This is a genomic window from Legionella rubrilucens (genome assembly GCF_001468125.1).
Taxonomy (GTDB): Bacteria; Pseudomonadota; Gammaproteobacteria; order Legionellales; family Legionellaceae; genus Legionella_C; species Legionella_C rubrilucens.
This window is the reverse complement of sequence record NZ_LNYT01000007.1, coordinates 820,140-877,810: the sequence shown is the minus strand read 5'-3', so window position 1 is coordinate 877,810 and position 57,671 is coordinate 820,140. Positions and strand designations below refer to the sequence as shown.

The window sequence follows — 57,671 nt, the reverse complement described above, 5'->3', positions numbered from 1 at the left end:
CTGACTTTACAGATACTTTGTTTATCATTGCTATGTCTCATGAATTTTGGCGAGGTGCTTCCAGGAGGCTCATGAGTGTCTGGAGGTACCTTACTCCTACTGGCAACATCATTTTTTATACCTAAAGTTTGAGTTTTCGCTCTATCGACAAGAATTTTTTGCATGGAGCTGGCTTTGTTCGTTAGATACACGTTATGGGAGCCATCCTGCATTTTTTGCCGTTTCTGGTCCATTTTATGATATAAATTTATCCATTTTATTCTGAAGTCGGGAAACCGTGACCATAAATCTTTGAGTCGAACAGCTTCAGGGTCATCTTTTTCAATGGCGGCAGCAATAGACTGTTTTAAAATCCCCTGTAAGGTTTTAACTTTATATTGAACGTGCTTATACTCTATAATTTCCTCATCATTTGTACCTTGTACCATTGCCAAGAGAATGCTGTTATAAAGTCGTGATTGAGAATAACGTAATACATGAGGAGAGGGAAAGAATAACAAGCTTTTGTAAGACCTGCCCTCGTCTATTGAGCCAAAATCATTTTTATCAGAATAAAGGGAAGCTACAAATGAATACTCACGTAGTTGTTCACTATTATTTTTAAGTAATTCTTTTAGATATAAAATTCCTAGAGTACCGCATGAATCACTGTCAACCTGGGGTTGAAGCCTTTTCATGGGGTCTTCGTCGAATCCACCCTCAACGTCCTTTTTGCTTAGCGTAAATGTTACGAAAGGGGATAAATCCGTGATAAAAAATTTATCAAAATCTGTTGATTCAAACATATTACTTTCGTGTAAAAACCAATGAACCGGCTTAACGATGGAGTCACGCTTTATTAATAAAGTCTCAAAATGAGCAGTTCCCTTACAGCGATTATTTGTAAAAAAATAGGCCACCACTTCATCATCAGATAGGGATTTTTGGATGGATTTCACTTCATCTATTGCTTGACTTTTATTAAGACAAACACTGTTTCTTCGTTCATATAATTCTGCAATTTCCTTTTGCCGATATTCATCTAATCTCTTACGGCACTTCAACTTTTTTACAATAGCGTTTAAACGTAATTGTTTCTCTTCAGATAATTCTTTTAATTGGCCGTCTTTATTTAAAAACTCATCATTAATTGCTTCATACAACTCCTGGTAGTGCCTTTCAAAATCAGAATGCTTATTATTCTTTCGGTTGAGCCTGTACTTTCCCGGCATGCAGGCATTCGGGGGTGACCAGTGATGAATAATTTGTCTAGCATAGGCTAGCTGTTCATTTTCGTATTCATTAATTTCAGCTTGCACCTGTAAATAATTTTCAGCCATCATCCGGCGTCCGATGAATGTCGTGCCGTTAACAACGTAGCGTAAATTTATTTTATGTTTACTAAAAAAATAGGGAACAAGTGTATCGTAATCACTAACGTTTAGACGATATCCCTTATGTTTCTGCTTGAATAGGCCGGTTTTTGACAACATGTGTAAACTCTTTTTAATGGAAATTATTGATTGCCACTCACTGGATGACCAATCAGACTCTCGTATTCATCAAACAACTCCCTGGTTCGTGTTTTATCGGAATGAAAAAAAGACGAGCGTTGTTTGTCAATACAATACGTCTGAATTGCTTCATGCTTATTACTCACAATGTTACTTAACATTGCATTTAATAAACTCATTTTTTCTTGCAAAAGTGACACATCGTCAGCATCAAAAGTAAACTTGAATACAAATTTCAACCAGCTTAGTCGCGATTCAATCTTTTCTTGTAGCGCTCGCTTTGACTTATCACTGGCTCTGGCCTGGTGGTGAGAAGATGGCTCTTTTTGAGCAGGAGCTGAAAAAAACTCAACGGATGCGTTGGGCTTCACGACAATAACATCATTACCTTCCTTTTTTCTAAACTCGGCACATTGCGCCTTAAACCCGTGAGTTCCTTTAAAGTCTTGTTCAATCGTTTCTTTACCGAATAACATCTTAACTGCCAGACGAATGTCAGCAGCGACGAAAGAATGATAATGTTTATTCAGCGCTATTTCGTGGCCCGCAGTATCGGTATTCGAATCACTAACACCCAATTCGTTGATTTGCGAATCAATAAACAACCGCTTCTCTTCAAGATGGTCGCTATCTCCAAACATAAACACGCGAAAGGCTAATGCCCATTGTGTTCCTTTATCTTTGGCTGGATAGTTATCCAGTGTTTTATAGAGCCACACAAATGTATTTACAATATCGCTTTTTGCAAAAATCGGCTTGATATTCCCGCTCTCATCAAGAAAACGGACTTCAATTAATTTGGAGAAATGACTGAGTAATGTGTTTGTATCAACATGAAGACACCCTCTTTTTAAATTTTCATCTAAATGGAGCAAGCAAAGCACTTTGAATAACTTAAAAAGATTACGGAGTAATGCATCCATATTAGAGGTATTTTGCACAAACCCGATATACAACGAATCCCAATTAAATAATTGCTTCCGATCCTCTGTATTTAATTGTTGATTTATTTTTGCGGCTGTTGCAGAGACATCGTTGGTTATGCCTAATGCAGACAAGATGCCTTGGAAAAATTGAGCCTTTTTGCTAATAAAATCAGGGCTAGACAATTGTTCACTCGTGTAAGTCGTTGTCATGGGAAAGCCCCTCATAAAAATATTAAATTAATTTTTAAATATCTTATTAAGAGCAATATTGTACACATAATGGCCAATAAGATCAATGATTGCGTCACCCCGTTTAACAAAGGAGAAACGTACCGGATTTATGACTTCTTGTGTCTGACTCTACTGCCCAATGCAGCCCATAAACCATATAAAAAGATTAGCAGCAATCAACACTGTATGTCCGAAAAGGTGAAATCAAAAAATTATCCTCAATAAATTCTCAGACTTAAACCGCAATCCAAGACACCGCAACCGAATCACGATGCCGGGTTAAGGCGACAAAGCTTAAGTTTTTATCCCAGTATTGACTGTCGATAAGTACCTTGACGTTATCCACGGTCATGCCCTGCGCTTTATGGACAGTAGCGCATAGCCGTATTCGATATACCGGTAAGTCTTAGGAATTATCACTTGTTCGCCACTGTCTAATTGGGCAGTCAAACTCTCTTTGTCTATAGCAAGGATGGTGGCTAAGTCGCCATTACAAATGCCAATGGCTTTGTCGTTTTGGCGCAGCAGAATGCGTTCACCCTGGGCCAGCGCGATGGTTTTTTCGCCCACCTTCGCTTGAATAGGCAAAATCCTGATGGCCAATCATGTCCTTATTCTTCAAGCGCTCTCTTGCCTGCTCGTTGAGGGAATAGACGGCGACCCTGCTTGCTATTCAGCAACATATAATGTCCTAATGGGTGCAGATACATGGTTTTGTGCTGATGGCTCTTTAGCTTATTACAACATTCCCTGGTGGTCCTGTAGTGCGTTTAGGGCTTGCCCTAATACTACTTGGATGCTGTCTTCAGACGGACTGACTTGTATAAAACCAACAACAAACTGTACAGAAACACCAGCCACTGTTTCTGAAGTGAAATTAATTGCAGCCATAGTCCATGGAGAAGCATCAGTAAACAGCACTTACGAAGAGAAAGCAGCGATTGCAAATGCTCTTGTTAGAAAAAGTAAAGCCTATGGCTATAGTACGGTCAATGACTTCATAGCTAATAGAAAAAAGCAAGTTTCATCCACAAACCCACCCAATTTACGGGTGAAGCAAGTTTTATGTTCAAATCTTGAGATGGACTTCTCTGTTTTAAATGAAATTGCCTTAAATGCTCTTGATCCAGATGGAATCGATTATGCTAATGGTGGATGTTTTTTGATCTAAAAACTGCGGGAACAAAACATCTGCATTACCCATGGGGATATAAATTCACTAATCCTTCTCACGATATTCTGAATGTGGGTGATACACCAGCAATGAATCTAAACGGGGATTGGGGAAGTTATGTTAAAGGAAACAGGTACGATTTAGACACAGCAGTGAATCATTCGGTTAACCCGGCAATCACTCCCGATGGGGATATATTGCCCCTTTCGTATTGGTGGAAAATTGAATTTAATAATAATGACTATCTATGTATTAACACCCCTCTATCTCCTTCTGGCCACGGGGCTAATATAATGCAGCATTACATTGTTGAAAATGTATCTAATGCGGCAACACCCATAATCTATTTTTACTTCTTTGATAAAGAGGTTATGCCAATCACTACAACGAACTGAACTGGAAAACGCATACAGCCCATTGAGTGAGCTTGGGCTGTTTTAATCCTAAAGAATAGGGCTACTTATGACTTTCTATAAAATTCAATGCAGCATCCGCTAAAAAGGAGGAGCGATTTTTTATCGCATGACTTTTTGTATACAAATCAATCAATTTTAAAACCCGTTCCGGCATGGTAATATTAATATGTTTTGCCTTACCGGATATTTGACTTAAATCCACATCAACAAATGCCCAAACTCCGTCGGAAAACTCTTCTTCATTTATCCAGCGATCTAAAGGGAGCCAACAGGGATGGATTCATTATCAAACAAGAGGCCTTCAAGATGACACTCAATGGCCTCGATAACATTATTCAGCGCTTCATCATACGTACTACCGGCAGAATAACATCCAGGAATATCGGGAATCATCACGCCAAAATCACTGTTTTCATCTTTATGAATAACGGCGGGATATCTCATTTTATATCCTCCTTATCAATACCAGCCTGTTTAAAAATGCTGGCTACTGTTTTAATGGGTAAATCTTTCTTTGGATGGGGTATGGTTACCCTACCCTTTTTGGTTGGATGTTTAAATTGACAGTGACTGCCTTTTTGATGATATTTTACCCAACCATCACGCTCTATTATTTTTATTCTGCGCTTTTCATAATAAATTACACACACCATACAAGAAATCGGCAACGATATAATTAAATCGATACCTAAACCGGTGTAGGAAATTTGTCAAAAACTCACTTTAATACACTCTTATTTATGCGGTTTTAGGCAGGAATTCACCAAATCATTACATCACAAGACATTGATTTTAAATGAATTTAATAATTATCCATACAGCTACGAACCAGGGGGTCGGAGGTTCGAATCCTTCCGGGCGCGCCAATTCTCGCTGTAAAATCAATAAGTTAAAAAATACCTTGGGAAGGTTCAAAAATCGAGTGTGGGGAATTTGTCACGTAAACTCTCCTAACCTTCCTAAGTTATGCCCTCATCAATCCAGTTGAATTAATCCTGCTAGCTGCATTCTTTAAATGATCACTTGAAAGATGCGCATAACGCAACACCATCTCAAAACTGGACCATCCACCTAACAACTGAAGCTCTTGCAGGCTTGTTCCATTTTATTTTCTACCTCTGCTTTTGATTTTACTCTCTTAGCAGGGTGTCCGACAAATCAGGGCAGGATCAATTTTTGGCGATTATTGATATTCATAAAATCAAATACGGTATTGATTTTGAGGCGAAATCGTTGATTCGGCTGACAGGGACGAGGCACTGGTGAGATTAGGAGCGTCAGCCTCCGCAATGAGTTGTAAACACTCCCTGGCATCCGTACTAGCTCTGGCAAAAACCGGGAAATTATAATCCTCGGTGGAGGAAACTAGTTGATTATCCTTCACTTGACAATAAAGTCTATCTCCGGTGGCGTGGATACGTTGACTGACGGTTTTTAATAACGCATTAAAATGGCGTTGTTGGGTGTTAGATGGAATAATAAGTGAATCATGACCATTGGCTATGGCGATGCTATATTGTGCAAAATGGTAGCACCGCATCAGATCCAATTGGTGCGCCAGATTCATGATGTGGAAAAGAGCTTCTTTTTTAGGGGTAATTTTTTTGGATTTTAAGTAATCTGGATTACCCATGTTGAGGATCAGTTCTGCGTATTTCTTGACATCGTCCTTTGACATTTTGTCCCGTGCATACAGAATGAACTGTTCAGCAGATCGCTGGCGATATTCTCGATATTTATCCGGATTGCTTTTAAAAGCAAGATCCGATTCGCGTCCGGAAACACTAAAAAGCATGCAAAGTTGCAGTTTCTTCAGTTCTTCACTGTTAAGATTCTGGCAAAGCTGGCTTAATTTTGGTTTTGCAAATTGCTGGAAATACTCGACCACAAGTGGGATGTAAGTGGCTACTCTGAGAGAGTGAGCCAAGCCATGATTAGGGCGATGGATTACCTGATTATCATGCTTCAATACAGCATCAGTACTATCCATATCAGTTTCTTTATAAGCCTTACTTAAGTGATGAGTATAGACATACTCTGCTTCACTGATTAACCCAGATGAATTACCTATCTTAAGTTGCATAATAAGATGACTGATTTTAGTTGAGGCCTCCCTCAACGGCTCATATAACAAATTGGAGTCCCTTACTTTTTCAACAAGCTTTCCCATTTTTTTGTTGAGAGCCTCAAGCTTTGCTATTTTCTCACTGGGTTTATGCTTGTTATTTTCAAACCAGATGATGAGTTTGTCGAGGTATTTTATCTGGTCCTGAACCTCTGCAGCCTCGTTTTTTTTAATAGAATTACTAAGCGATTTCCATAATGAGAATGGCGTTTTCTGTGGAGGAGGAACCTGCCCCTTTAAATAATCGATTTGTTCACGAAGGGAAATAAGCTGTGTCCTGATCTCAGCATTGACAGTCGAGTAAGAGGAAGGATCAATACCATCAAGGCTTCTCACGACAAAAGCTTCAAATACCTTTCTGCCCTTGTCCTGGCTGAAGGAACCGAATGCCAATTGTGTGCCTGGAACAAGTAGAACTTCCTGCTCATCGCCTTTATAAGACAAATCCTGTACACGCTTACCAATCGCATGGTGAGGTTGAGAAATCTTCAGTGTTGTGTCGGTGCCTGATAATTTCATGGCATTCATGTCTTCAGAAGAACTGATAAATCCCTCCTGGCGTACAGGGATATGAGTGCCGATTGCTTTATGGCGTTGTTTCCATACACCATCAGGAATTCGATGGCTCCTCTCAGCACGATAGACCTCCTGGAGGCTGTTGTCATTGGAATCATTAGGTACTTCTAATCGGGTTAAACCATGTGCGGCAAGGCAACTGGCCAGAACAATTTCCTTCACTATCTCGGTTAATCTATCCGATGACAGTTCTTTAAAGCTTATATCACGCCCCTGAGTTCGTAAAAACGAATTAATTTCTTCATAGAAATTTGAGGTATACAGCGTTATTGCCAATTTTTCACCATACGTCAGCTTTGTGTAAAGTTTGTTTTTATCAGCTTTTTCATAATCTTCTTTTCGGGGAATAAATACACCGCCTTCCAAAGAGGGTTTATGGCTGGCAGTTTGAATAAACATTTCATAACGCTTGGTAACCTGATCCGAAAAAGAAAAATGCTCAAAATCAGGCTGATGCAGTAAAATTTGAGTTAAATTAAAGACCCGATCGTTAAATGCTACCTCCAACTCACCCAACGCATTAAAGCGGCATTGAGCTTTCTGGGTCGGACTGATGAATAGTTCGATGATTTGTTCCAAATCTTTTGTGGCGTCACTCTTTAGTCTAGGGCCTTTTTTGAGATACCCAAGCACTTTACTGTATGACATATAGACAAGACCAGCATAGATCCATATAGTACAATTTTAGTCTATTAAGATTTATTTTCAATCAATTAGAGGTTCTTCTCCCCAAAACAAATCCGTAAAAACTAGAAAAAACTGGCTTCTGTGGCCTTCAGTCGGAATTGATTTGACATTAAATTGTTCAAAGAATAGTGCGGGCGAAAATTGTTGTAATCCAGCCTCCTTTCTTCAATTTTTCTTTTAGAATCATCCAAAGAAAGAAACCATTGGCTAGTAAACTTATTACCTTCATGGCAATTTAAATAGAGAATCAATACATCTTCCGTCAATCACTGATTTATTGGCCTCTACATCCACCCAAGTTTGAATATTTAATAAATGAAAGACACTTGACAGGATTCGCTCCCATTAATTTCCCATGCTCCTGCTGATAGCGTGTTTTCAAACTATTAAATTTATTATCGCTAAGATCATTGTCTATTAAGCAGGCGGTTTTTGCTATGCCATCCAGTCGATTGTACATTTTTCCTAAACTACGCCACTGTCTCTCATTATTCCCCATATTTTTCAGAGTAGGAGGCGGCTGGCACAGGAATTTTCCGGGTAATTATTTCCCAAAACACCCATACTTTCCAACATTAACAGGAGAACCCGGGATACAGGCAGTGCCCTCCTCCCAGGTTAGAGGCTGACGGTCACGTATGTGCTTTCAGCCCAGTTAACTGCTCTTTGCCAATCGTATTCTTTCAATGCCTGGCTTTTTGTTTGCTATAATTTTAAAAAAAATCATGTCGAAATTTTTATGGATGAAAATAAATATGATTTTCGTATCATCGTCATTGATGACAATACCGAAATACATAAGGACTTTATCAAAGTTTTAACTAAAACAGCAAAAAATGAGCTCGAAGACTTAGCGCAACAACTTTTTGATATACCGAATGCAGACTCAGACAACCTGGTTTTACCGCACTTTAAAATAGACACAGCGACGCAAGGACAGGAAGGTGCAGCGCTTATTGAAAAAGCAACCAGAGAGCAGGAACCTTATGCCCTCGCCTTTGTCGATGTTCGTATGCCACCTGGCTGGGATGGAATTGAAACCATTAAGCATATATGGGCCATCGACCCGGATATTCATGTCGTGATTTGCACGGCCTATTCCGATTACAGCTGGGAAGAAACAATTCAAGAACTGGGTCATAGTGATAATTTCCTTATTTTAAAAAAACCCTTCGATCATATTGCTGTGCGCCAATTAGCCTATGCATTGACCAGAAAATGGAAATTATTGCGTGAATCCCGTGTTTATACCAAATCGTTGGAACAGGAAGTGGAAAAGCGCACCGAGCAATTAAGGTATCAAGCGACCCATGATGCACTTACCGGCCTGGCCAATCGAGCCCTGTTGCATGATAGGATGCAGCAGGCCATTGCTGCATACAAGCGTTACCAAACCAGCTTTGCCGTTGCATTTTTCGATTTGGATCGATTTAAGCTTATCAATGACAGTTTAGGTCATCCCGCCGGCGATGAATTGCTCGTCACGGTAGCCAGGCGTTTATTATCCGCAGTCCGCTCTTTCGATACGCTATCCCGATTAGGTGGCGATGAATTTGTAATGATCATTACAGAACTAAAGAAAGTAGAGGACATATCAAAAATTGTCACTAAGCTATTAAATATTATTAAAGAGCCTGTGCAGGTGGCTGATCATGCTTTCAGCATCACGAGCAGTATGGGTGTTGCTATCTATCCTCATGATGGTCAGGAAATCGATGAATTATTACGTAATGCCGATGCTGCAATGTATCAGGCCAAAAAATTAGGGGGGGATCAGTTCCAACTTTATTCCCAGGATATGAATGAGAAAGTATTAGAACAGCTTGAGCTTGAATCCCAGTTGCATCAGGCGATGGATAAGAAGGAAATGGTACTCTGGTATCAGCCGCAAATTCATATTCAGAGTCACAAACTGCAGGGGGTCGAGGCCTTAATTCGTTGGAATCATCCCACTCGCGGTCTACTCTTACCTATCGATTTTATCCCTCTTGCGGAACGGACAGGCTTAATAATCCCATTAGGTGATTGGGTGATAAAAGAAGCCTGTCTGCAAAATAAACGTTGGCAAGAAAGCGGGCTGCCGCCCATACGCATGGCAGTCAATGCCACTGTTCAGCAATTAAATCAAAATGATTTTGTCGAGAAAATTAAAGATATTTTGCTGGAGACAAAACTGGAGCCCAGGTATTTTGAGGTTGAACTCAGTGAAAGTTCGATCGTGGATGATTCCATTATTGACAAAATTAATGAATTAAAGAATTTCGGGGTTGAAATTGCTTTGGATGATTTTGGCACAGGCTACTCTAACTTGCATCATTTGCGTCATTTAGCCTTGAATCGTTTAAAGATTGATCGTTCATTCATTCATAATATTACTCGTAACGATGAAATCATTATTCAAGCGGTTATTGCAATGGCAAGAAATTTGAATTTAGAAGTTCTTGCGGAAGGGGTTGAGACACAAAAACAGCTTGATTTCCTAAAAGGTAACGAATGCAACCAGATTCAAGGGTTTTATTTTAGCAAGCCATTACCTGCATCGGAATTAACCAAGTTACTAGAGAACCCCGATTCCATTAATGACATGTTAAGAGAAGCCAGAAAGGAATAAACATGACGAATAGAAAGGCACTATTTATCGTATTAGTGGTTTGTCTTGGTCTAATGGCTGGCTATTTTTTTTGGGGAATCAAAAGACATTCTTTGTTACCTACTTATTTTACCTACACAAAAGAGGAACAAGCCTCGTTGTCAGGATTAGCGACGAAGCAAATAATAACAGAAAACGCATTAAAGAAATGGGATAGCCTGATGTTTGAATTGATTAAGTCCAATAAGTTAGGTGATGCCCCGGCGTCTCGCATCTATGCTTATGTCTATACAGCGCAGCGCGATGCTACTTTTTTATCGTATAATGTGAAACAGCAATTTGCAGGTAATCTCGATGTTATTTCTGGCGATGTTCTCTGTTTGTTTTTTCCCAATGATTGCTCCAAAATTAAATCTCAAATAAAGAGCGACAACTATTCAAGTCAGCTATCCAGGCTTGTTTTAAGTAAAATCAAAGATCGTATCGCTGAAGACGCCTCAAAAGAGAAGTTATCCACTCAACCTTCAGGCGCAGGGTATTGGCTCGGAATAAAACCTTATTTTGGACAGGAGGTAGGCTCCTGGAAACCCTGGGTAATTACTTCTGTCGAACCCTTTATGCCCATAAAACCACCAGCAATTGGTGCGCAAGCCTGGCAAATGCAACTTAAAAAAACAGAAACGGCGTTAAACGCCATTACACCGGAACAAACAAAGGCTGTTGTGTTCTGGGCTGGGAATCCTTCGACGATAACGCCGCCAGGAATTTGGTTAAAATTCGCTAATGATTACATGGAAAAGGAGCAGTTACCATTGGCCAACAGGGTATTCGTTCGTTCGGTATTAGCCATGGGTATTGCCGATTCAGTCATAGCTATTTTTGCGGCTAAATACACTTATTGGATAAAAAGGCCATTCATGTTGAATCCCGGTTTACATACAGTCATGCCCACACCCAATCATCCGAGTTATCCGGCAGGCCACTCTGGCATTTCGGCCACTGCCGCCACCATTTTAACTTACTATTTCCCGAAAAATAAATCAGATTGGTGGAAAAAAGCCCAAGAGGCAAGCTCAAGCCGCATATGGGGCGGAATCCATTTTCCCGTTGATGCTCAGGCGGGATTAACATTAGGTGAAAAGGTTGCGAATACAGTCGTCAATTCCCAGCCTCAAATCATGGATGCAAAATGAGTATTCGCTATAAAATTTTGCTCAGCATGTTAATGGTCGCATTGCTTTTCATTCCATTGAATATTTACTTATTAAAACGCTACGTCGATGTTAATCAACATTTTTTAACCATTGTTGATAAAACAGTTCCTCGATTAGAGGCGCTGTTAACTATGAAAAATTTAACGACACGCATCGATTTGTTTATTAAGAATTTTAACATCAAATTTAATCAGGCAACAATTAATAGCAATACACCAAGCAAAATTGGCTCAGTAAAAGATGAGTTTTTGGCTCTGTTAGAAGAGCTTGGGGAACAGCAGAACACATATAAAAAATATCAGATAGAAACGACCAGAACAAACGTAAAGAAGCTCAATCGCTTGAGGGATGATGTTATTCTGGCGGCTTTAGACGTTTTTTCTGTGAAAGAGCAAAACAAGCCTCCGAAAGAATTAGCCATTAAAGCAAAACATCTTGCGGACAAGGAACACGAGCTGAATGAGTTTATAAAAATTTTGCTTTTACAGGAATCGACTTTTTTAGAGGAGGAACGACAAGGGATAAATAGCGCATCCCTTGAACTAAGAAATCTGATCATTATTCTAAATACCGCAATCATTTTAATCATCCTTTTCTTAAGTTTTTTCCTGACGAAAGTGATATCAAAACCTATTATTCACCTTAGCCAGTTTGCTAACAACATCGATTATGACAATTTAAAACCTCTTTTGCCTATTCTTAGCAATGATGAAATAGGTGATTTACAGAATCATTTGAACAACATGCTGCAAAAATTAAATAAAGCCAAGGCGACTTTAATTGAAACATCCCGCTCTGCCGGCGTGGCTGAAATTGCTACAAGCATTCTGCATAATGTAGGCAATGTATTAAACAGCATCAATACGTCAGTAGCTTTATTATCAGAAAATATTCAACTGTCTTATGTATCACAATTACCTAAATTGCTCGACGTTATTGAGGATAATAAAAATAATTTGGATTATTATATTAACCACGATGAACGAGGCAAATTAGTTATACCTTATTTTAAAAAATTGATAGGGCAATTAACGGATGAAAAAGTCAAGAGTCAGGAAGAATTAGAAACTCTGAACAAAAATCTAACTCATGTTAACCAAATTATTGCAATGCAACAAAGCGCCAGCCGTCCTGGCTCACAGATTCTTGAACGCATTGATATAGACGATTTAATTGAAGAAATATTACTTTTATATGCCAGTCGTCTTAGAAAAATAAACATTAATGTAGAACGCCAATTTAATCAAACGCCTCCGTTTGTATCCGTGAAAAACAAAATCCAACAGATTCTTATTAATTTGATAAAAAATGCCGTTGATTCCCTGGCAATAAGCACCCAGAAATTAAAAAGACTAATTATAAAAATTGAACTGATGGAAGAAAAAAATCGGCTCCTCATTTGTGTTAGCGATAATGGCTCCGGGATTTCTAAAGAGCATTTACAGAAAATTTTCTCTTTTGGTTTTACAACGAAACAGGAAGGTCATGGTTATGGTTTACATAATTGTGCCTTACTGGCTAAAGAATTAGGCGGACAGCTTCAAGCTGACTCTGTTGGTCTTGACCAGGGTGCCACGTTCACGCTCATTCTGCCTTTCGAGGCCGAAAACGTCTCCTGATTAAACTCTTGTGAGGGATAAGATAGATGACAACCCCCGGGATACAGGCTGCACCCTCCTCCCAGCCTACTGCTAAAAGAACAATGAAGTCAGACGAAATGCAACCCCACCACGAAAATTGCATTCACCAGCGTATTTTTTGATTAAATCTTAGTATTAAAAAGGGTATTATTAACGCAGACAATTTTAGGAAGAAACGTAAATTTACTACTGAGTTTGATTATGCCTCAACCCTTTATTATTTATAAATCCCTTCATTCTGGAAATTCAAGAAAAATTACCGTTATCAATGGGCAGCCTTATTATCAATCAACTGGGATAAACTCGGGGAATAAAGATCTTTGGTATCCTTTTATTATGATTAGAGGTACTAAAGAAGTGAATATCGATGAGTTACCGCCAGATTACAGCCGGGTTATGTTCAGTAGGGCCATGCACCTGTTGGAGGCTAATGTTCTCGTGAAATATGAGGCATGCTATTTAATTAAAGAGAAAAACGATATCCTAGCCAATGAATTACATGAGGGTCGACTTCCCACCAAATCCGCACTCATCATGAGTTCTCGACTGAGTGGAGGTGATGTTTTTGAATCCGAAGAATTACAAGCCTACGGATTAACCGAAAGCGAGATTATAAAAGCCCATACTCCAATTGAATTTGACAGTCAGGCACTTGCTACCCTGACCGATGTTGACGAAGTGAATGATTGGTTGATAAACCAAGGGGCCATGGTTTTAAAAAAAATAACTTGTCCAAAGCCAAATCATTTTGGCCCAGACAATGATTTTGATGTCTCTGAAGAAAGCCATCAAAAAATAATTTCTGAAATCAATGCCTATATGAATTCACGAGGCACAATGGAAGATGACCAAGCCGTATTGAATTTAAGGAGCAGGATGTTTCGTCATAGCGAATTAACCAAAAATAAAATGGATGAAGCGTCTTACCTTCTCAAGCATGTACAGTCGACAAGGAATGCGAAATTATTAATAAAAACAGTGTCGAACATGATGTATACCGATTGTGACCTGGAAAACACGAATAAGATAACCCATCTATTGACGACGAGTAGATTCAAAGCGTGTTTGCAAACTATCCATGCGATTTTAGCCAACGAGAGTATCAGGTACAATCAAGATAAAAATCAGCCCGAGTCTTGCTATGATAAAGCGGAGTTTGACTTTCCTACTGGGGCTTCATACCCCGGTAAAGTTAGCTGAATTACTAACCACGCTCACTCATGCCCTGAGCTATTTTCGATAACAATAACTCAGGGATATGACAGCTGACAGCCAAAGAGGCTATTAACCACCCCCGTTGTACCGCAAAAAAGCGATGAAGATTTTGATTTTCTGTAAAGCAGCATTAATCATACCGATTTTTTGTCGCCGGAATGTTCTTTAATATACTCGAGCAGCTCGAGCATTGATCAAACCACGTGATTTTTTAATTGCCATTTAGTTTTTTATGGCACAATTATGACGAATCAATGCAATATGGGCAACAATGTCTAGACGCAAACAAATCGAAACTAAAACCAGCGCCTCAAGGAATACCACCATTTTTTCTTCGCGTGTATTAGCCAATCGGCCGATGGTTAAGATCAATGGAAAGGTGCATTATTTATCTTCAGGCACCAGCATGCAACACGCTGCAGGGAAAGTTGTTGCACTGTTTGAAAATACCTGGATGCGTGCCTGTGGCGTTGGAGCATTAGAAAAAGACGGCTCCAGAAAAATCAATAAAATGGGTAACATTGAACTCTTGCTCGATGTCGATGATGAGCGAAAAGCGTTTGATTGGGCTGTCATTAAAACAATTCGCCAGGCGATTCCTGACTTTAGCGAAGAATCATTAAAATCATTTTACGACGAGTTAAAGCAGATAACCGGTGAAGATGACAGCATGGTCAGAAGAGGGCTGTCAAGCTCGCTGGGTAAGATAGCACCTGACGATTTACTTTTAAGCGGCGCCTTATCCCGCCATTCCCCCTTCTTTAACCACACCACGGTGGGACGGGAAATTCGAAAAAGAGGAATGGAAGAGTACGGCAACATCGAGATACGCGAAGAACTGGATTTAACTGATAAGCCGGTTGCTGTTGACTACCCAGAGGTCTCTGATCCTGACTTCGAGTTACTAAACGATGAGCATTTGCCAAACTATGTGCCACCTGGCGCACCCAGTCGTCCTCTTAAACCAGGTACTCACCCAAAAGATAGTCTATCCAACGATGAACTACGAGCGATCTTAGCAACATACCAATCGAAATCGTTTATGGGATTTTTGGGAAGACTCTGGCTTTTTTCCTGCTTTATTTCACCCTATAGAAGCCAAACCATGATCCAATTGAGTTTATTACTGGAAAGACAAACTATCAGTCGTGAAACCATTTGCGCCGCTATTCGCAACGATGACGATGGCTTGCGTCGGCTGTCATTATTCAATCATAAAGAGGATAGCCAAAGTAATGGTACAGGTACCGATGAAGTCATTGTGCGGCTTAAAGCCCAGTTGAGATAAACCCTGTAGAAACAGACCGCGGCACGTTGGTATTGGCTATTTTCTTAGCAACTGCCGTCATGACTGTTTCTATGTTCAGGCAGCAGACAAATCTCTAATCTTAAAACCAATGTGAAATTTTGTAGTACAGATTCCTGTTAGTCGTCTCTCACTTCCTCATTAATGTTCACTTAACAATCTTTTAGTACAATTATTAGCCTAGCAATCTGAACGGTGATGAAATGAATAGAGAAACAATTGCTCAGTTAACCAATGAAGCACTGGTAAAAATAAAATTTAAATCTTACTCTGCTGAGTCACATGACTGGCATGATTTTACCCTGTACGGATACTCTGGTGCCAAGATGGTTAAAAAAGCCATGACAGCCTTGGAAGGTGGCGATATCGAGCCCATCCTTAAGCTTATTAAAAAAATTGATGAAAGTATGATGCGCTACGAAGAAAATGACTATAGCTTTTATGAGCAGTTATACCAATATCAGCTTGTTTATGAGGCGACAAGCCATAGAACCGTTCACTACCCTACTCACAAGCCTGCTGATCTTATTGAATCTCATCAGAAAAGCCTGACACGATTAAAAGAGATTTCTGCTCTCTTAAAAACTGAATTGAATATCCCTTTGCAGACTCAAGAAGAGCGAAGCGCTGAAAATAAAAATCATATTGTGTCTTTACTTATGGAAGCGATTTATCAAGTCAGTGTGCCTGCACCTGCCAACCCATGGCAAGCTAAAGATTTTACCCGAATAAGAGATTTAATTTCTTTTGAACAAATTGAGCATTCAATTGAAGCATTACACCATGGGAATCTGGATCCTGTACTTGATTTAATACGATTGATTGCTCAAACCATCTCTAAGCATCTTGAAGACGTACCGTTATTTTTGAAAGCTCTCGAAGAATACAGGAAGGAGTATAATCCTGAATTTTACATTGCTACCCTATCGCCCGATGAGGTGGCCAGGATTCATCAGGAGAACCTTGCTCGATTGCAGGAAATTCATGCTTTATTGCAAGACGCAGCGCTTAATCCATCATTGCAATTCCTGGCCATCGTCGGCGATAACCAGGCGGATAAATCCAAGCCCAGTCCAGCCCACTTGTTTTTCAAAGATGGGGCTAATCACGATCTTCTCAAAATGGTTATGCAATACGCAGGTTTCTTTAAAATGAAACCTGATGAAGATCCAGGTATGTACAGCATGGGAACAAATAAATCACTTCATGACTGAGTGTTTCTTGCAATCCTTTTGCCAACAATGACTGCCGGGCGTGAGTTTGTGATCGAGACAGGCTCAGTCTGGCAGTGACTCTGTTTACGTAACTGAACCCCGGCTTTGCTTTTCAACGCTGCAATTGCATTTTCTTTACCTGCTGAATGATCATCCTCAGGTTTAGCTGTGACTCCTTATTAAGGTCTGATTGATGTATGAATTGTGTTAATAATTTCATTTTCTAATTGAGCAACTACCAGGCCAATTGCACGTTCTACACACAGGGAAAGATTCGATCCCAATTCAATCGTATCAATTTCTATTCCATACAATATTATGTTAGCTGGCAAGGCATTCAGTGAGCAGCCCAGCTGAAGAGCTTGTGAAACGCCTATATCGTGAGTTGAAAATCGATTGTCTGACTCAAAAATTTCATTATTTTCGAAACGATGGATTGTTCCTGCTTCACTCCCTGATTTTACTGCATCAATTATAAAAATCGTACTGGCTTCACTCATCAACTCGATTAATCGAATCCCTGGGCGATCATGACTTTCTATGTTTACGTATTGCGCTATATGGTCGTGTAAAGAGAGTTGTTGTTTTAAAGTTTCTGCTACCCTCCACCCGACTTGATCATCTCCAAAAGGTGAGCCAATGCCTAAAACTTTTATAGATTTCATTCTCAATCCCGATTTACCTTCATTTTCAAAAAATGGGTTGAGCAAGAAATGCAGGGATCATAATTGCGTATGATCATTTCACTGTAGGAGCGTAACATGTCCTCTTCTTTATCTAAACCAAACTGGCCGAGGGATATACGCAAATCCTCTTCAATCCGAGCCTGATTTTGGCTGGTAGGCGGAACAATGCGTGCTGAAGTGACCTGTCCACTGTCATCAAATTGATAATGTTGCCATAACATGCCCCTGGGAGCTTCCGTACAGCCAAAGCCTATGCCGGCATGTGGTGTAACTTCAGGATAAGACTGGTTGGGAATTTCATACTGCTCTAGAATGCGAATGGCTTCCAGAACAGCATAATAAATTTCAACGGCCCTGGCGATAATACTATCGTACATATTTTGAGATGGAAAATTGATTTTTAAACTTTGTAAAAGCAGATGTATTGGTATTGGCAGGTGACCGAAGCAATTATTTACTCGGGCAAGCGGGCCTACCAAATAAGGTTTATTCTGTAACAAACAGTGCAAAGCATTAGAATAAGGAACTTGACTCTCCTTAAAATAAGCATCAAATTCATCAATACTGATATTCAAACCATGGTTAGATACCAGTCTGCCCTCATTTAAGGGATATTCAGTAGGATGATAAAGTGAAACACTCGTAAACTCATGGGAATTATCAGGCAATGAAAGCTCAGCAATCCAGCGAATTAATGCATCACAATCGCCAAGTCCTGCTTTCGCTTTATCTAACATTCTATTTATTTCAGGAAGCGTGGGTGCTTTATAAAAACCGCCAACACAAGCGCCTACTGGATGAATAGAACGACCACCCAGTAATTTAATTAAGTCATTACCCAAAGCCTGCAAACGCATACCACGACGCACCTCTTCCGGATAGACTTTTGCCATTTCAGGTACAGATTTAAATCCTAAAAAATCGGGTAGGGCTAAAAAATGGATATGCATGCTATGACTTTCCAACCATTCTCCGCAATAGAATAAACGGCGCATGGTTCGTACCCAAGGGGTTGGTTTAATACCAAAACAATGTTCAATTGCCTGGGTGGCACTCATTTGATAAGCAACGGGGCAAATGCCACAGATACGTGCCACAATATCTAATACTTCGGTATAATTCCGACCCTCCAAAAATTTTTCAAACAACCTTGGCGGCTCATAAATTTTTAATTTTAATGTTTTAATTTCGCTATTACGAATATGAAGCTCAAGAGCACCCTCACCTTCTACTCGCGCCAAAACGGGAACATTAATTGAGATTTCTTTACTCATTGCAGATTTTTATTCCCCTAAAATAGTTTCCCGCTTTATTAAATTCAGGTGCTTGATTATTAATGTGCAAAAACTTTTGCGCAATGACTTCCCTTGTTAAACCAAGTTGTTCAAACCAATGCCCCAGCGATTGGGTATTCGCTTTTTCTTTTGGACCATAACAAGCATAACATCCCCGCCCCACTGAGGGACATAATGAACCGCAACCCATTTGGGTTACAGGTCCCATGCAGGGTTGTTTTTTGGTAACCAATACGCAAACATTACCTTTGCGTTTACATTCCATGCACTCAGAGTCTCGCTTGATGCGCGGCGCGGCATTCGATAATAAAAACCGAATGGCCTCTAATACTTGCTGCCCATTAACCGGGCACCCCCATAGTTCCCAATCGACTTTAACATGCTTGGAAATCGCAGTTGAGGTAGCCAAACGCTTGATATACTCTGGCGAAGCATAAACATTGGCCATCCAGTCCTTAGAGTCAGCCACATTACGCAAAGCCTGGATTCCTCCAGAGGTAGCACAAGAGCCTATAGTAATAATACATGCGCTGTTTTCACGAATTTTTTTGATGCGTGTTTCTTCATCTGGCGTCGAGATACTCCCTTCAATAAAGGCGATATCTACCTTAGCTTCACTGTCTACTGCACCCGCCTCAGTAAAATGAACTATATCAACCAGCTCAGATAAGGTGAGTAAGTCTTCGCCCGCATTTAAAAATGCTAACTGGCATCCATCACACGATGTAAATTTGTGCACAGCCAAACGCGGTTTCATGCTCATTAGAATCCTGGTTCATGAAATAATTGTTTGATTTCTGAATAAGCAAATACAGGGCCATCTTTGCATATAAAAAAACCACCGTACTGACAATGACCGCATTGCCCAATACCGCATTCCATGTTTCGCTCCATGCTCAGATAGATTTGATGCTCAGGAACTCCTTTTTTGCCAAGCACACTCACCGCTGTACTCATCATCATTTCAGGGCCGCACATCATCGCCACTGTATTTTTTGGGTCCAGCTTGATTTTATCAATCATGTCTGTAACATAGCCAACACTCCATGGCCATTTTGGTCCCGCCTGATCAGCTGCAATATGAACTTCAGTATGGGGTGATTTCTGCCACACTGCATACCGATTTCTAAAAATAAAATCATCGCTGTGTTTCACGCCTTGCAGGATACTGAAATTACCGTATTGCTCTCTTCTTGCCAAAACATAATCAATGATTGATACCGAGGGAGCACAACCCAGCCCGCCTGTTACCACAACAATATTCTTGCCTCTAACTTGTTCGAGTGGCCAGCCCCGTCCATAAGGGCCGCGAACCCCAATTCTATCGCCTTCCTGCAGCTTTTGCAGTGCTCTGGTCACCCGGCCTATAGCACGAATAGTGTGTGTAAGAATCTGCCTGTTATCTGGATCAGACACAATGGAAATAGCGACTTCTCCGACTCCATAAAGATAAAGCATATTAAATTGGCCTGGACAAAAAACAAACCGTTCATGCTGTTCAGGATCGGTAAAACGAAGATGCAGAGTAAAAATAGTAGCTGACTCTTGAATCCGTCCTACAATCTCAGCTTCAAGAGGCAAATAAGGATCAAAATGTGGCTTATTCACTTGCATTAATCCTGACATTCGACTCACCTGAAATCACTGCCAACTCTTCAGTGATATCAATTCCGACAGGACACCAAGTGGTGCAACGCCCACACCCCACACATCCACTTGTATCAAATTGATCAAACCAGCTGCCAACTTTATGGGTTAGCCATTGCCGATACTGTTTACGCGTATCATCACGAACGATTGTTCCGTTTAAAGCACTGTGTCCTGATGTAAAACACGAATCCCATTCGCGCTGATGCTCACTACTTGCACCATCTAAACCTGGTTTTTCTATTTCGCTATGACAAAAACAAGTTGGGCATACAGAGGTGCAATTGCCACAGGACAAGCATCTCTCAGCCACCTCGTCCCATCGAGCGTGATTTAAATTGGCAAACAATAAATCGCGCAAGGCACGCTTATTTTCTAAAGGTATCTTTTTAGTTTGCATCGCTCCAGCCTGGTCTACATTTCTTATGGCCTCTTTGCATTGTCTCATTTTAGCCTTAGCCAATTTTAAACTGTCAATAATTGCATGACCCCGCTCACTGCCTATCTTAACCACAAACCCATCCTCAACCTCAGTCATCAGAATATCAAAAGGGTTCCTGACTTCAGGGCCAGTTCCGGCTGAAACACAAAAACAATTTTCAGAGGAGTAAGTACAATTCACAGCAACGACAAACAATTGGTCACGACGATTTTTATAACGCGGATCAGGGTGGGCACCCTCAACAAAAACTTTATCCTGGATACTCATCGCTGCTAAATCACAAGCACGTGCACCAAGTATTGCAACGGGTATTTCTTCCGGCTGATGGGGTTGAAACGTTAATTTCCCTTGGTCGTTACGAACCACTTTCCATACGGTTTCTACCGGTTTAAACAAAATGGGTTTTATTGCTTGAGGACCATTTGCAAAAGCAAATGCTTTTCTTTCAGAAATACGTTCTAACCTATAGCCGCCTGGCGACTGATGATCACGGACGCCCCATGGTAATTGATCCGCACAATGAAGCACATCATAAACTATTGCTCCGTCGCGTACTTGCGGACCGACACAGGAATACCCAGAGTCTTTCAGGGCATCAAGCAGACCCTGTAATTGCAAATGGGGTAAAAAATAGCTTTTTTTATCATCCATCATCCTAATTCCTTTTAACAAATCCTTGGCAACTGCTCCCCGGCCAACCAATCCACAATTCTCAGTCCACCTAATTTTGTTTTAAGTTGAACCAAATGATTGGGATCTTCGATTACTTCGCCAATAACCTCCGCATGCAACCCCAGAGGATGTGAACGCATGGCGGCCAATAACCTATCGGTATCATTTGGAGGACAAATCGCAATTAATTTTCCTTCGTTGGCAACATATAAAGCATCGAGTCCCAACAATTCACAAGCACTGGCCACTTCGGTACTAATTGGAATTTTAGCTTCATCAATCATAAATCCAACGTTTGATTGCTGTGCCAATTCATTCAATGTTGTTGCAAGACCTCCTCGAGTGGGATCACGCAGACAATGAATATCAGGTACGGAGGCTATCATACAGGACACCAAATCATGCAGTGAAGCGGTATCGGATTGGATGCTTGTTTGGAATTGCAAATTATTGCGATAAGCCATTATCGCAACGCCATGATCACCGATATATCCACTCACAAGCACGCTATCCCCTGGCTTTGCTCTATGACCTGAAATATGAATTCCTTCAGGTACTACCCCAATTCCAGTGGTTGTAATGAATATGCCATCCCCTTTTCCGCGCTCCACTACTTTGGTATCACCAGCGATAATTGCAACATTCGCCTGCTTTGCAGCATAAGCCATTGATTCCACAATTTTATGCAAATCGGCCAGTGGGAATCCCTCTTCTAAAATAAAGCCAGCTGATAAGTACAATGGTTTTGCCCCGGACATGACAATATCATTAATAGTCCCATGCACAGACAAGGAACCAATATCACCACCAGGAAAAAACAAGGGTGAAACAACATGAGCATCGGTAGTCATGACCATTCGACCGGATGATACTGAAAAACAAGCCTGATCATTTTTTTGAGCTAACCATTCATTATCAAAAGCGGCCAAAAAGAGTTGATCGATGAGTTGAGCCATACCTCGCCCACCGCCACCATGAGTCAGATTAATGGTTCCCTCTTTAAAATTCAGTTTTGGGCCTTTTAATTTTTTATTAATTACCGCTTCTGACATTATGAATTCACCCGTCCATAAGCATAAACTGCAGCACATGCCCCTTCTGATGAAACCATGCATGAGCCTAAGGGATTTTCTGGAACACATACTTTAGCAAACAATTTACATTCCATTGGTTTTTTTATGCCCCGAAGTACTGCTCCACAAAGGCATTGTTTGTGTTCTTCGGCCACAAAATCAGGTAACACAAAACGCTGTTCTGCATCAAACGCAGAATACTCTGCCTTTATTTTTAATGCGCTCTTGGGAATATAACCTAAGCCACGCCATTCAAATTGCTCTCGTAACTCCAAAACTTCCATTATAATTCGTTGTGACAACACATTCCCTAAACGATTGACGGCGCGCGTATATTGAATCTCCACCTCACAACGACCTTCATTGATTTGATGAATTAGCAGCAGAATGGAATGCAATACATCCAGAGGTTCAAAACCTGAAATTACCATGGGTTTTTGATATTTGTTACACACAGCTTCATAGGGTTTACTCCCAATCACCGTGCTGACATGTGCAGGCCCTATAAATCCATCTAACTTCACTTCATGGGATTGCAGCAAACTGTCCATGGCAACAGGGGTTAAAACATGATTACAGAACACACTAAAATTAGTGAGTTTCAATTTCTTTGCTTGTTTGATTACAAACGCTGTTGATGGGGTAGTTGTTTCAAAACCAATAGCAAAAAAAACAACTTCTTTCCCCGGGTTGTCTTGAGCAATTTTTAAAGCGTCATCCGCCGAATAAATCATCCGGACATCAGCACCCGATGCTTTTGCATGCAATAAACTTTTTTTCCCTGTACCCGGTACTCGCAACATGTCAGCATAACTACAAAGAATAACATTTGGAAACGATGCCAGTGTGATGGCTTTATCCGTTCTTGCCATAGGCAATACACAAACAGGACAACCTGGCCCATGAATCATTTCAACATTGCCCGGGAGTAAACCTGGAATGCCATATCGATGAATAGCATGGGTATGTCCCCCGCAAAACTCCATTAACTGGTAGTATCGATCCGGTTCAACCAGGGCTGCAATTTTCTGGGCAAGTACTTTTGCATAAGCGCCATTCCGGAATTCTTCGATGTACTTCATTCAAGAGTATCCTTCAACATTTGTGCAAATAAATTTAAGGTTTTCTGGGCCTCTTGTTCATCCAATCGTGTTAAAGCATATCCCACGTGAATAATGACATAATCCCCTTCAGCGATCTCATCGAGTAAGGCAATTGAGATTTCTTTGGTGATGCCACCTAAATTGATAATGGCTCTATCATTACCAAGAATCCGGGTAATTTGAGCAGGTAATGCTAAACACATAGACTATCCTCTTAGTATTCCGGAAATCCAGGCCTGTCCCAGAGAAATTCCACCGTCATTGGGGGGAAGGGCTCTCGGTAATAAGGGGTTGATACCGGATTCATTCAATGCCTTGGTTAATCCTTCTGCCAGTACTTTGTTCAAAAAACAACCACCACTTAATACAACCACATCAATTCCCCTTTCCCGGCAAGCGCCCTTGATCCATGCCGTGAGGCCAGCAATGAGCGTACCGTGAAACAGATTAGCACCTGCAACAGGATCGGCAAGCTCTGATAGCAGCTCCAGGGTGGGAAATATATCAAAATTATTGTCTTTTATCCTCCACCCGTTTGGCGCGACTTGCAGCTCACTGACCAAGCATTCCAATCGCATAGCCGCTTGCCCCTCGTATTGAGACATCAGTTGAATCCCCAGCAAGGCACTCACTGCATCAAATAAACGCCCACAACTACTGGTCATGGGACTGTTTATCCTTTTATCTAACACAGGGTGTATTGCCTGGGCTTGAGTACAGCATGAAAATCGTTCACTGATTTCATTGCCGCGCCCCAAACGATGCAAGACACCTGCTGCCATTCTCCAGGGTTCGCGTGCTGCGATTTCTCCCCCAGGCTGTAAAAGAGGACAAAATGATCCAAGCCGCTCAAACGAGGCATTGTCTAATAACAAAAGCTCCCCACCCCAAGCTTCGCCATTTGAACCATACCCATATCCATCCAGGGCTAAACCTAAAACGCGCCTTTTTATACCGTGCTCTACAGCAACTGAAGCCAAATGAGCATGATGATGCTGTATTGCAAATGCAGGTACACTGTAATCTTCAGCAAATCGAGTGGTGTAAAAATCAGGGTGCAAATCATGAGCAATCCGTTCAGGTTTTACATTCAAAAAGGTTAATAAGTGAGTTAATGATTCATGAAAAACATCAATGGTCGCTTTATTATTCAGACTACCAATGTGTTGTGAAACAAACGCTTCATCACCTCGGGTAATACAAAAGGTATTTTTAAGATGCCCTCCAACTGCCAGCGTGGGTGGGATACTATGAGGCAATTGAATTGGCGTCGGTACAAATCCACGAGAACGCCGAATAAACATTGGTGCGTCATTGACAAGACGCAGGACAGAATCATCTTCATGGGTAATAATTTGACGATTATAGGAGACAATTTTATCTGCTATGGTTTTAAGATCGCACGCCGCTTGATGATCTTCAATAATGATCGGCTCCCCCCTCGAATTAGCGCTGGTAACTACCAATACCATTGATTGAAACTCATCTAACCAATCACAACCATTTACGTTCCCGGCAAAAGCATTAAAAAGTAAATAATGTAATGGCGTAGAGGGAAGCATTATTCCAAGATGGTTTAAACCAGGAGCTATTTTGTCAGCATTACCAGCAAAGCCCTTCTTTTTTCTGAGCAATACTATGGGTCGCGCCCACCCCTCTAATAAAATTCGAGCTTGTTCGCTGATTTCAACCATGCGTTCTGCACTTTTGATATTAGCCACCATGAGCGCCAATGGTTTTGTTTCACGATTTTTTCTTTGCCGAAGTCTTGATAGCGTAGTCTCGTTTCTCGCATCACAAATAAGTTGATACCCCCCCAATCCTTTTAAAGCAATGATTTCGCCTTGCAAAATGCACCGTGCGATGTCTTCAACAGATAATGAAAGCTGAGGACCACAATTCATGCAGGCCGTCGGTTGAGCGTGATAACGTCGGTTGTCAGGATTGGCATAGTCTGCGTAACAATCATGACAAAGAGGGAACGGCTTCATTGACGTCTGGCCACGATCATAAGGAAGAGTTTGTGTGATTGAGAATCTGGGACCGCAGTGAGTGCAATTTAAAAAGGGATATCGAAAATAACGGCTTTGAGGATTAAACAGTTCGTGTAAACATTCAGGGCAAATACAGGTATCCGGCGAAATAATGGTATTCGCTTTACCTTTCTCACTTTCAATAATTTCAAAAAGGGCCTCATCCATTTGCAAAGGAATAGTCTTTAGTTGAATGCTATTCACTTTGGCAAGTGGCGGTAAATTGGCTTTTAAATGAGTTACAAATTCACAAGCCAGGGTTCCTTGAATTTCAATTAAAACACCTGAAGCATTATTTTGTATCCATCCAGTTAAGCAAAGCTGATTTGCTATTCGATAAACATAAGGCCTAAAACCAACGCCCTGGACTTGACCCTGGATGATAAGCTGTAATCGTTCTAATTTAATTTAGGGCTCTCCAAAGAAAAAATACCCCATTTAGAGCTCCCTACATCTGTCTTTTTTTCAACCAGTTATACCAGTCATTCAAACCATCGCCATTCACCGTTGACAGAGTCAAAATTTCAATATCGGGTTTGATCCGGCGCGCATATTCCATACATTTACCGAGATCAAAATCTACATAAGGGAGTAAATCTGTTTTAGTGACCAGCATCAAATCAGCACAACGAAACATATCCGGGTATTTAAGTGGTTTGTTATCTCCTTCAGTAACGGAAAGGATGACCACTTTAAAGTGTTCGCCTAAATCAAATAATGCAGGACAAACAAGATTACCTACATTTTCAATAAATAATATTGATTTTTCTTTCAAAGAAAGTTCTTCTAACGCATGACCAAGCATATGTGCGTCTAAATGACAGACTTTTCCGGTATTTATTTGTACAGCATGACCACTACTTGATTTAATTAACTCTGCATCGTAATCCGTTTGTTGATCACCGACAACAACCGCTATATCCAATTCTTTTTTTAAATCCAAAATTGTTTTTGCCAGAAGGGTTGTTTTACCCGAGCCAGGGCTTGACATGATATTTAATGCCAAAATATTTTTATTTGATAAATAGCTTTTATTTTGAAAAGCAAATTGCTGATTCTTAGCTAAAATATTTTGTTCAACATGAATCAAATGCTCATCATGTGAGTGATGGTCATTATGCTCATGCCTATGACCATGCCCTTTCATTTCTTCTGTACAGCCGCATATTCCACACATTATTCTGCCACCATTGATTTAACGCTAAATTCTTCACCCTGAGTAATCTTTAGTGAATGACTGCCACAGACCGGACACGCATCATAATACCGCCGCAAAGGAACCCTTTTTTTGCAAGACTCACATCGTGCTTCTCCAGGGATATCAATGATATGAAGCGCTGCATTTTCAGCAACAGTTCCCTCTGTAATCACATTAAAACTAAAAATTAGAGCGTCTTTTTCAATTGCAACCAATTGACCAAGCTCTAAAATTATTTTTTTTACCCGAGTAAATTTTTTTTCAATTGCATTCTCTCTAATAATATCGAGAATACTCTTACATACCCATAATTCATGCATAATTAAACAATTGAGACAATTAATAACACCCAATAGCCTATGTTAATCCATCTGCCATCATTCTCAGCACAAAACACCTGATAATACTAAAGGTACATATCTCCAAGGTACTGGTTATCTACCAGGTACCGCTGAAAGTCAAATAAAATGCCCCGCCGCTATCGGCGCGAAGCGTTTTCTTAAGCGTGCTTCTCGGCCTATGGGGTTTACGGTTAGGTCTTTTCCTCTGGCTGACCCGTATCCGCAAAGGCATCGTGGATAAACGCTACCTGACACTCAGTCAGGATTGGAAAATCGCCAAACCGCTGGGTTTTTTTCTGAATTTTCAACTTCAGGGATTTTTTATTCTGCTGCTGTCGTTACCCTGGTTCTTCGTAGCCCTTTCCTCAGAAACGAAACCAGGCTGGCTGGATTATGCGGCAGGATTACTCGCCCTTGTCAGCTTAGCCGCCGAAACCCTGGCTGATTATCAACTGCAGATTTTTAAAAAAAACCACCCGGGGAAAGTGTGCAATCAGGGATTATGGTCTTACTCAAGACACCCTAATTATTTTTTCGAATGGCTTATCTGGCTTTCTTTTTCACTGTTTTCTTTTTCCCATGCTTTCGGCTGGCTGGGGCTGATTTCACCGTTAACCCTGTATGTGCTCATGACCCGCATTACCGGCCCCATGACCGAAGAAGGCTCACGGCAGGCACGCGGACAGGCTTATCTGGATTACCAGAAAAATACCCCGTTCTTCTTTCCATCCTGGCTTAATCCGTACTGGCTGTTTCAAAAGCACCCATCGAAGCGCTGATAGCACAGCACCGAAGTAGTGGGCAACTTCACCTATCAGGCCCTAAGACCCTGTCGTGCCGGCAAGCGCTCTTTTTGTCTTGCCCGCGCAGGCGGGCATCCATTTGTGTGGCCGGTTGCGACTCAAATGACAACGTATTACCTCACGCCCAGGCATCACCATTCGAGTTTTGAATAGTTGCCCGCCTGCGCGGGCAAGACAGCGGATGAGTTCACAGGGCCAACGCGGGCAAGACAAAAACATAGTTCCTGCCTGCTTAGGGAAGACAAGAGACTAGAACCGTTTAATCAACACGAGTCAGGAAATCCAAACCGATCGCTAAACCTGTGCCTAAGCCGTCTCAAGACTCGATCTGGCTTTGAGCGAACTCAAACAGGCTGCTTTCGGGAAAATGCCTGCAAAACAGGATGTACAATCCTTTTGCGGCCTCTGACGCCCCGGATTGGCGAATCAGATCACACATTCTCAAATAATTTTTCTGCATCAGCAGCTGAGCCTCTCCCTGACGTTGTTTCGCTGCGCTGAAATAACACCAGGCCGCTTCCTGATAATGATTTTGCAGGCTTAAATGAGAGCCCAGCTTATCCAAATCATGATCGCTCAAGCCGAGTTTACTTTTGTCTTTAATAAAAAATCGGAACAGCCTGACTGCCTCTATGCCCCTATCCTCGGCCAGGCACTGTTGCAAAGCGAGTTTGGCCTGTTGAATGGCTTCCTCAGGATAACCTGCCTGAGAATACAGGTAGCTTAATGCCAGCAATTGATCCGTTGTCGTTTCTTCGTTTTTAATCTGCCGAATTTGCGCCTCTGCCTCCTCTCGAGTCATCTGATGGATTGTCCTGATTAAGTCTTCATAGGCAGAACGCACGTGGACAGCCTTCTCTGGTTTGTCAGGTCCCTTTGAGGGGGACGAGGCCTCTGCCCTTGTGATTTCGTCTTTGGCCACCAAAGCCCCGCTTAGTCTTCCAACCAGAATAGGCCCCAGTATAAAGGGTAAATAGGAGAGCGCCGCGTTGAAATACAATCCCGCACGAATGGAAACAGCGGAAACCAGAATTTGCAACACCACGATGACGATAAAAAATTTCAGCAGAAAAAGCACCAGGCCCCCAATAGCCTGTGAGCAGTAACAGGCGAGATTGGCACGCCGCTCATCGAATAGCCATTGCCAGGGCTCCCGGCTAAACACTTCACGCAGCGATTCAGTATAAACAGCAAGGGCCGCGGCCAGCAAAGGACCAAAAAAACTGAGCAGTACAAGCACGGCGTAGCCGATACCCACCCAGCCAAAGCCAATACCTAATTTCAGGAAGAAAAACAATCTTAAGGCATTATCTGAATGCGTTAAGTAGAGGGCAAGGGCAAGAGCCGGTAAAAACCAGCACAGGTTATATAAAATCGCACGGCCAGTGTAGGAAAGCAGTTCAGCAGCGGAGTAACCGCCACTAAAAAACCCGGCGTGAATATCCCCTCGACTCGCGGCTAAGGCAAATCGCCCTGTCATCCCCAACGAAATAAGCACAACCGCAAGCCATTGCAGCACGTCTAAGTAACGTTTATCGATTTGATTGTGTAAAAGATAGATAACCAATGCCAGTACAGACCAAACAAAAATAATGGGCAGGGCGGTGAAAAAAGTCGATCCTGTCAGGTACTTTCGAACGACATCCCCTGCCAGTCCATTATACAGTTCAGATTGTTCCATTTTCTTTCTTCCATTAGGGATTAATCGTCCTCTCTTCACTGTAGCATAAACGCTTTTTTAAAACCCCCTGTGTGAAATGGACATCGATGGTTTTGATGCAATGGGGCTTTAAAGTATTAAATTTAAATACTAATGGTATTATTTATCGGAAACAAAACCAATAAAGTAGAATTTTTTGTTAATCCATCCTACCTTGTTTTCCAGAAACAACCTTTGGAGACAATGATGATTAAAAAAGCCCTCCCGCTTATTCTCTTAACCACAACCGCCTTCGCCAATGGCGGCAGCGAAGCGTCAATGGCCAGCACCGATTTATCCGCTCAGGGTGTAAGCCAGGTAGTCGCTGGCAGCGCCAACCTGTTTGCTGCAGCCAGCCAAGTGGTCATTGTTGCGGTAAGAACTGTCGGCGACATCTCTTATATCAGCTTGAAAGCAGCAGGCCAGTCTGCCGTGACAACCATTCAGGTCTCAAGCCATGTCGCAGGACACAGTCTGCTCGCCGCCGGTCAATGGATCCGAGTAGTAACCACCGGTACCGGCATTATCCTAACCTCGGCTGGACGTTTGATTGCGTTTGTTCCCAATGAAATGGGGAAATCGTTAATTTTCAGCCATCAAATTTAAGGGCTATCCGATGACTAAATTATTTCCATTAACAGCCTGTTTGATGCTTTTCGGCAGCACAACCGGTCCCTTTGCTGGAACTGTCTGTACAAATTACACCGCCAGGGCGGATGATTTTTACAATGCCAGCCGTACATCACTCGCCGTTTCAAAAAAACTGGATCAAAGCGGGGCGAAAGTCGCCCTGTTGGCCCGGGTGGGATCGGATTTGAGCCGTTACGGGCTTCATTACAGCCATGTTGCCTTTGTGGTAAAAAACTATCCCGGGAAACCGGGCAAATGGACGGTCATTCATTTGTTAAATGAATGCAACCGACCCACGTCCTCGCTGTATGCCCAGGGATTGATGAATTTTTTCATGGATAATCTGTACAGCCAGGATTATCAAATCACCATTCCCGATCAAGGCATGCAGGCTCGCCTTTACGAAGCCCTGAAGCCTCAGGTTATCGGGCGCCTGCATAGCAACCAATACAGCCTGATTGCCTACCCTTATTCACGCCTGTATCAAAACTCTAACCAATGGGTTTTAGAAATGGCAGCAGATGCCGATAATCCCAAATCTCGACACACAAGGCAATCCGCTCAGGATTTTCTGCAGAGGACAGGTTATCAACCGTCGATTGTTACCCTTTCTCCGGTGGCCCGATTGAGTGTATCGCTAACCCATGCCGCTATCCGGTTTAATGATCACCCTGAAATTGAAAACCGCACGCGTCGTTATTCCTTTGTCAGCGTGGATTCGGTAGTCGCTTATCTGCACAGGAGAGGACACCTGCAAGTCGTACAGGCAGACACTAAAAGGCGCAATAATTAATACCTAATTTGTGTGAATAGCTTTAAGCAACGTATAAGATATAATTTTGTTATCCCTTTCTGGAGACAAGAATGAAGTTAAGCCAAATCAAAGGATTTTACCCCTACCTTATGTTGGTGTTTTTTAATACCTTTATTGATTTAGGTCACAAAATCCTATTGCAGGACACGCTTTACCAAACCGCGGACGGTTCCGCCTACACAGTCCTTTCCGCCATCATCAATGCCTTGATTCTGCTGCCCTACTTAATGCTGTTTACACCGTCAGGATTTATTGCTGACAAATACTCCAAGGCGCGGGTATTGCAAGTCACTGCAGCCGCCGCCATCCCCCTCACCCTGTTAGCCACCTGGTGTTATTTTACGGGCTTTTTCTGGGGAGCGTTTGCTCTGACCTTGCTGCTCGCCGTGCAAAGCGCCCTGAATTCTCCGGCCAAATACGGCTATATCAAGGAAGTGTTTGGCAAGGAACAGCTCTCGCAGGTCAATGCCATTGTCCAGACATTGACAATCATTGCCATTTTGGGCGCAACCTTTGCGTTTACCTCCCTCTTCAGTTATTTCGTCAATGCCGCGGGTTTGCAACACAGCACCGACAAAAGCCTGCTGCTCAAAGCCTTTGCTCCGGCCGGCTTTTTGATTATTTTATTTTCAATCTTTGAAACCCTGATGAGTTTTCGCCTAATCAGGAAAGATGCCGTTGACCCGCAATCGACCTATCATCCCGCCAATTATTTCACCGGCCACTATCTTAAATCCTACTTAAATAAAACCCTGCATCCTCCGGTTATTTTGACCTGTATCATCGGCCTGTCCGTATTCTGGGCAGTCAATCAGGTGCTGCTGGCCAGCTATGGGGCTTTTTTGAAAGAACACATTGGCAACGTCAGCGTGATGTTTGCTCAAGGCTCCCTGGCCTTAGGCGGTATTGGCATCCTGTTGGGCGCTTTATACGCGGGGAAAGTGTCCAAGGGATTTGTAGAAACAGGATTAATCCCGGTTGCCACCTTAGGCATTGCTGGTGGCCTTTTTATTCTGCCTCACCTCACCAGCCAATGGGGTATTGTTCTTCTCTTTCTCGGCTATGGTTTTTTTGGCGGCATGTTAATTGTCCCCCTGAATGCCCTCATTCAGTTTAATGCCCCGCGTCAGGAAAACGGCAAGGTGTTGTCGGCCAACAATTTTTTACAAAACGCATTCATGTTGTTTTTCTTAGGTTTAACCGTCGGGGTGGGCCTCGCTGGGATCGACAGCCAGGTTTTACTCTATTCGCTGTTTATTATCGCTTCCGCAGGCGCTCTCTACACGTTAGTGACGATGCCGCAATCGCTGGTGCGTTACATGCTTTACTTCATTACCTCCCAATTTTACCGTCTAAGTGTTTACGATCTGGATAATTTACCTTCTTCCGGCGGTGTGTTGCTGCTGGGTAATCATGTCAGTTTCATCGACTGGGCCATTTTACAGATTGCCTGCCCGCGCCCTATTCGTTTTGTCATGGAGCGATCCATTTACGAAACCTGGTATCTAAACTGGATTCTCCGACAATTTAATGTGATTCCTATTGCCCGCGGCGCAAGCCAGGACGCCTTGGTGGAAATCAATCAGGCCTTGAATGCCGGAGAGGTCGTCGCTCTTTTTCCTGAAGGACGACTGACTAAAAACGGCCAGATGGGTCTTTTTCGCAGTGGCTTTGAGCGCAGCGCGATGAATGCCAATGCGGTGATTATTCCCTTTTACATTCATGGCCTGTGGGGTTCAAAAGTGTCCTATGGTCATCGTTACAGTAAAAAAATTAAAAGCGGTCACCATCGCCGCATTACTCTCGTTTACGGTAAGGCCCTGCCTGCTTCCAGCAACGCCAAAGAAGTCAAGCAGAAGGTCACTGAATTATCCATCAAAGCCTGGAAATACCATGTTGAAGCAATCGGCTGCCTGCAGGACGAATGGCTTTATCAGGTTAAAAAAAATCCTTCTCAAACCGCCATTATCGAAGAAAATGGCCGGGAGATATCAACACACCAACTGCTTGGAACTGTGTTATGGGTTAATCGGCAACTGAAAAAAAGACTGAAACACCAGGATCATGTGGGTATTCTTCTACCCACCAGCACCGGCGCAGTGGTCGCTAATTTAAGTCTGCTGACACTGGGTAAGGCTCTGGTTAATCTTAACTTTACAACGGGCGAACCCGCGCTTCAGTCAGCCGTTCGTCAGGCGTCACTGACGACGATCATCACGTCCAGGCTGTTTTTGAGAAAACTGAATGACCGGGGCATTGCTCTGGAAAAAGCACTGGCCCCCTGTGAACTCATCTATCTCGAGGATCTCCTTTCAAATCGTCGCGCAGTTCTGCCGGGGTATATCCTGCTTGCGAAGGCATTGCCCGCGGCTCTTCTTAAATTCGTTTTCATTCAACCTGGCACCAGCCAAAGCATTGCGGCCATTCTGTTCAGCAGCGGCAGTGAAGGCGAACCTAAAGGCGTTAAGCTGACCCAGGCCAATCTGTTAAGCAATATTAATCAGGTGGCCACCGTATTGGGTCTGCAGGAAGACGACGTCCTGATTAATACGCTGCCCCTTTTCCATGCCTTCGGTTTAACGGTCACGACCCTCATGCCCTTGTTGAAAGGCATCCCCATGGTTTGTTACCCGGATCCCACCAAATCCTTAGTCATTGCCAAATTAATCTGCAAATACCGCGTCACCCTCTTCTGCTCAACCTCCAGTTTACTTGGCCTGTATGCACGTAATGCTTCCGTGCATCCGCAGATGCTTCGCTCTGTACGCTTAGTGGTTGCCGGGGCTGAAAAACTGTCGCCCCTGGTGTACAACACATTTAAAGAAAAATTCAATCTCGAAATTTATGAAGGATACGGCGCAACGGAAGTGGCGCCTGTGGCGAGCTGCAATTTACCTGATGTAATTTCGACCCAGGATTGGCATATTCATCAGGCTCACAAGCCAGGCACCGTGGGCCTTCCCCTGCCAGGCTGTGCGTTTCGGGTCGTTGATCCTGTGACATTGAAGGATTTACCTCGGGGTGAAGACGGTCTGGTGTTGATTGGCGGTACTCAGGTGATGGACAGTTATTTAAACCTGCCTGAAAAAACGGAAGCGGTTTTAATTCACGAGGACAATTACACCTGGTATAAAACTGGCGATAAAGGGCATTTAGACCAGGATGGTTTCCTCACCATTGTCGACCGTTACTCCCGATTTGCCAAAATTGGCGGTGAAATGATTAGCTTAAGTCAGGCCGAACAAGCCTGGCAGGAAGCAATCAACGGAAGCGAAGTCGAATTGATGGCCCTCGCCTTACCCGACGATAAAAAAGGGGAAGAACTGGCCATGCTCTATTGCGCCCCCTTCTCCGAACATGAACTAAGACAGCGCCTGCTCGCGGCCGACTTGCCCAAAATCATGCTGCCGGGGTTCATTCGGCAAATGACGGAATTGCCCAAACTGGGTAATGGCAAGCGGGATTATGTGACCGCCAAACAGATACTGCAGGCGCAACGTACCGACTGAGTTGACCTGCCGCGGCCTGTCCGCGGCGCCTCGATTACTCCTCCGACACTTGTCTTTTTAAGCTGTCGAAAATACGCGGCACCCAGGGTCTCATGGCGATGATTAAGGCAGTGCCATGGCGTTTATCGATGGGCACATCCACCGTATCCCGACAACGCTTAACGAATTCATTGGCGGTGTTATGCAGGGTCTGCTGAAAAATCCGGTTATCCTGCTCACTCAGCATGCCGCTGCGGACCAGATAAAGTTCCGTTGGTTTTTCAAAATGACAATCAAAAAAATCATCCTGAATGGTTTGCTGAAAAAACCGCTGGATAGGGCCGTCGGCAATCCAATGAAAATCAGGAGCAATCAGGCGCTTGAAGCGATTCCCCGGCTGCAATTCAATAATTTTCATCTTATCCAGCTTTGCCGCATAACGAATTAACTCGTGCTCGGAAATGGTATAAAAACGGAGGATATCCTCAAACGTCCAGTGATTAAGCACACAAATGGCCACCAGCAGCAGCCTTAACTCGCTCACCAGTTCCCTTTCCTGATTTTCAGTCAAATGCACAATTAATTTTTTATCTTTCTGAAGCAGTTCAAACACCTCCGACAAGGACAGATTGAGGCAGGCGCAAATCGACTGCAGGCGGCTTAAATTGGCATCCTGCTGACTGAACAGGCGTTTCATGCTTGCCTCAGACAGGGATAATTTCTGAGCCAGGGTTTTGTACGTAAATCCCTGGGCCTTCAGTTGCTTTTTCAAAATGGAAAATAAATCAGAAATCTGGTCGCTCATGATTCTCCCGGCTCGAATAAAGATCTGAGCAGTCTACCTGTTTTTGTGAAATAAATCGCTGAATCGACACTCCCATGGTATAGTCAGTCGTTAAGGTATTGATGATTAAGGAGAATCAATGAACAGACCGTCTTATTCAATTCCATTGTTACTGATCCTGCTGCTCCTGGCCAGTTCCGTTTTCGCCGTCGATCCTGCCTCATTGAAAGCCTGTTATGACAAAGCAGCCACAACCCTGGCCATTCACGAATGCGCCAATCAGGAATACGCTTATTATGACAAAATATTAAACAACACCTACCGTTCACTCTCCGCCCTGCTATCCAAAGAGAACAAGGCGGCTCTCATCAGCGCTCAAAAAGCCTGGCTGGATTTCCGCGCCAAAGAATGCAAATTCACCGGTTTGCAACACGAAGGCGGCTCCATGCAGGCCATTGACGAGGTGGACTGCTACAACACATTAAACAAACGGCGTATTGACGATTTAAACGAGTACATCAAAGCCTTTGGTGAACAATAGCCGCTTTCTTTAAAGGGTCATGGGAGAGGGGTGGTTTTCCTCAGCACTCTCCCGACGGTATTCTTTCGACTCCTGACTCGTAAGGACAAGACAGCTTTCAATGGCGTCAGGCTCAAATGACAAATCGCCGCGGTAAACACGCGTAACACCGGTTTTCAGCAACTCAAGACGGGATTGCTGCTCGCTGGTTAACCGCACCTTAAAGCAAATCGCCACGTGATGATTGTCCCGAGGCACACACTCAGGGGCGGTATAGAAATGCCGGTAGATGTTTTTAGCGGTCAAGTAAGTCCATAAATGCCCACTCTCCTTCATCTTTTCCAGATTTCGCGGACGTTCAACCCAGGGAATATAAAAACAGCCTTGGTCCTGAGGGGCTACTTCTGCGGATTTTTTAAATAACATGGCAACTCCTTGTGCTTATTTTCTGCAGTTAATACGCAGTTAATCTTTATATCATATGATTACCCACAATGAGTAACTTTCTTTCTTTGTGATTTATGAAAAGCCAAAATGATTTAAGTGCTCTGTTGCGTGGGGATTTTAAGATCCTTAAATGCAGAGCACAGAGCGAGGTGGGATTTTATCACCGCACCGGCATTCTTTCGTTTATCGATTCACTGCAAAAGCACCTGGATTTGAACCGTTTTATGAGCCCTGACCAATTAATCAGTGCCCTCGCCATCCTTGAAAACATCGAAATCAATACCTCCAAATTCCGCTTTATGCACGAGTTACTCAACCATGAACGGTACCGTTTATTGCACGACATTGTACCGGATGCCCCCAAGGCTTCGGGTGGTCTTAAATGCCCTTACGTCAGCCTCGTTGCAACGCTGCGGAAGCTGCATTGTGTTTTGCTAAGCCAATTGGAACTCTCGCTTGTTCATATTGCCAGAGAATTGCCTGTGAGCAAGGTTGATTATGAACAAAGCATGCTGGACGAATCCCAGGCTTTTCACGATTTGGAAAACACAAGCAAAGCCCCGCATTTACCGGACAAATCGACGTCGGTAAAGGATTTTGCCCGCCGCAGTGTGACGTTATATGGAACGGTGGTGTACCCATTAAACAGTAACAATGACAAGGATCCGGCCATTATTCAAGCCATTCAAGGATTTGGAAACAACACCAGCATTGACTATGAAGGAACGCCTGCCAATAAACTTTACCAGTTCGGCGGCCAATTCCTTGAGGCGATTATGCTCAATGAATTCAGCCACACCACTGAATTTAAACAGTCGGGTAAACAGGGAATACAACCCGGTCTGGTCAAAGGCCATATTAACTGGACTAAAGTAAACAGTAAAATAGTCGGCCAGGTCACGCTTGATGTACTGACTTTCAACCAATGCGATCTTGACAACAAGGACGCCATGCCAACATTTTATGCCATAGGCAGCGATGGGATTTCCTTACTGGAAATCAATGACGATGAACTGGAGCTCGTGAATAAACGTTGCACTGATGAAGTCAGCCGCGTTACCAACGGTCAGGTCGTTCCAATTTGTACCTTATCCGCAACACTGTCCATGCCAGTGGATACCACCACAGGCAAGCATTACCTTAAGGTGAGCGCTTTCACTGTGCGATTTAATACCGACGAACTGCGCTCAACCCGTGAATACGATTTCAGGAAAGCCTTTGGGAACCGAAGCGATTTCTGTTAATGCCTGACTTACCCTTTCCCTGAACGAGGGTGCGACGAGGTTAGCTCACTGTCTGCCTCGCTTGGTCTCGGATTATCGGCGTGCTTAAATACACCGGCATGCGATAACTGCCTGGCAGAAACTCGATCGCTCGCTTTAGGCGTTACATCCTCCTTCAGCGCGTTGACCTCTTCCCGATCATGCCGTTTGGCTTTTTCCTTGCCTTTAGCCGTGGGCGGTCCTTCAAATTCTTCCTCGTCTGATTCAACGCTTTGTTCAGAGGCAGAATCCAATTCGCTCATGACGTCTTTTTCAGACACATCCAACTCTTCTTCAAGCGTTTCAAAACGCTCTAAATCAACAACCGCTTCGGAAAAAAGGGAAAGTTCTGCTTTGACGCTGGCACTGATTGTTTCGGGAAAATACTTCGCCAGCGTGCGCCTGCCCACAGCGACCGGGAAATCGATTTCGATCAGGTATTCCCCATCGTCTCCCTGAATCAAAGCGCCGGTTTCTTCTTCATACACCCGTGAGAGAGCAAAATTCTGCGGGCTTAACTTGGGCCTGACTAACAGTTCCGAACGAAGACTGTTTTCACGGGCCTCAAGGTAATGCAGGAGTTCCTGTTCAAAGAGCGGCAAATCACTTTCATTAATCCGCAGGGTCACAATTTCTTTTTGTTTATAATATTTAGATGACAAATAGTCATCCAGATTGCTATACATGTCCTTAAAGCGCATCGCCTCCGTCTGGCTATGAAACAAAACCCCTTTACCCACATTGGCCTTGCTGGCTTGGTCATCATCAGTGACCAACCATAATTTAACCAGGGGTCCGGCATAATTACTTTGGGCATTTTTCTTCATCTGCGGCTGTTTCGCCCTGTCTATGCCTTCATAAAAGCGGCCATTGTTTTTACCCACATTGGCAATCCCATTATGAATTTCCTTGACGGTATGCGTGCTTATATTCATTAAAGTCAGGCTGGGATTCACCATGCCTTTGCTGAACCCAGCCCCCGCCAGTGCGACCATGGGCGCGGCCTTAAGCAGTTTTTGCGACGCCGAAACCAAATCGCTGACTTCCCGGTCCCTGAATCGTTGACGTTGCGTATTTTCATTAAGCCATGCCGTGCTTAAGTACACTTCTACCATTTTCATGAGGATACCCTTTAAAAGAACTGTATAAATTTAATTATACATGTATAAATTTAAAACTAAGGCGGCAGATAAAAAACTTGAACAAAACTTTACACTTTACAAAGGCTTAGGCGGGGGGGGAATGGGAGAAAATAAATCGTTAAGGCAATTTGCTGACATGACTGTAATAAAGCTCGCCAAGTCTTTCTACAAATTCAAGCGACAACTCGAAGTTATGACGGCTGACGTGTTCAATGTTTAAGCCCAAAGGCACCTGAATTTTTTCCTTGTGCATGAATTGCAGAATTTCAAGGAGATTATTGGTGGCAATTTTCAGGGAACGCCAGCCAATGCCGATGTCGGCTTTAAATAACTCATCCTCCACGGTTTTGGGAATAAAAACCCCAAGCCAACGTAAAAAATGAAGATCCTTGTGACTGGAAACCGGGGCAAAGCTTAGAAAAATGCGTTTGGGCTCAATCCCCTCCTCCCTGCAGGCGTAAGCATAATCCCGTAATAAAAATTTAATGCTGATGGGATCATAAATGATTTGGCTGGTAAAAAATTCCATGCCGTTTACGCTTTTGGCGAGAAGGCGATGGGGTTCATCCCTGATGGCTTCATGGGAACGCCGGGTTTGAATGGTGATGCCGCCGCAAAGCAGTTCTTTCGTGCAGTGATTACGAATGTATTGCAGCATTTCAATCACCGAAGGACCGATATAATGAATCTTGCTGCTGCTTCCGCCAACCAGAATGAGCGCTCGAAGATTAGTCTGGTTGACGGAGTGTTCAAGCCACGCCTTCTGCTCCTCCCAGCCTTCATAAACCGTGCAGTGATTGAGAACCACATTGATGTTGCGATAAGCCTGCTCCAGCCGCTCTGCAAAATGACGCGGATCCATTTTTGGAACAAATTCATCCGTTCGTTGCTCCCCCTTGCTCTCATCTCTGATTTCGGGAATATTAACGCCATCGATATTCACTGGCGTACTGGTTAACAAATCAATGGCACAATCAATGTAGGCATCGGTGTTGGCTGCCTTTTCGCCTGTCGGCGGCAACAACTCATAAAAAATAACCGGCTGCGAAACATCCATGATTTTGTCGCGAAGGGTCTTCATACCGCTACCTCGCTATCGACTGTTGAGAAATTGTTGCCGCACACGCTTCGCAGCCTCCACCATGTTGGCTAATGCTGTGTTCACTTCAGGCCAACCTCGCGTTTTCAGGCCGCAATCAGGATTAACCCACAGACGCTCAACCGGAATCAGCGCTGCCGCCCGGTCAATCAGGTGCATCATTTCCTGCACCGACGGGATACGCGGCGAATGGATGTCATAAACCCCGGGACCAATGGCATTGGGGTAGGAAAAATGTTTAAAGGCATCCAGTAGTTCCATGTTGGAACGCGATGTTTCAATGGAAATGACATCGGCATCCAGGGCTGCGATGGCTTCAATCACGTCATTGAATTCGGAATAGCACATGTGCGTATGAATCTGCGTGGTTTCCTTCACTCCGCCTGCGGTCAACTTAAAGCAGCGAACAGCCTCCGCCAGGTACTCCTCCCAGTGACGGCGGCGCAGCGGCAATCCTTCACGAAAGGCAGGCTCATCAATCTGAATCACCCTGATGCCGGCCTGCTCCAAATCCATCACTTCATCGCGTAATGCCAAGGCTAACTGGCGGGCGGTATCACGCATCGGTTGATCATCACGCACAAACGACCACATCAGAATGGTAATCGGGCCAGTGAGCATGCCTTTTACCGGTTTATTGGTCAGCGATTGCGCGTAGCGGCTCCAGGGAACGGTCATGGTCTCTGGACGGGAAACATCCCCGTAAATGACAGGCGGCTTCACGCAACGGGAGCCATAGCTTTGCACCCAGCCGTGCTCGGTTGCGGCAAAGCCTTGAAGCTGGTCGCCAAAATACTCCACCATGTCCGCACGCTCAGCCTCCCCGTGAACCAGCACATCGAGGCCCAAAGCATCCTGACGGTGAATGACGTCACGGATCACCTCCTTCAACCCGTTTTCGTAATCAATGAGACTAATCCTGTCCTGCTTAAAATCATGACGCAGCCTGCGAATCTCAGGGGTCTGGGGGAACGAGCCGATGGTGGTGGTCGGCAATATCGGCAATGGCATGGCACGCTGTTGGGCAGCCTGCCTTTCCGGGTAAGGAGCACGTTCTGTATTGAGATCGTCTAAAGTGTGAAGACGTGCCTGAACCCCGGGATTATGAATCAGGGAGGAGGTCTGCTTTTGCTGCATGACGTGTTGATTGTCAGCCAGAACGGCTTTGATTTCATCCCAGCCTTCGTTAAATCCACGCGCCAGACTGGCAAGTTCCAGGCATTTTTGTTTGGTAAAGGCAAGCCAGGATTTAACCTTAAGATCGAGAGATGTTTCCAAATCCAGATCCATGGGTGAATGCAGAAAGGAACAGGATCCCCCTATCCACAACCGCGATTGCAATTGCTCATACAGCGGTTCTAAAAACTGTCTAGCCTTCATCAGGTCGGTTTTCCAGATGTTGCGGCCATTGACAATGCCGACTGAAAGACAGGTGTTTGGTTGCAGGCGCTGCATCAGCGATTTGACCTGCTCAGGTGCCGTAACGGCATCCACATGCAATCCACTGACGGGTAAACGACAGACCCAGTCCCCGTTTTCCTCCATCCCCCCAAAATAGGTTGTCAGCATCAACTTACAACCCTCGGGTTGAAGGCTGTCATAAGCCTGCATGAATGCATGCTGCCAGGCTAAGGGGAGATCGAGAACCAGAATGGGTTCGTCGAGTTGTACCCAGCTTACGTTTTTGGTGCTCAATGCAGACAGCAGGTGTTGATAGGCGTCAAGTAAAGCCGGCAACAGCGTCAGCTTATCAAATGCAGGGTAAGTTTTCCCCAGCCACAAGTAACTTAAAGGCCCAGGCATAACGACTTTAACAGGATAATGGTGAGCCTCTGCCTCGTCGATCTCTGCGAAAAGGCGGCTGGTGTTGACTACAAAGGATTGATGGGGGGAAAACTCCGGCACGATGTAGTGGTAATTGGTATTGAACCATTTGGTCATTTCGCAGGCCGTTATGGGCTTGTCCGCTGATGAGCAGCCTCTGGCCATGGCAAAACAGGTCGCCAGTTCCGTGCCAACATCCGCAAAACGGTCAGGGATAACCCCTAAGGTCATCGACATATCCAGCATGTGGTCATACCAGGAAAAATCACCGACGGTTACCCAATGAAGCCCTGCCTGAGACTGCATCTGCCAGTTTTCCTGGCGTATCCTCCTGCCCACCGCTAAAAGTTCCGTTTCAGAAAGCGTCCCCTTCCAGTAGGATTCAACAGCAAATTTCATTTGACGGCTGCATCCAATGCGTGGAAACCCAAGGCAGTGCGCTGTGATCATTGACTTCTCCCTAGAATAACCCCATGAGTCGGATGGGGAGCACCTCATTTAACTTTAGACGATTAAAAACAGGATGCAGTAAAAAGCGCGATTTTGCAGGCAGCCCCCCGCTTCACAGCGGGAGACCTTAAGGTCATTTCAATAAAAGCCAGCACTCTGTTAACAGTTCAGTTTCAGCCACTTCATGGTCAAAATTGTAATAACAAAAGACGCAGGGCAAATCACCCAGCTGCTCGCCGCTGGCAGGCAGCCAGTCCCGATAGAGCGCATACACGGTATCGCCGATGCTCTCACGCGAGCCATAGTGCATGGCCGACGCATAACGCCCTTGTGGCAGGTATTTTTCGACTACCCCCTCAAGCGTTAATGAGTCAGGAACCTTGATGCCTAAATCCAGACGAAATTCGCAAGGCGGGGTAATTTTTGGATCATCATAGCCAAAGGCGAAAGCCTCACCGGGTTTTGGTTTTACATTGACCGGTTGTGCTTTGGCCCAGGTCACCAGTCGATTGACGCTTTCCCCAACGCGCTTGGGATCACCGCGATGTTCCACCACCGCCAGGCGCGTCCGCGGCATGGTTTTAATCTCTACTTTCATATCAGTCAGACCTCGTTCAGGCAAACAATACGGCGGCTCTTCCCAATGGGACCATCCGATTCCGCGACGGTATTGGCTCGGGCTGTAGCCGCAGGCCTTTTTAAAGGCCCGGGTAAACGCCTCATGGGAATGAAAACCGGCATTGATTGCAATGGTTAAAATGGATTGTTTCTTATCCACAATCAGTTGATGAGCGGCTCGTTTCAGGCGCAGCCATTTAATGTATTGGGATAAGGACAAACCGGTGGAGACAGTAAATAAACGATGAAAATGGTATTTCGAAATACAGGACACCTCGCTTAATCGCTGAAGCGACAAATCGTCATCCAGATGCCTGCCAATGTAGGTTATGGCTTTCTTAAGCCGGGTTTCGTATTTCATGTTTCGCTTTCAGTTTGTTACCATCAAACGCTAGACTAACGTGATGTCTTCCGTTTTATTTGACCATTTTTGCTTAAATTTGCAATTCCTGTTGACAGGTCGGAAATAAAATAATTTGCTGTATAATGTTTTTTTTTCAGGGAACGAGGTGAGTATGAATTCTTTAGCCAGTGTCATGGTAGGGTTAGAGCAGGATAAAAAAAGCCATTATTCGGGTGCCATCGTGCAATGGCAAAAAGAGCTTAAGGATAACCAGGAAAAACTGGAATCCGTTTTACGCAGTAACATGAATACATTGACTAATCCGGCCTTGAGCAGCGAGGAAATCGAAGACCGTGTAAAAAAGATAATGGCCCTTCTCGCCACGCCAATCACCGCCATGCCGGAAATGATTGCCGATAACGTCGATGATTTATGCAGACGCTTAAACGAACTGGTTGATCTTTACGGTCAATTGCAGCCAAGCTACATCTCCAAATTAGGTCTACTGTCCAGCCTTCGGGAAACCATTAAAAGCCACTTAAATACTGTCGGCATTCGCGAAACCATCGATCCTGCCATCAATGCCTACCTGTATACCCAATCCCGGCTTTTAGCTGAACACATTGCCTACTTTCGTGCAGTTAAACAGGCGGAATGGGTTTCAAAAACCAAAAAAAGCAACCCTGAGTCTTCGGTAGAAGTATTGATGCTTCATCGACATGAAGTCTGCTCCTCACTGAATAAGGGCATGGGATTGAAAGAAGACGCGGGCCTTGATGCCATTACCCTCGGTGCATCGCAATCCAATTTTGACTTAAAACTCACCCAGCATTTTAAAACGACAACCCTCGTTTATTTCAAGTTATTTCAATCCATGGAAAACGTTGAAATGAAAGTCTCCCCTGTCGCCAGAGCCTATCAAACCGGCTTGTATGCCAGCTTTGCGCCCGAGGTCATCGACAAGGTCACTGTGGATCCGCATTACGCAGAAGTGCAATACGATACAACGCTTATCGCCAGTGGACGTGCATCACGACTTTGTTCGGATATCGCCGCTGATTTTGCAAAAGAGGGCTATCATGCCAGCTTTACAGAAGATCATTTCATTCTGGGTGAAAATGGGCTGTCGTTTATGAAACGTCTTAATATCGCCTACGGCCGGATAGCAGGAAGGAAAACGAATTCGCCCGATATGCACATTGTCATGGGCCATGGCACAATGAACATGCACCTGCTCAAGCATTTTCGCTATCATATCCCCAGCCATAATATCCCGGCTGAACCGCCCACACTCGATTTTGGCGGCTATTGTTTTCTGCTGATTACACGACAGGATGGCCGTATTGTGTCAGTCGATTACAAAGGCAGTTTTGATCGCTATGGACAGCAGGCCCAGGAAAAAAAGCCGTTAACCTCAATAAAAACCCTTTCAGACACCGCTTACATCGAGCGTCTTGACAAAGAATACATTCCCCAAGCGGTTGCTCCGGAACTCAAGGCCAGCCTCTTATTTCATCGCTGCCTGATAGACTCCAATGAGGAAGCAGTCAAAACCGTCTTTAAAAACGCGGATTTAGTTGATGTGATGCTGGATAATCTCAGTCTACTGCTTGACTTCCATCAGTTGGACAAGTCTTTTTTCATCCTTAAAACGCTCACAGAAACTCACCTGCAACGCCTTGAGGAACGTATAAAAAATGAGAGCGGATATAGCTTCACTTCCTTTTTTGCTTCGGTCAAAAATGCAACCAGCGGTAAGCCTCCTTCTCCTCAATTCCTGATTCTTAAACAATTACTAATGATTCTTGAAATAATGAAAAAAGAGAAAGAAGGCGACTCATTGCCGGCGTTGGATGAATTGGTAAAAAATTCGCTAACGACCTGCTATGAAGGCAAAGTAACCAATCTGTGCCGAGCCGTACGGGATTGGGCCATCTGGCGCAAACAAAACGAAAAAAAACCTCCATTTTCAAATGAAAAGGAAGAGAAAGAAGAAAAAAAAGAGGACGACAGCCATTCCTATGAGGAATCGCAAGCGTTGGATACGGTTTACAAAGGGTAAGCTCGTCTCGTGTTAAACCCCTGGGTATCGACTATTATTGTTAAAAAGCATGACGAGGATCATCCATGACCGTCACCACCGGGTTATCAGGTAATGAGATTTTCTGCTTAGCCGCCAAGGGTTATGCTCCAGGCAATATTGTCGTAGGGAACAGCACGCATTCCCTCGGGTTTATAGGCAGTATTGGGTCCGGCCTTAAATCCATGCTGGGCGGCGAACTGACCCAGATTACCCAATTGATTGAGGAAGGCCGACAAACAGCCTATCAGCGGCTGTTACAGGAAGCCAATAATCATGGGGCGACCGGCATTACCGGTGTGAACAGCCATTTGATTTTTCATGGCTCCAATATTGAATTTCTAGCCATAGGCTCAGGTGTTCATGCCACTGACGCGGCCCCCCATAAATTCTCAACGTCGGCCGATGGTCAGGAATTGTATGCCCAGCTCGATGCCGGTTACCGACCGATCTGTTTCGCCTTCGGCAATGTCGCTTATTCCATGGGGATAGGCCGGGGTATCATGGGTAGTTTGAAAACCCTGGGCCGTGGAGAAATTAAAGAGTATTCCCATATTTTCAACCACACCCGACACTTAGCACTGTCACGGATTGTCGGGCATGCCATCGAATACAACGCCAATGCCGTGCTCGGAATCCGAACCACCATTTTGCCGTTTGGTGGCGTCAATGAAATGCTGATGATTGGTACTGCGTCACACAGCACCCAATTGTCCGGCGATAAAATGCAGGAACCCATTACCAGCGACATGACCAACATTGAAATGTGGAACATGGCCAACAGAGGGTATGCGCCCCTGCGTCTGCTGCTGGGGACCTCGGTTTATTCCCTGGGATTTATCGGCGGCATCACATCCGCATTAAAATCCTTTGTGCGTGGCGAAATCACCGAACTGACCACCCTGCTTTATGATGCCCGTGAAAACGCGCTGAATATCATCAACGAAGAGGCCAAAGCCATAGGCGCAGACGACGTGGTTGGCGTAAAAACCTATGTTTATCAATTGGGCAACGGCCTGATTGAATTTCTTGCGATTGGTACGGCAGTCAAGAAATTAAGCACAGTCAAAACAGAATCCGATCAGCTTATCCCCCAGGCCATTGTTGTGGATCAGGATACTTTTTACAGTTCCAATGAAGGCTTTGGCAGCGTCAATATCAATCGTGGTGAAAAACCCATCAACGCTGGCAATCGAATCAATTTCACCATCATTGTCGCCATTTTAATTTTTACTGTGTTTTTTCCACACATTGTCAAAGCCTTGTTTCAGTAACCCATAGAAACCGCGGCCATGCCGCGGTATTTCTACCCTTATCGCCCATCCACTGCACCCGCAGGCAACGACGACTGGCCTCCCGGGCAGAAAACAATCTGATAACTTGTCCGTGTCGTTGCGCCCGGGTTGCAGGTAAAGGAACTGGACGGATCATCGAATTGATAGGAATAGGCGGTCGGACAGGCTTTTTTCAACCACAAAATGGCATTCTGTCCTGTGACTTGTGTACCCGCTGTCGTCGTCCAATCAGCATTGGTACTGGCACAACTGGCGCTCACCGCCGTAGGGACACTGCTGGTTGGCCAATCGACACACCCGCAGCAATTGGCCAGGTTGGGAAGGCCGCTGTTGTAGCAGGTATTGGCTGAATCATTGCTGGTGACCTGGCAGGCCAGCAGATTACCAAAAATGGCCGGGTTGCCGCCAAAGGTCCCGTAATTTTTTGCCGAAATGGTCGTCATGGCGGTGCCGATATCATACTTAGTGTAAAGGTTCTGACTGCCCCACTGACCGTTTAAAGGATAACCGACAAAATTGGTAATGGCCGTGTAGCCGATGAAGTCACCGCAGCGGCGGTTAATCGGGGCGTTGGCAGGGACACTGTTAAACGCCATACCGCAAACCTGCCCGTTAGAACAGTCACTGTCGCTTAAACAGCCATCATCAGCACCGGCATTGACCCATACCACATCCACCGGCGTCACACCGGAAAAGGAAGGATCAAATGTCCAGGGGCAAGAGCCCAGGCTGTTGCCCTGGGGTTGCATCAGTGCACCGGCTCCGGTGCACTGAAAAGGAGCGCTCGCCGAAACAGGACCAAGCCCTTTGATTTCGACCGGCACATTCATGCCATTGATAACCGACACATCGTACACGCCATCGGTGGCAGGAGTTGAATTGATGGTAAACTCAAACTTGGTATAGGGCGGTGACGGTTGATCCAGTGCTCCGCCTCTCACCACGCAGGTCCCCGACGTAGCAGACAGCGTATTGCACATGCCCGTTTCACAGGCAAAATTGACCCCATCAGAGGCACAACCGGTTCGTGGCCAGATAGCGCCATTAACGTAAGCATCCACCGTAATATCAATGGTGCTGGGCAATTGACCAGTCACCTGTTTGGGAAGCAGGTAAGAACTGGCTGGCGCACCATTGCTGCTCTGGCTTCCCGGGGTTGGATCGGGTGAAAAAATACCGCCCGAGCCGTTGGCAATGCCATACCAGACATTAAAATGACACTGGTTAACAAAATGCACGGTATGACTGCTGGTGTTATTCGCACGCACAGGCGCTGAAGTCGATGCCGTGGCAGTGACGCCGCCGGCCAAAACACTCGCCTGTATTTTCATTTCCTGAGCGGTGTTTTGAGGAATAACCGACGCAATTACATAACACTGCCCCTGAGCCGGCAAGGTTTGGCCTGAGCAGGTATCATACGTCGGCAACACCGTGGTCGTGGCTCTCTGCCCGCTGTTCGGAGTAAAACTGGTCGTCACCTGCACCTGACCTAAGGCAGCCGCGCGGGCGCTGCATTCGTTTTCAAAAATGAATTTAACCGTATTGTCACTGTATTGGTAAGTCACTGCCGGCAGGGGCAATGCCATCTGACCATGCACGGTGCAGCTCCCGCTACCCTGCTCAACGACGGCGGAAGCCCGCACCTCGGCCGATTGAGTACCATAGGTAAATAACCCACGCAATGCCAGTTGCCCTGTGTGGGTCGGGGTGATTTGTCCTGTGACCGTGCAGGAGGCATATGGTTGCAATACCACAGGGACTCCCGGGGTTCCGCAGTTATTCTCCAACACCGCCACATTGGCTACAGCGGGCGTCACAGTTACAAGATTAGCCCCCATGGCATTGCCGGCAAAACCAGTGACCGCCACATTACGGGTGTTGGTGTACGTTAATGTAAAGTCAGGCGTTTGCAGCGGGTTTAATGTCATCACCGCCGGAAGGCCGGCGATACTGCCCTGCACCCCCGTTGGCGCGCCTGTTCCTTGTGCCCGTAATGTAGGCAAGGGAATGCGGTTATTGTGATAACCGTAGGTTAACTGAAGGGTTGACACCTCCACTTCCGAAGGAGCAAACGCAATGGTGATATTGCAATGCGCGTTTTGCGCCAGCGTTTTGCCGGCACAGCCGTTCACTACTGAAAAATGGCCTCCTGTGGACGTGATGGATGTTTCAAGGGTAGCCGCCAGGGGCAAATGATTGGTTAAGGTGTAAGTGACATGCGATTGATGCCCCACCTGAGTAGGACTGAACCCCCCTGCCGGGCTCAATGCCCAGGAAACGGGATCAGAGGCAAACGCGGTATTCAGGAACATGGATAACACAACACTTAATAAATAATTGGTTTTAGGCATGGCAGAATCTCTTATTTTGATAAAGGCGCTGGGGATTGGCCAAACAGATAAGTCACACGGATTAAGCCTGAATGGGTACGGTAATGCCCGGCATTCAAGTGTTCCTGCGACCAGGTTAATTCACCGGGTTTGGACGTGAGGCTGCCCCAGTCTCTGAATTCGTACCCTAACGACAACATGATTTTTTCGGTCAGAACAACGTCAATGCCAGCACCAAGGCTATAGGTGAATTCCGTCGCGGTGTGACGACGAAACATCGGGCTGACTCTCGGCGTCACACCGGAGACAGCGGTCTCCCGGTAATGCGATGCTGTAGTCCACGCCGATCCGATGCTGCCTTCCAGATAAGGCAGAAAACGCTGGTATTGGCTGAGATTCGCTCGTGCAAAAATCGCCAACACCTCGCTTTCAACCGCCCAGGTGTATTGGTAATTGGCGAATTGAGGTAAGGCATATTGGGTGATCGTGCCATTGATTTCGTTGCTGAACAAATGCTGGTAAGTTAACCCTGCGCTCAAGACAGGCAACCAGGTCTGCTGGCGAGACCAACGGTATCCCGTCGCCAAATCAACGGTTGCCGCTGTTTTTTTGCTGGTTGAATACACATCGTTGTTGAGTGGGGCCGGGAAACCGGAACCATTATTGACGGTCATGGTCGAATGAAAATCAGGTTCGCCAAGGCCTGCGCCTGCGCGAACAAACCAGCCCTGACTATCAGCCATCGCCAACGAGCCTGAGAGCAAACAGCCGGCACCTAAATAGAATTTTAAATACGTCATTGCTTCATCCCTGCCTTCACTGCACGAGTAATCCTTTTTCTGAATGATTATCTTATCTCACTCTGTCAGCGATTGCAGCATGTCGGCTTTCTTGTTTTATCATTCAGGAACAAATGAATACGAAAGAAGCCGCTTACAGGGCTAAATCGCCGCCGGCAGGAAACCGTTTGTCCAATTCACCGGCAAATTCTTCAAACGGTGTCGATTCTTCTTTGAACAGCCGTAAGGACGAGGCCTTAAACGCAGCAGACTGATTAAAAAGCCATTGGCCAAACCCATTGCTTTTTGTTTTAATTCCCTGGATGAAATGATCCCTCTCCGTATCCGGCAACGACTGAAGGTATTTAAAAACTGCGTCCTTCAGGGCAGAAGCATCCATGCTTTTAGGGGTTTCCATCACCGTGGGTTGATTAAGCAGCATGATGGTCACCCAGTCCCATTTTTTTCTATTGACAGCAAGCGACAGCGGTGTCACCCCCTGAGCCGAGGATTTCATAAAATCAGCGCCATGACCTGCAAGCTTTTCAATCAGACTCGCATCGATCTCTCCCCTCATGAGCAGATGAACGGCAGTTTCACCCCGATCATCAGCCTGATTTAAAGCATGAGGATCCAGTTCAAGAAGCGCAAGCAACACCCCGGGTTTCACCTGCCTTGCCGCCTTAAAAAGCGGCGACTCGCTTTCTGGAAGCCCGGCCCATAACCGGCGATAGGGGGCCAGCGTTTTGATGAGATGCGCGTGGTCATTCAGTATGATTAAATCCATGGGAGAAAAACCCAGGATCGTTGTTTTTATCAAGTCATCCTCGTGTTGCGAGGCAAGAAAGGCCAGGGCCTCTTTATGCCCGTATTGGGCGGCATAGAGCATGGGGGTATAACCATCATTATCCTCTACCTGAAGGTATTTCCTGTTTAAATCCGCCAGGTGCCTTAAGGTCTTCACATCGTCGTGCATGGCTGCCACATGGGCAATGCGTGTGCCTCCGGTTTGAACCGCTGTTTTTTTTGTTGCTTTCTCGGCGTCGTCTTTGGTGATTGTCCGGGATTGTCTGAACTGATCAAACTGCGCTTGCACAGGTTTAAGGCATGGATTTTTTCGAACCGTATAAACCTGCACTTCAAAGGCGCTGTGCGTTTTGTCATGAAATGCACTGATTATTTCAGACGCCAACTGCCTCGAAGGGATTTTTTTAGTAGGCAATTGATTGGGATCGGTAAAAAGCCAGGCGTCTTCGGCCGGGAGGTATTTGATGCGAAGACGATGGAGGGGACTGTAAAGGCTGATGGACAGACGGGTATTGGCATTGTCGCCAGCGTTCTTGTCATACTCGGTTAGAACCTCGCTTAAGCCTTTTAAATAACGTTTTAATTTTTTTTCGCTTCCTATAAACGGCTCGGAGTACACTTTTTCCACGCCGCCCAGTGCAGCGATTTTTTTAGACCCAATCACTCCGGATAATTGTTCAATGTCCGCTTTCGCGACAAACTCACCCAAAAAATCCCGATACCGTTCGGTATGATGGGCCAGTTCTATGCCGGCAAAGAACGCATCAATACCCATCATTCGTTTTTCAAAGGACGTTAATTTTTGGTGTTTCTTCACTTTATTGCGAATCAACCGCAGCATTTCCCTGACATCGGTCGTTCCTTCATAAGTTATTTTTGCGGCATGAAGTTCGTTGATTAACTCGATGCGCCGATCGAAGCGCTCTTCTTCATCAACCAGTTCCGCAAAAGCCGTCATGCAGATTAACCCCGCGCATATCCCTTGATGATTTGCGGTATAGCCAAATTTTTTCATCAACGAAATCAGAGGGGCCTGGGTGGACGGCATCATCGTTACCAAATACAGTACTTTTCAACAGTATAATACACAGCCCGCACCAGGGCTTAGTACCGCCATAAATCGGTTGATTAACCTTGTCTGCACAGGCATCCACTGGCGAAGTCATCGTGCTATTAAAACCAAGCACTCAACGCCAATCGCTGCCAACCTTTTTCTATCCAATCGTCTTGTTAAACAGCGAATATTCTCTTATGATTACCGCGCCTAACGCCTTGATTCGTCATAAAAAATGGACATCGCCCCCTTACAGGAAGTAACAAGAAGCAAGCCCCCCTTTCTGGCGCTTTTACGCCTTGCCTTACCGATCAGTGTCAGCCGACTGCTTCATGTTAGCGGGCATTTTATGGTGATGATGATGGTTGCACGGCTCGGTGAAGAACAACTCGCAGCCGGTTCTTTGGCCATTTCAAGTTACATGGTTATCTTGACCCTGACAACGTCCATCTTTTACGCCATCGGCATCCTTATTCGGTCGCAGCCTGAGCCTTCCGCCTACCCTCAGCGACTCCTTGTGAATGCTTTGCTTTTAGCCTCAGCCATTGCCCTTCCTGCGGCCTTAAGCCTGGTTTGTATGGATAAGTTACTGCTCTTATTTCATCAGGACGCCGCACTGGTCGCTTTAACACGGGGTTATTTTTTCTTTTCAGCCTTAGGTCTTTTTCCCTTATTATGGCTTACCGTTATTCTGCAATTTTATTTAGGGTCCGGTAAAGCGCAGGTTGCGCTATGGCTTGAGCTGGTCAGTCTGCCTTTGACTCTCGTTGCCGCCTGCGGGCTGGTACCGCACTGGGGTCTGGCCGGGGCTTCTTTAGCCAGTTTGTGGGTGCAACTCCTGCTGGTGTGCGGCATGTTTTACCTTCTGTGGCGCAAGAACAAGCGGTTATTGAACTGGTCTCTGACACCTGATTGGCGTTTGTGCCGCGAGATTCTCAAACTCGGGCTGCCTATCGGCATCCAGTTTGGCGGAGAACTGGCAGTAATGGCTTTTGCCACCTACCTGATGGGTTATTTTGGTGTCAATGCCCTGGCTGCACTGCAAATAACCAATCAGTATGCTCTCCTCTTTTTTATGCTTAATTTGGGTTTATCCCAGGCTCTGGCACTAAAAATCAGTGAAGAACGAAGAAAGCCGCACCCAGCTCTTTCAGACATTCTTCTGGCAGCACTGTGCCTTTTCGCAGTGTACATGCTGCCAGTCGTTGTGTCATTTTCGCTTTTTTCTAACGAGCTGACCCGTTTTTATTTTGGCAAAGCCCCGCTTTCGCATTCATTGGATTCCCTGTCCAGGGCGTTCTTTTTGTTGAGCGCCGGTTTTCTTGTCATTGATGGGTTGCGTAACCTGCTTTCGTCTGCCTTGCGCGGCTTTCATGATTCAAAAAACTCGAGCCGCATTAATTTGCTGGCTTTATGGGGCGTTTCATTGCCCTTGAGCGCGGTAGCCGCGTTTAACCTGCACGGCGGCCCCATTGGTCTGCGCCTTGGGTTTTTAAGCGGCTTTATCCTTGCAGTGATGCTGTTGAGCAGGAATCTGTTGCGTAAACTCAAGCACATCCACGATATTAACCCATTCACACGAGAGGAAGGTCGTTATGCCTGAAACCCAAGGTATTTTCTGGTTGGCTTCTTATCCGAAATCAGGAAATACCTGGTTTCGCATTGTCTTGTCGAAATTATTGCAGCCGGCTTCCGGTTTAAACCGCATCAATGAAATGGACAGCATCCTGGGCTCGCCGATGGTGGCCAACCGCGGATGGATGAATAAAGCCTTAGGCTTTGACAGTTCCGCCTTAAGCGATGATGAGGTGGATCAGTTACGTCCCAAAACCTATGCGTCTTATGCGGCAACGCTAAAGCGCCCGGTGTATATCAAAGTCCACGACGCCTACACGTTCATCGATGAACATCAACCGCTCTTCCCGAGCGAGGGCTGTCTGGGTGCGATTTATTTTATCCGTAACCCCCTTGATGTGGCCATTTCACTGGCGCATCATGTGCAATGCCCTCTGGACTGGAGCATCCACATGATGGGACAACCCGGTTTCGAAGTCCCCCTTCCCGGGCAACGTGACAAACAACTGCGTCAGAAATTATTGTCCTGGTCCTTGCATGTTGAAAGCTGGACGCTGCTGCCGGATTTCCCGGTGCTGGTTTTGCGTTATGAAGACATGGTGAGGGATCCGGTGACTTCGTTCAGCAAGGCATTGCATTTTTTGAATCTTGATTTCACCCTGGAAGAAATTGCTCAAGCCATTGAGGATTCGTCATTTGAAAAACTGCAGAATTTTGAACGGCAATTTGGCTTTAAGGAAAAACAAAATGGGTCTTTCTTCCGCAAAGGCATTGCCGGCGATTGGCTCAATATGCTGACAGAAACTCAAGTACACCAGATTGTGAAACAGCATACCGCAATCATGCAGCAATACAGGTACCTGGATGCACAGGGCCGACTGCCAGCCCGCCCTGAGACCCCAGAAAAAAGCCTGAATCCTGTCTAGGGAAAGGGAATTTTTGCAAGGTAAGCATTCTCACGGGTAATGTTTAACGTTCGGGCATACGCATTGTCAATATTAAGTCCATTATTGAGCGACATGTGGGCAAAAAAATCCGGGCTCATGATTTTGGTAAAATGAAGCCCGAGAGCCTCATCGTAAGCATGGTAATAGAAAATATCCGTACTTAAGGCACTCAAAGCCGATAAGATTTCTTCATACCGGTAGGCTTTAAGATCATGCACATCAGCAAGGGTGGCTATTTTGCATGGAATCGATGTTTTAAAAAACGGGATGGTTTCTTTGATTCCTGCATGATTGCACTGCTGAAATTGAAGGTGGTATCCAGCGCCGGCTTTATTGGCCAAACCCTCCGAGCATTCCATGTTATACAAAAAGGTATAACATTGATAAAGCTCCTCCAGGGAGGAGGTTAACGCTTCCGTAAGCGTTAAGCCGCTGCTTGAACCGATGGAATACTGCACCATGTCGTTGGGGGAGTGGGCAAAATAAAACAGGATTACGGTATGGCCTGGCAGGTGATTGCCATTGGCAAAAATAAACAGCTCCCCGTTATCGAGCAAGCGCTCGGTCAACTCCCTGTAGGGCGTCAGAGCTTTGAGCAATTGCGGGTCGATGGCGTACTGACATCGTTGTGAAAGCCAACTGCCCAGCAGTGCCTGCCGCTCAATGAATTCCATCAGCGAATTGTAGAGGGCTTTTTCCCGAACAGGGTGAGACGCACAGGCGCAACTGTCGCTGAAATGAAGGTAGGGAGCATCTTCTTTTCGGCCATTTAAAGCAATAGCATTATGGAAATAGTCGCCGGGTGTGTCGTCAAACAGGTTATACACCCGGGTAAAGGCAAATTCATGCTCAAGGCTGGCCTCGGCGTCCCGCCCTTCCTGACACAATGACAGTAATTTTTTCTGCCAGGAAAGCGGCTTCACATCGGCCAGTTTTTTCTTACTGTTCACAGGCACTTTGGTAAACAAATGATTGCGTTCATAAAATTCGCCATATGCTTTTCTGGGGAGGTTCAATCCAATGCCCGTACTTCCTCCATAGCTGATGATGCCGTCGATCACCGCTGATCGTGGCGTGGACAGATTGCTCTCCATGCACAGCTTGAATTTGGTGGCATGGTGAATGGAGGCATGGGACGCTGAGGCATAAGGCAGATGCCTTTGCCGGGTTAAATTCAAGTCAGTCATTTGACGCACCGTATCCAAATAATTGCATGGTTAAAGGCAGGTAGACCGTCGGATCCAAATCCAGCGCGTGCATTACCTGATGATCACTGAAGGACGACCACACCGTGCTCCGCAGGCCCAACGTCTGGGCTGTATGCAAAGCCTGTTGATACATGGACCCAGCCTCCATGACCGCATGACGGTAACCGCGGTAGCGGTATTTAAACAGGGCTTTGCCAACATGGGCGATATACAAAACAGCAAAGGCGGGAAAACCCTCCGGCGTAATTAATCCGTGCAGCAATTGCTCGAAAAAAACAGCGCTCGACATGGTCTTCATGCGTTGCAATGTTTTGCTGATGGGTCTGAAATGATAAGCGCCAGAGGTGACTGGGGCAGACTGAGTGAGTCGCTCCTCAAAAAGAAACACCAGCGGTTCAACCGGATACAACCCGCCTGCCGAAGGGTAAGGGCGATGATTGTCGTCATTGGGTGAAAACGAATGAATCAGCAGGGTCTCAATCAGCGAAAAATCAACCGGTTGTTGTGCAAAATGCGTGGTGGAAGCCTCGCGGGAAAAGAAGGCCTCTTCCGGCGTTTGGCAGGCCACGTCATGGTGATGAAATGGCGAAATTTCACACTCAGTGAACTGAACACGGCTGATGGCACGTTGATCCACATTGGTAATTGCCAAATGACCAAAATCAAGCAAGGTGATGCTCTCTTTGGCATGCGTTTTCAGAATATCCTGATACACTTGCGCGTCCAGATGCCCTTCCACTAACCCGCTGATAAACGGCTTTTTAAGCGTGGCACTCATTCAACACGCTCCTCTTGCCGATTAGCTAAATCAAGCCGCCTGTCTTCTTCGGCAAAGGGCGAATGCACAGCGATTTCCTGATGCACCGTAAAACTGCTCAAATCCACATGCCAGAACCAATTGATTTTATCGAGCGGGGTTGGTGCTCCCCACAACTGCGTGAACTGCGCGGCAAACTGATGCAGGCAGTAGGCTATATACCCTTGTTGGCAGGCATTAACCGGTGAATCCGGGAATTGATCCGCTCCCTGCTTTAACAACTCACGGTAAAACAATAACCAATTGTTCTTTGTTGCCGGTATGTCGCTTTTCAGATAGCCGATTAACTGATGAAGGTTTGAAAAATGGCTGGGCAAACCGCTGTCTTTAAAATAAAGATTATCAATGATAAGCAGCTTGTGCAGCACACCGGCGGTAATAAAGTAAACCTGAGAGGGCATCTCTCGATACAAGGTTTTAAAATCAGTATGCGAGTAATTTTTACGATAAAAAATCACCAGGCTTGAGGGGGAATAGTGATGATGCGACGACGTTACACGATGGCAATCGTATTCTTTTTTCAGCGTCTCCTGAAGTAATTCCGCCACCAGGGTGTCGTCGCTGTTGATGTAAATCGCTGGAAATTTTCTTCTCTGCATGGGCTTCAGCACATTAAGCTGGTTGATTAATACTTTTTTGAGTGCGTCCACATCAACGCCATGATTGGCTGCAAGCGCTGTCAGGTTTTCCTGGCTGATTTCAAGCCGGGGCTGATTTTTTAGGGCATACAACAAAGCCTTTAAGGTTTGGCTCGGAATCTTGATGCCTTTGCCGTAGTTACTTAAATACAACTCCAGATCTGTTTCGATTAACTCATAGTCATTAATGATATACACCGCATTCATCCTTATACAAAACGTCAACGATTGGCTTCTGAAATCCGGGGCCTAGACCTCTTCTGCGCAGGGTATTTTTGCCGCTGCCTCAGGCTTGTGCCGCAAGACATTCCTGAAAACAACCACTTTTTTTTCAACCAGGCTCTGCAAGGCAAGCTGCTCATTGGCTTTAAACTGATGATAATAGAGACCATCCTTAAGCCTGAGCCGCTTAATTAACTCGATGGCCAGCGGCTCGGAAAGGCGCTTGTTGAGAAAACTGCGATGGTATTTTAATTCTAATGCACCGTCCTTCGCTTCCATCGACTGAATCGCAGGCGTAAGATGCACTTGAACCCCATTGAGCAGCGCTTTTTTCTTTTCCTCACTCAAGGCAAGCCGTCTGCCCTGGTAATAACAGGCTTCACATCCGTTGAGTGCAGCAATCACAAAGGCTTCCTCGGCTGAAACATCAAGCCTTTCCTGTCCGCTATTGACATAGAGGACGGCGTGATTTTCCTCAATGGCCAGCGCCTGTTTCAGAAATCGCGACACCAACGCCTGCAGGCGTTGCCGGGCGGGCGAGACATCATGTCGAGACGATAGGCGGGCCGCTGTCGAATAAACCATCACATGGTGATCCGCGTAACCGGTTTTTACCGTCGTTTTTTTGGCGGTAAACCCATACATGCACTCGTTATCAGCAGGTAAGTTCATACCGCTTGACTTCAGCAACTGCACCAT

The 57,671-nt window shown here is 44.9% G+C and carries 50 protein-coding genes and 3 pseudogenes (2 of these 53 cut by a window edge); 18 read left to right on the top strand and 35 right to left on the bottom strand.

The features are described from left to right. The 4 genes from Lrub_RS07445 to Lrub_RS07435 form a co-directional block, all read right to left on the bottom strand. A protein-coding gene (locus Lrub_RS07445) for a hypothetical protein (protein ID WP_058531527.1) crosses the window boundary here: on the bottom strand, positions 1–1,472 show its 5' portion. Its footprint begins 193 nt before the window's first position; the window shows 1,472 of its 1,665 coding nt (coding positions 1–1,472); it begins with the start codon at positions 1,470–1,472; the stop codon falls past the left edge of the window. Between the two features lie 23 nt (positions 1,473–1,495). After that, the gene (locus tag Lrub_RS07440) at positions 1,496–2,629 is read right to left on the bottom strand and encodes a hypothetical protein (protein WP_058531526.1); all 1,134 of its coding nucleotides are present in this window, start codon (positions 2,627–2,629) and stop codon (positions 1,496–1,498) included. A 256-nt stretch (positions 2,630–2,885) separates the two neighbouring features. Then, positions 2,886–2,996, bottom strand: a complete 111-nt coding sequence (locus tag Lrub_RS14545) for a hypothetical protein (protein WP_162263129.1) — start codon at positions 2,994–2,996, stop codon at positions 2,886–2,888. 2 nt (positions 2,997–2,998) lie between these two features. Beyond that, positions 2,999–3,253, bottom strand: a complete 255-nt coding sequence (locus Lrub_RS07435) for a hypothetical protein (protein ID WP_133134139.1) — start codon at positions 3,251–3,253, stop codon at positions 2,999–3,001. On the opposite strand from Lrub_RS07435, the gene Lrub_RS07430 reads away from it, so the two are divergent. Then, entirely contained in the window at positions 3,246–3,821 is a 576-nt protein-coding gene (locus Lrub_RS07430; protein WP_058531524.1) for a hypothetical protein, read from the top strand. The two genes, Lrub_RS07435 and Lrub_RS07430, sit on opposite strands and share 8 nt — an antisense overlap. Then, complete coding sequence (locus Lrub_RS07425) at positions 3,806–4,219, top strand: hypothetical protein (protein WP_058531523.1); 414 nt, start codon at positions 3,806–3,808, stop codon at positions 4,217–4,219. The genes Lrub_RS07430 and Lrub_RS07425 overlap by 16 nt, the downstream gene beginning before the upstream one ends. A gap of 61 nt (positions 4,220–4,280) precedes the next feature. On the opposite strand, the gene Lrub_RS15185 is transcribed toward Lrub_RS07425, so the two are convergent. The 6 genes and pseudogenes from Lrub_RS15185 to Lrub_RS07405 form a co-directional block, all read right to left on the bottom strand. Then, a complete protein-coding gene (locus Lrub_RS15185; protein ID WP_272946950.1) occupies positions 4,281–4,442 on the bottom strand; it encodes a type II toxin-antitoxin system HicB family antitoxin in 162 nt (53 codons plus the stop codon). Positions 4,443–4,495: 53 nt separating this feature from the next. Next, entirely contained in the window at positions 4,496–4,684 is a 189-nt protein-coding gene (locus tag Lrub_RS15180; RefSeq protein WP_272946949.1) for a type II toxin-antitoxin system HicB family antitoxin, read from the bottom strand. Next, on the bottom strand, positions 4,681–4,893 hold the full coding sequence (locus tag Lrub_RS07415) for a type II toxin-antitoxin system HicA family toxin (protein WP_058531522.1): 213 nt from the start codon (positions 4,891–4,893) through the stop codon (positions 4,681–4,683). The genes Lrub_RS15180 and Lrub_RS07415 overlap by 4 nt, the downstream gene beginning before the upstream one ends. Positions 4,894–5,204: 311 nt before the next feature. Next, positions 5,205–5,345 (bottom strand): annotated as a pseudogene (locus Lrub_RS14745) (site-specific integrase); the annotation flags it as partial. A 96-nt stretch (positions 5,346–5,441) separates the two neighbouring features. Continuing rightward, the gene (locus Lrub_RS07410) at positions 5,442–7,589 is read right to left on the bottom strand and encodes a SidE phosphodiesterase domain-containing protein (RefSeq protein ID WP_058531521.1); all 2,148 of its coding nucleotides are present in this window, start codon (positions 7,587–7,589) and stop codon (positions 5,442–5,444) included. A gap of 101 nt (positions 7,590–7,690) precedes the next feature. Then, positions 7,691–7,828: pseudogene (locus tag Lrub_RS07405) on the bottom strand (integrase core domain-containing protein); the annotation flags it as partial. A 539-nt stretch (positions 7,829–8,367) separates the two neighbouring features. Between Lrub_RS07405 and Lrub_RS07400 the strand changes: the two are divergent. The 6 genes from Lrub_RS07400 (at position 8,368) to Lrub_RS07375 (ending at position 16,807) form a co-directional block, all read left to right on the top strand. Next, a complete protein-coding gene (locus Lrub_RS07400; protein WP_065235736.1) occupies positions 8,368–10,239 on the top strand; it encodes an EAL domain-containing protein in 1,872 nt (623 codons plus the stop codon). A gap of 2 nt (positions 10,240–10,241) precedes the next feature. Continuing rightward, entirely contained in the window at positions 10,242–11,411 is a 1,170-nt protein-coding gene (locus Lrub_RS07395) for a vanadium-dependent haloperoxidase (RefSeq protein WP_082651458.1), read from the top strand. Beyond that, positions 11,408–13,051 (top strand): sensor histidine kinase, encoded by a 1,644-nt coding sequence (locus Lrub_RS07390; protein ID WP_058531517.1) that lies wholly within the window; start codon positions 11,408–11,410, stop codon positions 13,049–13,051. Before Lrub_RS07395 ends, Lrub_RS07390 begins: the two co-directional genes overlap by 4 nt. A 222-nt stretch (positions 13,052–13,273) precedes the next feature. Then, positions 13,274–14,272 carry a hypothetical protein gene (locus Lrub_RS07385; protein ID WP_058531516.1) on the top strand — a complete coding sequence of 333 codons (999 nt, stop codon included), beginning with the start codon at positions 13,274–13,276 and terminating at the stop codon, positions 14,270–14,272. Between the two features lie 286 nt (positions 14,273–14,558). Further along, on the top strand, positions 14,559–15,575 hold the full coding sequence (locus tag Lrub_RS07380; protein WP_058531515.1) for a hypothetical protein: 1,017 nt from the start codon (positions 14,559–14,561) through the stop codon (positions 15,573–15,575). A gap of 221 nt (positions 15,576–15,796) precedes the next feature. Beyond that, positions 15,797–16,807 carry a hypothetical protein gene (locus Lrub_RS07375; protein ID WP_058531514.1) on the top strand — a complete coding sequence of 337 codons (1,011 nt, stop codon included), beginning with the start codon at positions 15,797–15,799 and terminating at the stop codon, positions 16,805–16,807. Between the two features lie 179 nt (positions 16,808–16,986). Here Lrub_RS07375 and Lrub_RS07370 read toward each other — a convergent pair whose 3' ends face one another. From Lrub_RS07370 to hypA, 11 genes are read right to left on the bottom strand one after another with little or no spacing between them, the layout of a single operon-like run. Continuing rightward, positions 16,987–17,472 carry a hydrogenase maturation protease gene (locus Lrub_RS07370; protein ID WP_058531513.1) on the bottom strand — a complete coding sequence of 162 codons (486 nt, stop codon included), beginning with the start codon at positions 17,470–17,472 and terminating at the stop codon, positions 16,987–16,989. A 2-nt stretch (positions 17,473–17,474) separates the two neighbouring features. Then, positions 17,475–18,767 (bottom strand): Ni/Fe hydrogenase subunit alpha, encoded by a 1,293-nt coding sequence (locus Lrub_RS07365; protein ID WP_058531512.1) that lies wholly within the window; start codon positions 18,765–18,767, stop codon positions 17,475–17,477. Further along, a complete protein-coding gene (locus Lrub_RS07360; RefSeq protein WP_058531581.1) occupies positions 18,760–19,545 on the bottom strand; it encodes an NADH-quinone oxidoreductase subunit B family protein in 786 nt (261 codons plus the stop codon). Before Lrub_RS07360 ends, Lrub_RS07365 begins: the two co-directional genes overlap by 8 nt. Before the next feature lie 5 nt (positions 19,546–19,550). Then, positions 19,551–20,414 (bottom strand): FAD/NAD(P)-binding protein, encoded by an 864-nt coding sequence (locus Lrub_RS07355; protein ID WP_420324347.1) that lies wholly within the window; start codon positions 20,412–20,414, stop codon positions 19,551–19,553. Then, entirely contained in the window at positions 20,389–21,528 is a 1,140-nt protein-coding gene (locus tag Lrub_RS07350) for a 4Fe-4S dicluster domain-containing protein (protein ID WP_193392352.1), read from the bottom strand. Before Lrub_RS07350 ends, Lrub_RS07355 begins: the two co-directional genes overlap by 26 nt. Before the next feature lie 14 nt (positions 21,529–21,542). After that, complete coding sequence (hypE, locus tag Lrub_RS07345) at positions 21,543–22,601, bottom strand: hydrogenase expression/formation protein HypE (protein ID WP_058531510.1); 1,059 nt, start codon at positions 22,599–22,601, stop codon at positions 21,543–21,545. Continuing rightward, positions 22,601–23,704, bottom strand: coding sequence for a hydrogenase formation protein HypD (gene hypD, locus Lrub_RS07340; protein WP_058531509.1), 1,104 nt, complete (start codon positions 23,702–23,704; stop codon positions 22,601–22,603). The genes hypE and hypD overlap by 1 nt, the downstream gene beginning before the upstream one ends. Continuing rightward, positions 23,701–23,928 carry a HypC/HybG/HupF family hydrogenase formation chaperone gene (locus tag Lrub_RS07335; RefSeq protein WP_058531508.1) on the bottom strand — a complete coding sequence of 76 codons (228 nt, stop codon included), beginning with the start codon at positions 23,926–23,928 and terminating at the stop codon, positions 23,701–23,703. The genes hypD and Lrub_RS07335 overlap by 4 nt, the downstream gene beginning before the upstream one ends. 3 nt (positions 23,929–23,931) lie before the next feature. Further along, on the bottom strand, positions 23,932–26,166 hold the full coding sequence (gene hypF / locus Lrub_RS07330; RefSeq protein ID WP_058531507.1) for a carbamoyltransferase HypF: 2,235 nt from the start codon (positions 26,164–26,166) through the stop codon (positions 23,932–23,934). A gap of 40 nt (positions 26,167–26,206) precedes the next feature. Further along, positions 26,207–26,935 (bottom strand): hydrogenase nickel incorporation protein HypB, encoded by a 729-nt coding sequence (gene hypB / locus Lrub_RS07325; protein WP_058531506.1) that lies wholly within the window; start codon positions 26,933–26,935, stop codon positions 26,207–26,209. Next, entirely contained in the window at positions 26,935–27,276 is a 342-nt protein-coding gene (gene hypA, locus Lrub_RS07320) for a hydrogenase maturation nickel metallochaperone HypA (RefSeq protein WP_058531505.1), read from the bottom strand. Before hypA ends, hypB begins: the two co-directional genes overlap by 1 nt. 176 nt (positions 27,277–27,452) lie before the next feature. On the opposite strand from hypA, the pseudogene Lrub_RS07315 reads away from it, so the two are divergent. Beyond that, positions 27,453–28,076 (top strand): annotated as a pseudogene (locus Lrub_RS07315) (DUF1295 domain-containing protein); the annotation flags it as partial. Positions 28,077–28,416: 340 nt separating this feature from the next. Here the strand turns inward: Lrub_RS07315 and Lrub_RS07310 are convergent. Continuing rightward, positions 28,417–29,781, bottom strand: coding sequence for a hypothetical protein (locus tag Lrub_RS07310; protein ID WP_058531503.1), 1,365 nt, complete (start codon positions 29,779–29,781; stop codon positions 28,417–28,419). 222 nt (positions 29,782–30,003) lie between these two features. Between Lrub_RS07310 and Lrub_RS07305 the strand changes: the two genes are divergently transcribed. From Lrub_RS07305 to Lrub_RS07295, 3 genes are all read left to right on the top strand, one after another. Beyond that, on the top strand, positions 30,004–30,405 hold the full coding sequence (locus Lrub_RS07305; protein ID WP_162263128.1) for a hypothetical protein: 402 nt from the start codon (positions 30,004–30,006) through the stop codon (positions 30,403–30,405). A gap of 10 nt (positions 30,406–30,415) precedes the next feature. Continuing rightward, complete coding sequence (locus Lrub_RS07300) at positions 30,416–31,222, top strand: DUF2145 domain-containing protein (protein ID WP_058531501.1); 807 nt, start codon at positions 30,416–30,418, stop codon at positions 31,220–31,222. Between the two features lie 71 nt (positions 31,223–31,293). Next, a complete protein-coding gene (locus Lrub_RS07295) occupies positions 31,294–34,752 on the top strand; it encodes an acyl-[ACP]--phospholipid O-acyltransferase (RefSeq protein WP_058531500.1) in 3,459 nt (1,152 codons plus the stop codon). A 34-nt stretch (positions 34,753–34,786) separates the two neighbouring features. On the opposite strand, the gene Lrub_RS07290 is transcribed toward Lrub_RS07295, so the two are convergent. After that, positions 34,787–35,536 (bottom strand): helix-turn-helix domain-containing protein, encoded by a 750-nt coding sequence (locus tag Lrub_RS07290; protein WP_058531499.1) that lies wholly within the window; start codon positions 35,534–35,536, stop codon positions 34,787–34,789. A gap of 118 nt (positions 35,537–35,654) precedes the next feature. On the opposite strand from Lrub_RS07290, the gene Lrub_RS07285 reads away from it, so the two are divergent. Continuing rightward, the gene (locus Lrub_RS07285) at positions 35,655–36,056 is read left to right on the top strand and encodes a lysozyme inhibitor LprI family protein (RefSeq protein WP_058531498.1); all 402 of its coding nucleotides are present in this window, start codon (positions 35,655–35,657) and stop codon (positions 36,054–36,056) included. A 9-nt stretch (positions 36,057–36,065) separates the two neighbouring features. Here the strand turns inward: Lrub_RS07285 and Lrub_RS07280 are convergent, their stop codons facing one another. Continuing rightward, on the bottom strand, positions 36,066–36,461 hold the full coding sequence (locus tag Lrub_RS07280; RefSeq protein ID WP_058531497.1) for a hypothetical protein: 396 nt from the start codon (positions 36,459–36,461) through the stop codon (positions 36,066–36,068). A 95-nt stretch (positions 36,462–36,556) separates the two neighbouring features. Between Lrub_RS07280 and Lrub_RS07275 the strand changes: the two genes are divergently transcribed. Further along, a complete protein-coding gene (locus tag Lrub_RS07275) occupies positions 36,557–37,726 on the top strand; it encodes a hypothetical protein (protein ID WP_058531496.1) in 1,170 nt (389 codons plus the stop codon). Positions 37,727–37,734: 8 nt separating this feature from the next. On the opposite strand, the gene Lrub_RS07270 is transcribed toward Lrub_RS07275, so the two are convergent. The 4 genes from Lrub_RS07270 to Lrub_RS07255 all read right to left on the bottom strand — a co-directional run bounded on the left by Lrub_RS07270 (position 37,735) and on the right by Lrub_RS07255 (position 43,238). Then, entirely contained in the window at positions 37,735–38,865 is a 1,131-nt protein-coding gene (locus Lrub_RS07270) for a hypothetical protein (RefSeq protein WP_058531495.1), read from the bottom strand. 139 nt (positions 38,866–39,004) lie between these two features. Beyond that, positions 39,005–39,967 carry a hypothetical protein gene (locus Lrub_RS07265; protein ID WP_058531494.1) on the bottom strand — a complete coding sequence of 321 codons (963 nt, stop codon included), beginning with the start codon at positions 39,965–39,967 and terminating at the stop codon, positions 39,005–39,007. A gap of 12 nt (positions 39,968–39,979) precedes the next feature. Next, positions 39,980–42,259 (bottom strand): 5-methyltetrahydropteroyltriglutamate--homocysteine S-methyltransferase, encoded by a 2,280-nt coding sequence (gene metE, locus Lrub_RS07260; RefSeq protein WP_058531493.1) that lies wholly within the window; start codon positions 42,257–42,259, stop codon positions 39,980–39,982. A 133-nt stretch (positions 42,260–42,392) separates the two neighbouring features. Continuing rightward, entirely contained in the window at positions 42,393–43,238 is an 846-nt protein-coding gene (locus tag Lrub_RS07255; RefSeq protein ID WP_058531492.1) for an AraC family transcriptional regulator, read from the bottom strand. 154 nt (positions 43,239–43,392) lie between these two features. Here Lrub_RS07255 and Lrub_RS07250 point away from each other — a divergent pair, with 154 nt between their 5' ends. Together Lrub_RS07250 and Lrub_RS07245 are read left to right on the top strand one after the other, a co-directional pair. Continuing rightward, positions 43,393–45,282, top strand: a complete 1,890-nt coding sequence (locus Lrub_RS07250) for a hypothetical protein (RefSeq protein WP_058531491.1) — start codon at positions 43,393–43,395, stop codon at positions 45,280–45,282. Between the two features lie 65 nt (positions 45,283–45,347). Continuing rightward, positions 45,348–46,574 carry a heavy metal-binding domain-containing protein gene (locus Lrub_RS07245; protein WP_058531490.1) on the top strand — a complete coding sequence of 409 codons (1,227 nt, stop codon included), beginning with the start codon at positions 45,348–45,350 and terminating at the stop codon, positions 46,572–46,574. Between the two features lie 38 nt (positions 46,575–46,612). On the opposite strand, the gene Lrub_RS07240 is transcribed toward Lrub_RS07245, so the two are convergent. The 3 genes from Lrub_RS07240 to Lrub_RS07230 all read right to left on the bottom strand — a co-directional run bounded on the left by Lrub_RS07240 (position 46,613) and on the right by Lrub_RS07230 (position 51,562). Further along, entirely contained in the window at positions 46,613–48,946 is a 2,334-nt protein-coding gene (locus Lrub_RS07240; RefSeq protein WP_058531489.1) for a thaumatin family protein, read from the bottom strand. Between the two features lie 11 nt (positions 48,947–48,957). Beyond that, positions 48,958–49,725: an outer membrane protein gene (locus Lrub_RS07235; protein WP_058531488.1), complete on the bottom strand. Its 768-nt coding sequence runs from the start codon at positions 49,723–49,725 to the stop codon at positions 48,958–48,960. Between the two features lie 133 nt (positions 49,726–49,858). Beyond that, positions 49,859–51,562 carry an ankyrin repeat domain-containing protein gene (locus Lrub_RS07230; protein ID WP_058531487.1) on the bottom strand — a complete coding sequence of 568 codons (1,704 nt, stop codon included), beginning with the start codon at positions 51,560–51,562 and terminating at the stop codon, positions 49,859–49,861. Positions 51,563–51,800: 238 nt separating this feature from the next. Between Lrub_RS07230 and Lrub_RS07225 the strand changes: the two genes are divergently transcribed. Beyond that, a complete protein-coding gene (locus Lrub_RS07225) occupies positions 51,801–53,168 on the top strand; it encodes an MATE family efflux transporter (protein ID WP_058531486.1) in 1,368 nt (455 codons plus the stop codon). After that, entirely contained in the window at positions 53,161–54,066 is a 906-nt protein-coding gene (locus tag Lrub_RS07220) for a sulfotransferase domain-containing protein (protein ID WP_058531485.1), read from the top strand. Before Lrub_RS07225 ends, Lrub_RS07220 begins: the two co-directional genes overlap by 8 nt. On the opposite strand, the gene Lrub_RS07215 is transcribed toward Lrub_RS07220, so the two are convergent. The 4 genes in view from Lrub_RS07215 to Lrub_RS07200 are tightly spaced (at most 51 nt apart) and all read right to left on the bottom strand, a layout consistent with a single transcriptional unit that may run on beyond the window. Continuing rightward, positions 54,063–55,274 carry a YcaO-like family protein gene (locus Lrub_RS07215; protein WP_058531484.1) on the bottom strand — a complete coding sequence of 404 codons (1,212 nt, stop codon included), beginning with the start codon at positions 55,272–55,274 and terminating at the stop codon, positions 54,063–54,065. The two genes, Lrub_RS07220 and Lrub_RS07215, sit on opposite strands and share 4 nt — an antisense overlap. Continuing rightward, the gene (locus Lrub_RS07210) at positions 55,267–56,073 is read right to left on the bottom strand and encodes a SagB/ThcOx family dehydrogenase (protein WP_058531483.1); all 807 of its coding nucleotides are present in this window, start codon (positions 56,071–56,073) and stop codon (positions 55,267–55,269) included. The genes Lrub_RS07215 and Lrub_RS07210 overlap by 8 nt, the downstream gene beginning before the upstream one ends. Beyond that, a complete protein-coding gene (locus Lrub_RS07205) occupies positions 56,070–56,948 on the bottom strand; it encodes an McbB family protein (RefSeq protein WP_058531482.1) in 879 nt (292 codons plus the stop codon). Before Lrub_RS07205 ends, Lrub_RS07210 begins: the two co-directional genes overlap by 4 nt. Before the next feature lie 51 nt (positions 56,949–56,999). After that, positions 57,000–57,671 carry the 3' portion of a tetratricopeptide repeat protein gene (locus Lrub_RS07200; RefSeq protein ID WP_058531481.1) on the bottom strand. 1,338 nt of this gene lie beyond the right edge of the window, so the window shows 672 of its 2,010 coding nt (coding positions 1,339–2,010); the start codon falls outside the window, past its right edge; it ends in the stop codon at positions 57,000–57,002.

Excerpts from the sequence above, each read along its gene's own strand:
- Lrub_RS07235 (WP_058531488.1), bottom strand. The coding sequence starts at position 49,725 with ATGACGTATTTAAAATTCTATTTAGGTGCCGGCTGTTTGCTCTCAGGC.
- Lrub_RS07250 (WP_058531491.1), top strand. The coding sequence starts at position 43,393 with ATGAATTCTTTAGCCAGTGTCATGGTAGGGTTAGAGCAGGATAAAAAA.
- hypA (WP_058531505.1), bottom strand. The coding sequence starts at position 27,276 with ATGCATGAATTATGGGTATGTAAGAGTATTCTCGATATTATTAGAGAG.
- Lrub_RS07220 (WP_058531485.1), top strand. The coding sequence starts at position 53,161 with ATGCCTGAAACCCAAGGTATTTTCTGGTTGGCTTCTTATCCGAAATCA.
- Lrub_RS07440 (WP_058531526.1), bottom strand. The coding sequence starts at position 2,629 with ATGACAACGACTTACACGAGTGAACAATTGTCTAGCCCTGATTTTATT.
- hypE (WP_058531510.1), bottom strand. The coding sequence starts at position 22,601 with ATGTCAGAAGCGGTAATTAATAAAAAATTAAAAGGCCCAAAACTGAAT.
- Lrub_RS07295 (WP_058531500.1), top strand. The coding sequence starts at position 31,294 with ATGAAGTTAAGCCAAATCAAAGGATTTTACCCCTACCTTATGTTGGTG.
- Lrub_RS07395 (WP_082651458.1), top strand. The coding sequence starts at position 10,242 with ATGACGAATAGAAAGGCACTATTTATCGTATTAGTGGTTTGTCTTGGT.
- Lrub_RS07245 (WP_058531490.1), top strand. The coding sequence starts at position 45,348 with ATGACCGTCACCACCGGGTTATCAGGTAATGAGATTTTCTGCTTAGCC.
- hypD (WP_058531509.1), bottom strand. The coding sequence starts at position 23,704 with ATGAAGTACATCGAAGAATTCCGGAATGGCGCTTATGCAAAAGTACTT.
- metE (WP_058531493.1), bottom strand. The coding sequence starts at position 42,259 with ATGATCACAGCGCACTGCCTTGGGTTTCCACGCATTGGATGCAGCCGT.
- Lrub_RS07355 (WP_420324347.1), bottom strand. The coding sequence starts at position 20,414 with ATGTCAGGATTAATGCAAGTGAATAAGCCACATTTTGATCCTTATTTG.
- Lrub_RS07375 (WP_058531514.1), top strand. The coding sequence starts at position 15,797 with ATGAATAGAGAAACAATTGCTCAGTTAACCAATGAAGCACTGGTAAAA.
- Lrub_RS07400 (WP_065235736.1), top strand. The coding sequence starts at position 8,368 with ATGGATGAAAATAAATATGATTTTCGTATCATCGTCATTGATGACAAT.
- Lrub_RS07285 (WP_058531498.1), top strand. The coding sequence starts at position 35,655 with ATGAACAGACCGTCTTATTCAATTCCATTGTTACTGATCCTGCTGCTC.
- Lrub_RS07210 (WP_058531483.1), bottom strand. The coding sequence starts at position 56,073 with ATGAGTGCCACGCTTAAAAAGCCGTTTATCAGCGGGTTAGTGGAAGGG.
- Lrub_RS07215 (WP_058531484.1), bottom strand. The coding sequence starts at position 55,274 with ATGACTGACTTGAATTTAACCCGGCAAAGGCATCTGCCTTATGCCTCA.
- Lrub_RS07305 (WP_162263128.1), top strand. The coding sequence starts at position 30,004 with ATGATGATTAAAAAAGCCCTCCCGCTTATTCTCTTAACCACAACCGCC.
- Lrub_RS07265 (WP_058531494.1), bottom strand. The coding sequence starts at position 39,967 with ATGAAGACCCTTCGCGACAAAATCATGGATGTTTCGCAGCCGGTTATT.
- Lrub_RS07280 (WP_058531497.1), bottom strand. The coding sequence starts at position 36,461 with ATGTTATTTAAAAAATCCGCAGAAGTAGCCCCTCAGGACCAAGGCTGT.
- Lrub_RS07415 (WP_058531522.1), bottom strand. The coding sequence starts at position 4,893 with ATGGTGTGTGTAATTTATTATGAAAAGCGCAGAATAAAAATAATAGAG.
- Lrub_RS07385 (WP_058531516.1), top strand. The coding sequence starts at position 13,274 with ATGCCTCAACCCTTTATTATTTATAAATCCCTTCATTCTGGAAATTCA.
- Lrub_RS07370 (WP_058531513.1), bottom strand. The coding sequence starts at position 17,472 with ATGAAATCTATAAAAGTTTTAGGCATTGGCTCACCTTTTGGAGATGAT.
- Lrub_RS07350 (WP_193392352.1), bottom strand. The coding sequence starts at position 21,528 with ATGGATGATAAAAAAAGCTATTTTTTACCCCATTTGCAATTACAGGGT.
- Lrub_RS07275 (WP_058531496.1), top strand. The coding sequence starts at position 36,557 with ATGAAAAGCCAAAATGATTTAAGTGCTCTGTTGCGTGGGGATTTTAAG.
- Lrub_RS07430 (WP_058531524.1), top strand. The coding sequence starts at position 3,246 with ATGGCCAATCATGTCCTTATTCTTCAAGCGCTCTCTTGCCTGCTCGTT.
- Lrub_RS07225 (WP_058531486.1), top strand. The coding sequence starts at position 51,801 with ATGGACATCGCCCCCTTACAGGAAGTAACAAGAAGCAAGCCCCCCTTT.
- Lrub_RS07270 (WP_058531495.1), bottom strand. The coding sequence starts at position 38,865 with ATGAAAATGGTAGAAGTGTACTTAAGCACGGCATGGCTTAATGAAAAT.
- Lrub_RS07425 (WP_058531523.1), top strand. The coding sequence starts at position 3,806 with ATGTTTTTTGATCTAAAAACTGCGGGAACAAAACATCTGCATTACCCA.
- Lrub_RS07365 (WP_058531512.1), bottom strand. The coding sequence starts at position 18,767 with ATGAGTAAAGAAATCTCAATTAATGTTCCCGTTTTGGCGCGAGTAGAA.
- Lrub_RS15180 (WP_272946949.1), bottom strand. The coding sequence starts at position 4,684 with ATGAGATATCCCGCCGTTATTCATAAAGATGAAAACAGTGATTTTGGC.
- Lrub_RS07310 (WP_058531503.1), bottom strand. The coding sequence starts at position 29,781 with ATGGAACAATCTGAACTGTATAATGGACTGGCAGGGGATGTCGTTCGA.
- Lrub_RS07360 (WP_058531581.1), bottom strand. The coding sequence starts at position 19,545 with ATGAAACCGCGTTTGGCTGTGCACAAATTTACATCGTGTGATGGATGC.
- hypB (WP_058531506.1), bottom strand. The coding sequence starts at position 26,935 with ATGTGTGGAATATGCGGCTGTACAGAAGAAATGAAAGGGCATGGTCAT.
- Lrub_RS07390 (WP_058531517.1), top strand. The coding sequence starts at position 11,408 with ATGAGTATTCGCTATAAAATTTTGCTCAGCATGTTAATGGTCGCATTG.
- Lrub_RS07410 (WP_058531521.1), bottom strand. The coding sequence starts at position 7,589 with ATGTCATACAGTAAAGTGCTTGGGTATCTCAAAAAAGGCCCTAGACTA.
- Lrub_RS07380 (WP_058531515.1), top strand. The coding sequence starts at position 14,559 with ATGTCTAGACGCAAACAAATCGAAACTAAAACCAGCGCCTCAAGGAAT.
- Lrub_RS07255 (WP_058531492.1), bottom strand. The coding sequence starts at position 43,238 with ATGAAATACGAAACCCGGCTTAAGAAAGCCATAACCTACATTGGCAGG.
- Lrub_RS07300 (WP_058531501.1), top strand. The coding sequence starts at position 30,416 with ATGACTAAATTATTTCCATTAACAGCCTGTTTGATGCTTTTCGGCAGC.
- Lrub_RS07335 (WP_058531508.1), bottom strand. The coding sequence starts at position 23,928 with ATGTGTTTAGCATTACCTGCTCAAATTACCCGGATTCTTGGTAATGAT.
- Lrub_RS07290 (WP_058531499.1), bottom strand. The coding sequence starts at position 35,536 with ATGAGCGACCAGATTTCTGATTTATTTTCCATTTTGAAAAAGCAACTG.
- Lrub_RS07230 (WP_058531487.1), bottom strand. The coding sequence starts at position 51,562 with ATGATGCCGTCCACCCAGGCCCCTCTGATTTCGTTGATGAAAAAATTT.
- Lrub_RS07240 (WP_058531489.1), bottom strand. The coding sequence starts at position 48,946 with ATGCCTAAAACCAATTATTTATTAAGTGTTGTGTTATCCATGTTCCTG.